Origin of the sequence: Flavobacterium sp. LC2016-13 (assembly GCF_009707955.1) — a bacterium.
In the GTDB taxonomy this organism is placed as follows: domain Bacteria; phylum Bacteroidota; class Bacteroidia; order Flavobacteriales; family Flavobacteriaceae; genus Flavobacterium.
Genome location: NZ_WMDQ01000002.1, coordinates 403,700 through 461,370 on the forward strand (window position 1 = coordinate 403,700; position 57,671 = coordinate 461,370).

Below are 57,671 nucleotides of genomic sequence, written 5' to 3' on the forward strand. Positions count from 1 at the left end.
TTTTTTGAGTTTAAATAAGAATTTAAGACAAGATGTTTATGATGTTTCTTTAGATTTGGAGGCTGCAGAAGATAATAGAAAAGTTGCTATTTCATTACTAAATTTAAAAGAAAGCGCTAATCTCCTCAATTTTCATGCATCAATTTATATTGAGCATTTGAAAGTAGCCAAAATTAAAATTGATAAATTAAAAAACGAATATATATCTTAGAGTAATGAAATTTACATTAGAACAAATTAAATTATTAAAATGAAAACTCACTTAGCTCTTTTACGCGGAATCAACGTTTCTGGACATAATATGATGAAGATGGACGCTTTGAAAACAATGTTAGAAAATATTGGTTTTCAAAATGTAAGAACGTATCTGCAATCCGGAAATTTTTTTGTAGACAGTGAAGAAGAAGCCACAAAAGTGGGTTTTATGATAAAACAGGAAATTTTTAAGGTTTTTGGACATGAAGTTCCCACGATTGTTATTACAAAACAAGACTTGGAATTGTGTTTTGCAAACAATCCGTTTTTGAAAGAAAAAGATATAGATACAAAAAAACTGTATGTTGCTTTTGTGTCAACCTTGTTGAAAAAGGAAAATATAAATGATTTAAAAATCAGTCAGTTTAAGCCAGATGAAGCGAGTATAGACGGTAACAGAATTTTTATCAAATATGCTGTAGGAGCCGGAAAAACCAGATTAGAAGGCAAGTATATCGAGAAAAAACTAAATGTTATAGTAACAATGCGAAACTGGAATACGGTTACGAATTTGTTAGGAATGTATTCTGAATAAGTTTTTTTTGCCACGTATTAAATAAATTTTCACTAATTTAATTCGTGTTGATTCGTGAAATTTGTGGCGAACTTTTTTAAATCAAATCACAATACCAAAATCCATAATCGAAAGCATCACTCGCACTTGTATCGCAAGCTTTATCTGAAGAATCTTCAGTTTTTGGTTTTTCATATTTGCGATAAACGATTTCTCCAATTTCAAATTGAATAGGTTCAGAAAAAATGGGTCCATCAAAAGTAAAAGTATGAAACTCGCCGTTTTCGCCACAAACATCTACATTTTCGGGTAAATCATTTATAAAATCCTGATCTATAATTCGTCCCACAAAACTTTTGTCTAAATAACGTTCGTTTACACAAACCACAATAGTTTTGAATCCTAACGAAATAAATTCCTGAATTAAATCTTTTGTTGGAATTTTCCAGATTGGAAAAATGGCTTTAAAATCTAATTTTTCTAATTGATCTTCACGATATTTTCGCAAATCTTCTAAAAAAATATCACCAAAAACAGAATGGGTAATGCCTTGTTTTTTTAGTTCGGTTAAAGTTTCAGCCACAACATTTTCATAAACTTCCATAGTAGGCATTTCAGGAACCTGCATGATTTGTAATGGTAAACCAATACTTTTTGCCTGAGCCTCCAACAGTTCAACACGAACGCCGTGCATCGAAATTCGTTGAAATTGTTGATTAATGCTGGTCAATAAATATTCAATTTTAAAATCCGGATTCTGCAATATTTTATATAAGGCAAGAGCAGAATCTTTTCCGCTGCTCCAGTTAAATAAGGCTTTTTTGGGTGTCGACACAATGATTTAATTTTCTATTGTAAACATACAAATTTCATTCGATTTGTAAATGAAACCTTTGTAACTTTGGGATTTTGCCTTCAAATCCATTTCAATGAAATACATATTAATATTATTTACCAGTTTCGTTTTTGCGCAACAAACCCAATTTGTTGATTTTAAATCGGTTTCCGGTCAATTAACCGTAAACGCCAAAGAAAAATCAATTTCCGGTTTTGTAGATTATCAATTTGAGGTTTTAAAACCAATTGATACGATAGAATTAGATGCCAAAAACATGGAGTTTTCTCATGTTCAAATTGATAATAAAGAGGTTGTTTTTGTAAATACAGGCAAACAATTGCAAATTGTTTCTAATTTTCAAAAAGGACAAAATCATTTGACTTTTCAATATTCTGCAAAGCCAAAACAAGCTTTATATTTTGTTGATATAGAAAATTCAGATACACAAATCTGGACGCAAGGTCAGGGAAGATATACCAGCAACTGGTTTCCGAGTTTTGATGATGTAAATGAAAAAGTGATTTTTAGTTTGGGAATTTCTTATGATAAAGATTATCAAGTGGTTTCGAACGGAATTTTGAAGGATAAAACGATTAACGGAAATTTGTTTCATTGGCAATACCAAATGGAAAACCCGATGAGTTCTTATTTATTAATGCTTGCCATTGGAAAATATGACAAAAAAGAATTCAAATCAAAATCAAAAATTCCGTTAGAATATTATCTGGAAAATAATGATACAGCTCGTTTTGAACCAACATATCGTTATTCTAAACGCATTTTTGATTTTTTAGAGAAAGAAATAGGAGTGAAGTATCCGTGGGGAATTTACAGAGAAATTCCGGTTCGCGATTTTTTATATGGTGGAATGGAAAATACGACGACAACACTTTTTACAACACGTTATGTTGTTGATTCTATAGGTTTTGAAGATCGAAATTATTCAAATGTTGATGCTCACGAATTGGCACATCATTGGTTTGGAGATTTAATTACGGCAGAAAGCAGCACACACCATTGGCTTCAGGAAGGTTTTGCAACTTATTATGCTTTGCTTGCAGAAAAGGATATTTATGGTGAAGATTATTTTTATTCGAAATTATATGATACTGCACAACAAATAAAATTTGCATCAAGAACGGATACAATTCCCGTTTTAAATGCAAAAGCAAGTTCATTGACTTTTTATGAAAAAGGCGCTTGGGCATTGTTTTTTTTGCATGAATCTATTGGAGATAAGGCTTTTAAAAAAGCTATAAAAAGCTATTTAAATAAATATGCTTATCAGAACGTAGATACTCAAAATTTCTTTGATGAAATTAAAAAAGTATCGAATTTCGATTTGGTTCAATTTCAGAAAACCTGGTTAGAATCTACTGTTTTTGATACACAAACAGCAAATGCATTATTGAGTAAAAACAAAGCGATTCAGGTTCGTTTAGAATTAGATAAATTAAAGAAAACTCCTTTGGCTGAAAAAGAAGCTTTTCTAAAGAAGACTTTAGAATCTGATGTTTATTATGCTGTAAAAGAAGCCGTTGTTGATCAGTTAGAAAATGAAAAATACGAGGATAAAAAAGCACTTTTATTGCTTGCATTACAAACCAATAATATACAAATCCGTCAGGCTGTTGCCAGTTCTTTAAGTAAAATTCCTGAAGATTTTAGAGCAAATTATGAAACATTGCTTGATGATAAATCCTATCAAACCCAGGAAATTGCTTTGTATTGGTTATGGAAAAATTTTCCGGATCATCGCAAAACGTATCTTGATAAATCTAAAACCTGGATTGGTTTTAATGATTTTAATATTCGTACGATGTGGCTTTCATTAGCTTTATCAACGCCAAATTACGCTGATAATAAAGAAGCTTTAATTGCAGAATTAATTTCTTTTTCATCCAAAAAATATGAGGCAACAACACGACAAAATGCACTCGAAAAATTGATTGCCTTTAAAATGATTAACGATCAGGTTTTGAGTAATTTAGTTAGTTCTACGACGCATCATATGTGGCAATTTTCGAAATTTGGAAGAGATACAATTCGATTTCTTTTAAAAAATCCTGAAATGCGTGCTTCATTTGAAAGAATTTTGCCTAATTTGACCCCCGATGAACAGTTTCAATTGAATCGTTTGTTGAAAGAATGAAGAGGAGAATAGAGAAAAGAAGTAAGAGTAAAGAAACAAGATTACAGAATCAAGATTACAGAATCAAGAACAAAGATTTTGTGTTAAGAAAAATCTTTGTTCTTGATTCTATTCTCTTTTCTACTCTTAAAAGCCCAAAAACAAAACCTACATTATTAATATTATATGAGAGCATTGGTTATTTCTGGTGGTGGCAGTAAAGGCGCGTTTGCCGGAGGTGTTGCACAGTATTTAATAGAAGAGAAAAAACACGAATATGATTTGTTTTTAGGAACTTCAACAGGAAGCTTGCTAATTCCCCATTTAGCACTTGGCCATATCAAGAAAATTCATTGGGTTTATACCAATGTAACCATGAGTAAAATTTTTAATATTTGTCCATTTGTTGTTAAGGTAAAAGACGGAATCGACATTGTAACCATTAATCACTTCAATGTACTGCGTCAGTTTTTTAAAGGAAAAAGAACTTTTGGAGAAAGTAAAGGTTTGCAAAAATACATTAAAGGAAATTTTTCTTTAGCTGATTTTAATAAACTAAAAAAGCTTAAATGCGACGTAATTGTCACTGTTACCAATTTAACTAAAAACGAAGCCGAATATAAATCAGTTAAAGATTGCACTTACGAAGAGTTCTGTGACTGGACCTGGATTTCGAGTAATTATATTCCGTTTATGAGTTTAGTCGAGAAAGATAATTTCGAATACGGCGATGGCGGATTTTCAAGTTTAGTACCAATTCGTGAAGCCATCAATCGCGGAGCTACTGAAATTGATGTAATTATTTTGGAAACCGAAGTAAATATGACTAAAACGGTTATAGGTAAAAACCCTTTTTCGCTAATGATTGATTTGTTTCGGATTGCTCTAGATCAGGTTGAAAAACACGATATTGCTATAGGAAAACTTATGGCAAACAATAAGAATGTAAAGCTTAACTTATATTATACACCAACCAAACTTACAGATAATGCTCTTATTTTTAATAAGGAGGTTATGAAAGAATGGTGGGAACAAGGTTATGAATATGCTCAGAATAAATCTGAAGTTATGAGTGATAATAGAGTTTAATCATAATTGATTCGGATTTAAAAATGAAAAAATATTACGGAATTATATTTGCAGTTGTTTATGCAATGCTTTTTAGGGTTTTAGTTGAATTCAATATTATTGATTTCAATTCTGTGGGTTATCTTCTTATTGTTCCTTTAATAATGGGATATTTACCTTTTTTATTAGATCCTCAAGTTTTTGCAAAGAGTAGTTTAAAAGCAGTATTTTTTCCTTTAATAAGCTCGTTTTTGTTTTTATTTTTTGCTTTTAAAGCCAGATTTGAAGACTTGGGCTGTTTGATTATTTTACTTCCACCGTATGCACTTGCTTCTGTTTCGGTCAGTTTAATTCTTAGGTATTTTATTCAGTCCAGCACTGAAAATAAAATGAAAAACACTAAAAGAAATACTTTATTTATAATCGTAATTCCTATTCTTTTAGGGCATTTTGAAAAATATATTGAAAAACAAGAATCTAATTTTCAGGTTTCTAAAACAATAAAAATTGATGCTCCGCGTGAAGTTATATGGAATAATCTGGCTTCTGTTCCTGAACTTACAAACTACATTGATAATTCTCTTTATAATTATTTAGGTTTTCCTAATCCTGTAAAATCAGAATATAATTCTAAAACAAATACCAGATTAGGATACTTTGATAACGGAATTATATTGAACGAAAAAATTATTGAATCAGACCAATTCAAAAAAATGTCTTTTTCTATAAATGTCGATAAATCAGAGCTTGATAGTAGTCAAACTTTTAAACATGTTCTTAAAAACAAAAATTTAGTTTTTAGTTCGATAACCTATCAATTGGAACCAATAAATAAATCGCAAACAAAATTAACTCTTGTTTGCGATTATAAAATAAGAACAAATGTTCCGTTTTATGGTGAATTTTGTTCTAAAAATATAATTTCTGATTTTGAGAATAAGTTATTGAATGCTTTAAAGAAACGAATAGAAAAATAAAAAGTCTACCACAATTCAGCAACTTCATTCTTAATATAGCCCAAAGCAGCATTACTTGGCGATTGTTTTTCTAATAAATCATTTAGAATAACTTCACGTAATTTATCGGCACTGTCAACACGGTCACTCATTGCGGCTTTACGCAGGATTTGAATCGTTGAGTTTTTAGCCGTTGTAATAATTGTCCAACATTCGTCAGACATGTAGATTTGCTGTGTTAGATTATGTTCAAATTCCTGTTCGATTTGATCAATTACATAATTTTCGTAATCGTGTTTATCATTAGAAATTGGAGTAATTCTGATTAATAATTTGGTCAGATTAATACGCTCCAAAAATAAAGTCATACGCTCGTAAGCCTGTAAACGTATTGGTAACGATTCTTTATGCGCTTCTCTGTTTAATAAAAAATTACGTTTCTTATCATTGTTTTTAATGTGCAATTCAAAAAAACTATACGCTACAAATCCGGTAACGATGGCAGGTAAAGTATAACTGGCTAATTCTATAATTCTTGTAAAATCCATTGGGTTCAAATTTTCAACAAAAATATACTTTTTGCTGAGAAATCCACTTTAAATTTTATTGTAATAAACAAAATGTAAACCTACTTTTGTGAGCAATTCACAAAACCCGCTGAAACTCACCATAAATGGAATCATACATCATAATTTTACTTTGTTTAGCTGCTTTTGCCGCAGGATTTATTGATGCAATTGTTGGCGGCGGAGGATTAATTCAGACTCCAATGGGGTTAATTTTATTACCAAATTTACCTGTTTCTACTGTTATTGGAACTTTAAAATTACCTGCTTTTACAGGTACTGCTTTTGCTGCTTTTCAATATCTTAAAAAAGTAGTTATTCAATGGCGATTACTTTTGATAATGATGTGTTTAGCAGTTCCTTCAGCATTTTTGGGTTCTACTATTTTGACGATGGTGAGTAATGATTTTATGAAACCGCTTTTGCTTGTCGTTTTGTCTTTTTTGTTTTTATATACTTATGCAAAGAAAAATTTTGGCCAGCATGTAGCCAAAGACCATTCTGCTGCAACGCAAATTATTTATGCGGTTGTTATTAGTATAATTGTTGGTTTTTATGACGGATTTATTGGCCCTGGAACCGGAAGTTTTTTTGTAGTTGCTTTTATTGCACTTTTGGGATTTGATTTTTTGCATGCTTCTGCAAATGCTAAAATGGTAAATCTGGCTACCAATTTTGGCTCGATCTGTTTGTTTATGATAAAAGGAAAAATCATTTGGTCAATAGCAATTCCAATGGCCGTAAGTAACGGACTTGGTGGCTGGATAGGCGCTAAATTAGCTATTAATAAAGGAAATGGTTTTATTCGTGTTTTCTTTTTAGTTGTGGTTATTGGAACTTTGATTCGCTTTGCTTATGATGTGTTTTTTAAGTAGTTTTTTACCATATAAGTGATATAAGAAATTATAAGTTGTATCTCAATAAAGTTTTTAAAAATTTAAAACATATAAGTATTTCTGTTTTTATTTAAGACAGAATTAAATGAACTTACATCACTTATATGGTTAAAATATTTAAAAGAAACCAATTGTTTGAAACTAGCCCGATAGAGGCGGTATCCTCGAAGTGAAACGGAGAGATATAGCCGAAAGCGGGAATTTTGCTTATTAAAAGGCCTATTCTTTGGCTTCAAAAAAGAAAAAAAACTTAGTCCCTTAGAACCTCAGAAACTTAGTAGCTATTTCAATCATTAATTCTTATTTTTGCATAAAAGGAGAAAAATTTCATGCAAAAATATATTGACCAGCTGAACGAAGCACAACGAGAACCCGTTTTACAAAAAGATGGGCCAATGATTATTATTGCTGGTGCAGGATCTGGAAAAACCCGTGTTTTAACGATTAGAATTGCTTATTTGATGGCTCAGGGCATTGATGCATTCAATATTTTGTCGTTAACTTTTACCAATAAAGCGGCTCGTGAAATGAAACACAGGATTTCGGATATTGTGGGAGCAACGGAGGCTAAAAACCTTTGGATGGGAACTTTTCACTCGATTTTTGCCCGTATTCTGCGTTCAGAATCTGAACATTTAGGATATCCGTCAAATTTTACCATTTACGATTCTCAGGATTCACAACGACTTATTTCTTCTATTATTAAAGAAATGCAGTTGGATCGTGATATCTATAAACCAAAACAGGTTTTAGGGAGAATTTCGAGTTATAAAAATAGTTTGATTACTGTAAAAGCATACTTCAATAATCCGGAATTAGTTGAAGCGGATGCCATGGCAAAAAAACCGCGTTTGGGTGAAATCTATCAGCAATATGTAGAACGCTGTTTTAAAGCCGGAGCGATGGATTTTGATGATTTATTATTGAAAACCAATGAATTGCTTACTCGTTTTCCGGAAGTTTTAGCGAAGTACCAGAATCGTTTTCGTTATATTCTGGTTGATGAGTACCAGGATACAAATCACTCTCAATATTTGATTGTTAGGGCATTATCAGATAAATTTCAGAATATTTGTGTGGTTGGTGATGATGCGCAAAGTATCTATGCTTTCCGTGGAGCAAATATCAATAATATCCTGAATTTCCAGAAGGATTACGAAGGTGTAAAAACGTTTAGATTAGAGCAAAATTACCGTTCAACCCGAAATATAGTTGAAGCTGCAAATACGATTATTGATCATAATAAAACCAAACTTGACAAGATTGTTTGGACGGCGAATGATTTTGGCCCAAAAATAAAAATTCACCGCAGTTTAACAGATGCTGAAGAAGGGCGTTTTGTAGCCAGTACTATTTTTGAGCAAAAAATGCAAAATCAATTGCATAATGGATCTTTTGCCATATTATATCGTACCAATGCGCAATCGCGTGCGATGGAGGATGCATTAAGAAAACGTGATATTCCGTACAGAATTTACGGTGGATTATCATTTTACCAACGTAAGGAAATCAAGGATGTTTTGTGTTATTTACGTTTGGTAATTAATCCAAAAGATGAAGAAGCTTTGATTCGTGTCATCAACTATCCGGCTCGTGGAATTGGAGATACTACTGTTGAAAAATTGACGATTGCAGCCAATCATTACAAACGTTCGATTTGGGAAGTGATGGTGAATATCGATAAAATTGATTTGAAACTGAACGCCGGAACAAAGAATAAACTGAATGATTTTGTAACGATGATTCAGAGTTTTCAGGTTATAGACCAAAATCAGGATGCTTTTTATATTACCGATTATGTGGCAAAAAAAACCGGTTTGGTTCAGGAATTGAAAAAAGATGCTACGCCGGAAGGAATGGCGAAAATTCAGAATATCGAAGAGCTTTTAAACGGTATTAAGGATTTTACTGAAGGTCAAAAAGAAATAGACGGAGCAAGAGGAGCATTATCTGAATTTATGGAAGATGTAGCTCTTGCAACTGACTTAGATAAAGATACATCTGATGAAGATCGTGTGGCTTTAATGACGATTCACTTAGCAAAAGGACTTGAGTTTCCGCATGTTTTTGTGGTTGGTATGGAAGAAGATTTGTTTCCGAGTGCTATGAGTATGAGTACCAGAAGTGAATTGGAAGAGGAGCGTAGATTATTCTACGTGGCTCTGACTCGTGCTGAACATCAGGCTTATTTAACGTATGCGCAATCGCGTTATCGTTGGGGAAAATTGACAGACAGCGAACCATCTCGTTTTATTGAAGAAATTGATGCACAGTATTTAGAATATTTAACGCCCGCAGAAAGTAATTATCGCTATAAACCTATGATTGACAGCGATATTTTTGGAGATGTTGATAAATCTAAATTACGATTGGCAAAACCTGTTGGAGGAACTCCGCCAAAACATATTACGGATAATGAACCAAAACCGGACTTAAATGTTCGCAAATTAAAACCAGTTGCCGGAAATGCTCCGAGTTCATCAAACGCTAATTTATTTGACAGTAAATTAACGATTGGAAATGTTGTTATGCACGAACGTTTCGGAAAAGGAGAAGTGATTAACCTTGAAGGTGTTGGAGCTGATAAAAAAGCTGAAATAAAATTTGAAGTTGGTGGTCTTAAAAAATTATTATTGAGATTTGCGAAATTGGATGTTATAGGTTAAAAATAGATAAAAGACTGTAGATGCAGGAAAAAAGACTTTTGAAAAAATTAAATTTCATTGAACTTTATCAAATTTTTGGTGGAATTATTGGTTTCCTATTTACGATTTATTTAATCTTAACAGAAAATGTAATTAATTCTAATAGTTTTTCAAGTTATATTTTAATAGTATTTCCGTTTTTGTTTTTTGCAGTATGTATTTACTCAGGAATATTAATAAATAGAAAAAGATATATCCAGGGTTTAAATTTAGTAATCTTTTTATTATTTTTACAACTAGTATCTTTTCAGGTCTACGGAATATTTTACACTTCTATTAATGGAATTGGAATTAATTTTACACTTGATTTAACGAATGATTTTATAACAGGTTTTGATTTGCAGCCTTCACAATTTCTAATAGCGGTTAACGGAAATACAGATATTTTTCATTTGAAATTTAATTTATTTGCTGTTGGAATGCTATTGTTTACATTTAAAATTCTAAAAGAATTGAAGCTTTGTCTTTATTCTATAATCTAATTTCTTTATTATAAAAAAATGGCCGAATTTATAAAAATATATCCCGATAAACCAAATGAAGCGGCTATTGCAAAAGTAGTTAAGTTGCTAAAAAATGGAGGTTTGGTAATTTATCCAACAGATACCGTTTACGGTTTGGGTTGTGATATTACCAATTCTCGCGCTTTAGAAAAAATTGCAAAAATTAAAGGCGTAAAATTAGAAAAAGCTAATTTCTCTTTTATTTGTCATGATTTGAGCAATTTATCAGATTATGTGCGTCAGATTGATACGGCAACTTTTAAAATCCTAAAAAGAGCTTTGCCTGGACCCTATACGTTTATTTTGCCTGGTAATAATAATTTGCCAAAAGAGTTTAAAAAGAAAACCACTGTGGGAATTCGTGTTCCTGATAATAATATTGCTTTAGAAATTGTTCGCCAATTAGGAAATCCTATTGTTTCAACTTCTATTCGTGATGAAGATGATGTTATTGAATATACAACAGATCCGGAATTAATTTTTGAGAAATGGCAAAACCTTGTTGATATGGTTATTGATGGTGGATACGGTGATAATGTAGGTTCTACTATTATAGATTTATCAGAGCATGAGCCAGTAATTGTAAGGGAAGGAAAAGGAGATATTGGTATTTTGTAAAAAAAAACTGAAATAGTATAATTATTTAAAATATTTAATTAACTTTATTATAGTTAAAATTTAGTTAGTTAATTTAAAAATAATGCTATTCTTGATTATATTTAATTGGTTATTAAAAAAGTTAAGAATACATAAAAGCAGGTCAATAGACCTGCTTTTTCTGTATAATTTAGTATTTAAACTTTAAATTATTTTTGTTGTTTTTTCATTTCTTTTTCAATCATATCATAGAATTGATCGATTTTTGGCATAACAACAATACGAGTTCTTCTGTTACGTGCTTTGTTTTCCGGCGTATCATTTGCAACTAAAGGTATGTATGAACTTCTACCAGCAGCAATTAATTTTGCAGGGTTAACACCTAAATCATTTGTTAATACACGAACAATAGAAGTAGAACGTTTAACACTTAAATCCCAGTTGTCTAACAAAACTCCATTGCTTTTGTAAGGAACGTTATCTGTGTGACCTTCAACCATACATTCAAAATCAGGTTTGTCGTTTACTACTTTTGCAACTTTAGCTAAAACACCTTTTGCTGCATCAGTTACGTCATAACTTCCACTTTTAAATAATAATTTATCAGCGATAGAAATAAATACAACCCCTTTTTCAACATTGATTTCGATATCCGGATCGTTGATTCCAACTGCTCCTTTTAAACTTGTTACTAAAGCTAGTGTTACACTGTCTTTTTTAGTTAAAGCATCTTGAAGTCTAGATATTTTTAAATCTTTTTCTTTTAAGCTTTCCAATGATTTCTCAAGATTTTCAGCACCTTTAGTAGTTAAAACTGTTAAATCTTTAGAGCTGTTTATTAAGTCTTGATTATGTTCTTTATAGCTAAGAGCCGTAGCTGCTAATCCTGCTTTTTCTTCTAAACAAGAATTTAATTTAACTGTGCAAGAGTTTAATAAATCTTGGATTTCTTTGTTCTTAGCTTCTAATGCTGCATATTCTTTTTTCGAAACGCAAGAAGTTAAGGCCATTAATACTGATAGTGCTAAAACTATTTTTCTCATAGGTATTATATTTAATTAAACGTTGATTACAAATTTAGTTTTTAATATTTTGAATAGTGTTAAAGATTTCCTTAAAAACCCGTAATTTCTTCACGTAATACAAGTAAACGACACTTTTTATGGTATAGTATTGCTGTATTTGAAAATCTTTACGTTTTTTTAGATAATTTAAAGATATACAATAAAACGAGAAATGAGCCTTTAAAATAGCAAAAGTATGGCCGAATTTTCCCTGCGTAAGAAAACGGATACCTGCAACTCCATCTAAAACCATTCTGGTAAAAATTATTGTAAACAAACCTTTTTTAGGTAAGTTTTTGACAAGCATTAATAATGAATTTCTAAAATTCAAATATGTTTTTTGTGGGTTTGCCTGGTTTAAAGTTGCTCCTCCAACATGATAAACGACAGATTTTGAATTGTACTTAATAATGTATCCTTCATTCAAAGCTCTCCAGCATAAATCTATCTCTTCCTGATGTGCAAAAAAAGTTTCATCAAAACCTCCTAATTCATCATAAACTTCTTTTCTGATAAAAAAACAAGCCCCTGATGCCCATGATAATTCACAAGAATCATCGTATTGGCCATTGTCTTTTTCGACAGTATCAAAAATACGTCCACGACAATACGGGTAACCATATTTATCGATAAATCCGCCGGCCGCACCAGCGTATTCAAAATATGCTTTGTTTTTAAAATCAAGAATTTTGGGTTGAATAATAGCGGTATGTTTTTCAGTATCAAATGTTTCAATAATTGGTTTTAACCAATTTTCTGTAACTTCAATATCAGAGTTTACTAAGGCATAAATTTCAGCATTTACTTCTTTAAGGGCATCATTGTAACCTTTTGCGAAACCATAATTACCATCATTTTTGATGATTTTGATTGTAGGGAAGTTTTGTTTGACAAAATTTATCGAATCGTCTGTTGAAGCATTATCAGCAACATATATGGTAGCTTGTTCAGAAAATTGAATTACTGATGGCAAAAATTGCTCTAATAATTTTATTCCGTTCCAATTTAAAATGACAACTGCTATTTTATCCAAAAGTATTCTTTTTATAATTTATTAAATTTCCTTGTAGTCTGGCAAGGCCTTTAAAAACTCATATTTTTCGTTTTCAAAATCCATCTGACAATAATAATGACTCAGACCGTTTGTGACTTTCAAAAACCGTGCCTGCATTGTCATATTATAACGGGCAATTTGATCAAAAGTTGCTTGTGAAATTTTTACCTCGGGCGCTTTACATTCTACTAATATATGTATAGAACCATCAGAATTAAAGACTACAACATCATAACGTTTTCGTAATCCGTTGACAGTTAAAACTTTCTCTACATTTATAAGTGATTTTGGATATTTTTTTTCTTTCATTAAGTAATGAACAACATGCTGACGAACCCATTCTTCCGGAGTAAGAATGATAAATTTTTTCCTGATTTCATCAAAAATAGACACTTTATTTTCGCTATTTTTGAATCGGAAAGTGTAGGAAGGGAAATTTAGCTTTAACATAAGGCAAAAATATAAAAATGGTTTCAGGTTTCAAGTTTAAAGTTTCAAGTTATTGAAGCGGGAAACTTGAAACTTGAAACTTTGAAACAAAATTTTGAATGGACGAAGTTGTAAAAATTGTTAATGATATAAAAGCGGGAAATATAATGCCAATTTATTTTTTAATGGGCGAGGAGCCATATTATATAGATAAATTATCTGAATATATTGAGCAAAATATACTTTCGGAAGAAGAGAAAGGATTTAACCAGACTGTTTTATACGGAAGAGATGTTTCTGTTGAAGATATTGTTTCAACAGCAAAAAGATATCCAATGATGGCTGATCGTCAGGTTGTTATTGTAAAAGAAGCGCAGGATTTATCAAGAACTATTGATAAAATAGAATCGTATGTTGCCAACCCGATGGAAACAACCGTTTTAGTTTTTTGCTATAAATACAAAACACTTGATAAGCGTAAAAAAGTTACCAAATTATTAGCACAAAAAGGAATCGTTTACGAAAGTAAAAAGCTTTATGAAAATCAGGTTGGTGACTGGATAAAACGTGTGCTTGCCGGAAAAAAATATACAATTGACCCAAAAGCAAATGCCATGCTTGTGGAATTTTTAGGTACAGATTTGAGTAAAATCAACAATGAGCTTGAAAAACTTCAGATTATTTTACCGCAGGGAACTATGATCACACCACAACATATTGAAGAAAATATTGGTTTTAGTAAAGATTATAATGTTTTCGAACTTAGAAAAGCAATTGGTGAGAGAAATCAATTGAAAGCTTATAAAATTGCTGAAAATTTTGCTCATAATCCGAAAGAATATCCATTAGTGATGACAACAGGATTGGTTTTTGGATTTTTTGTGCAGCTTTTAAAATACCACGGATTAAAAGATAAAAATCCTAAAAATGTTGCGGCAGTGATTGGCGTAAATCCTTATTTTTTAAAGGAATATGATTTAGCAATAAAAAATTATCCAATGCGAAAAGTAAGTCAGATTGTTGGAGCTTTGCGTGATGTAGATGTTAAAAGTAAAGGAGTAGGAGCAAATGCTTTACCACAATCGGATTTGTTAAAAGAAATGCTTTACAAAATATTTAATTAAGCCGTGAAAATTCACGATATTTGCCTTTCGAAAATTTTTACTACTTTAAAATAATAATTGCACGATTATGGGAATGAATAAAAATACCGTTTTAGGATGGGCTACTTTTATAATGGTACTTATGGGATTGTTACTTATAGGACTTGGCGCTTTTAGATACAGAGATGTGTCTGGCTGGGGATTTGTAGCGGTAGGCGTTGGTTTTTTTGCTAATGCCTGGGTTTTTAATGCTTTGAAAGGTAGAGTTTAATTCTAGTCAATATCAATAAAAAATAATTAATCAAAATAAAAAATAAATAGAATGTCAGACGATAAGAAAGTAATTTTCTCAATGCAGAAATTGAGCAAAACCTATCAGGGAGCAGACAAACCGGTACTTAAAAATATTTACCTGAGCTTCTTTTACGGTGCTAAAATTGGTATTCTTGGACTTAATGGTTCAGGAAAATCTTCTCTATTAAAGATTATTGCAGGAGTTGATAAAAACTATCAGGGAGATGTTGTTTTTCAACCGGGTTATACTGTTGGTTACTTAGAACAAGAGCCAATTCTTGATGATTCTAAAACCGTTATCGAAATTGTTCGTGAAGGTGCTGCTGAAACTATGGCAGTTTTAGAAGAATACAATCAAATTAATGATTTATTTGGTCTTGAAGAAAACTACTCAGATCCAGATAAAATGGATAAATTGATGGATCGCCAGGCAGCTTTACAAGACAAAATTGATGCTCTTGGCGCTTGGGAAATCGATACCAAACTAGAAATTGCAATGGATGCGTTACGTACGCCGGAAGGTGATACGCCAATTAAAAACCTTTCAGGAGGAGAGCGTCGTCGTGTAGCTTTATGTCGTTTGTTATTGCAACAACCTGATGTATTGTTACTTGATGAGCCTACCAACCACCTTGATGCTGAATCTGTACTTTGGTTAGAGCAGCATTTAGCGCAATATGCAGGAACTGTAATTGCTGTAACGCACGATAGATATTTCCTTGATAATGTAGCAGGCTGGATTTTAGAGTTGGATAGAGGAGAAGGTATTCCATGGAAAGGAAATTACTCTTCTTGGTTAGACCAAAAATCAAGCCGTATGGCACAGGAAGAAAAAGTAGCTTCAAAACGCAGAAAAACATTAGAGCGGGAGTTAGACTGGGTTCGCCAAGGGGCAAAAGGCCGCCAGACGAAACAAAAAGCGCGTTTGCAGAATTACGATAAATTATTAAATGAAGACCAAAAACAATTGGATGAAAACCTGGAAATCTATATTCCAAATGGTCCACGTTTAGGTACGAATGTTATTGAAGCAAAAAATGTTGCCAAAGCTTTTGGTGAAAAATTATTGTATGACAATTTAAATTTCACTTTACCACAAGCCGGAATTGTTGGAATTATTGGACCAAACGGTGCTGGTAAATCGACTATTTTCAAAATGATTATGGGCGAGCAAAAAACGGATAGTGGAGAGTTTTCAGTTGGTGAAACAGTGAAAATCGCTTACGTAGATCAGTCACACTCTAATATTGATCCGAATAAATCTATTTGGGAAAATTTTGCTGATGGTCAGGAACTAATTATGATGGGTGGAAAACAAGTGAATTCAAGAGCTTATTTATCACGTTTCAATTTTGGTGGAGGCGAGCAAAATAAAAAAGTTTCAATGTTGTCTGGTGGAGAACGTAACCGTTTGCACTTAGCGATGACATTGAAAGAAGAAGGAAATGTACTTTTACTGGATGAGCCAACGAATGACTTAGACGTAAATACACTTCGTGCACTTGAAGAAGGTTTAGAGAATTTTGCAGGTTGTGCTGTAATTATTTCTCACGACAGATGGTTCTTAGACAGAATTTGTACGCACATTCTGGCTTTCGAAGGAGATTCTGAAGTTTACTATTTCGAAGGAGGTTTCTCTGAATACGAAGAAAACAAAAAGAAACGTTTAGGTGGTGATTTAACTCCAAAACGATTGAAATACAGAAAATTAATTAGATAATAATTAATTTCTAAAATGTAAAAGCCTCAAATTTCAAGTTGAAATTTGAGGCTTTTTTTATACTTTTTCTTTTTGTCGGATATTCATTAAAACTACAGCAAACAAGATAAGAACAACACCAATCCATTGCAGAAAAATTACCGGTTCTTTTAGCCAAATATAGGCTACAATTATAGAAACAGGAATTTCAACCGAAGCAATAATAGCGCCCAAACCCATTCCGGTTAAAGGCATTCCTCTGGTAAAAAGCAAAGGCGGAAGAATTGTTCCGAATAAAGAAAGTAAAATGCCCCAGCGCATAAATATTCCAAACGAAAAATTAGCATTTATAGAAGAATGAAAAATCAAGGCAACAACAATAAATCCGCCCAAAATCATAAAAAGACTTCTTTTTAAAGGAGGAGAATTTAACTCAATATTGTTAGAAGAATACATGGTTGCCGTATACGAAAGCGCTGCCAAAAGTCCCCAGAAAAAACCTTTCCAGTTTATACTAACAGATTCCTTCAATAAATTTGTGGCTAATATTGTTCCGCCAAGAATAATAAAAACAGAAATAATTTTACGTAGTCCCGGCATCTTTTTATAAAGAATCATTTCTGCAATTACACCCATCCAAACGGTTTGCATCAACAACACAATCGCAACACTTACTGGTACATATTGAACAGACAAGTAATAAAAAGTACTCGTTAATCCTAATGAAGTTCCGGCAACAATTAATTTCAAAACGCTTTTAAATTCAGATACTTTAGGTTTTGTTTCCTGTTTTCTTTTCTTGAATAAACTTAAAAGTAAAAGTCCGATAAAACCCATAATGTATTGTGATATCGTAACTTCTGCCGTAGAAAATCCTTCCTGATAAGCAATCTTCACAAAGGTTGCCAGCATTCCGTAACTCGAAGCGCCAAGAGCAATAAAAAGACTTCCTTTGAGTATATTATTTTTCATTGATAAATCTTTAAGCCAACTCTTTCTCAATAAGAGATTTTACATTTTGATGTGAGTTTTGAATCGTTTGTTTTAATATTTCCGGATCAAATGATGTTCCGTCAATGGCAACAACATGAATATTATGAACGCCCATAATATTAAAAACCGTTTTTAAATAATCACTCTGAAAATTCATATGTTCATTATATTCTCCTTTTCCGTATCCTTCTGCACCTCTTGAAAGTAAAACAAACAACGTTTTGTTCTCTAATAAACCAATATAGGGATTCTTTAAATTTTCCGGATTAAGTTTCCAGGTTTGGTTAACTCTCACAACCTGATCGATGTATGCTTTAAGCACACTCGGAATAGACCAATTATACATTGGAGTTCCCAAAACAATAATATCTGCCTGATGCAATTCTGAAATATAAATATCACTTATTTTTAAAGCCTCTTTTTCTTCCCCAGTTCTTTCAGTTTCAGGTTTAAAAGCTGCAGCAATCCAATTTTCGTTAATATGCGGCACATTCTCAGTTCCCAAATCCCTGAAAGTAATATGAGAATTATTATGGGTTGTTTTCCAGTGATTTACAAAAACTTCTGTAAGTTTTCGGCTGTGAGATCTAAGCGTTCTAGCGCTTGAATTAATGACTAATACTTTTTTCATTTCGATAATTTTTTTCAAAATTATGCTTATTTTGGATTAACTTTGTATACCAATTTTTATAAAAACTACAGCCCAGATGTTACCTTACAAATCCTTAATTCAGATTGATAGAAATTCTTCGATAACGATTTACATTCAGGTATGTAATAATTTCATATCATTAATTACAAATGGTACGCTGCAGCCTTCAGATATATTACCGAGTTCCAGAATATTAGCAGAATTAATTGGCATTAACAGAAATACGGTAAAACTGGCTTACGAAGAATTAATTAGTCAGGGTTGGGCTGAATCTGTAGAACGAAAAGGTGTTTTTGTACTTTCTAAATTGCCTTCAATATCCAAAAATGTAATTCCAAAAAATAATACCAATAATAGCGAAGAAGAATCTTTTTTATGGACAAATAATTTTAAAAAGACGATTCCGGGACCCAATTATCAAAATACCATTCTTACTATAGATGATGGTTTCCCTGATGTTCGTTTGGCGCCTGTAGATCAATTAATGAGAGAATACAGAAGTCTTTCTAGAAAATTTTACGGAAAAAGCTTTCTGAAATACGGCAGTTCAAAAGGCTCGGAACATCTTCGTATTTCGATTTCAAATTATCTTTCTAATACGAGAGGATTATTGGCTTCGCCTGAAAATATCCTAATTTCTAAAGGAAGCCAAATGGGAATTTATCTTACTTCAGAATTACTTTTAAATGAAGGTGATTTTATTGCTGTTGGAACTTCAAATTACAAATTTGCAGATGATACTTTTAAACATTCGGGAGCAAAATTAATTCGAATTCCTGTTGATGAAAACGGAATGGATATCGATTATCTTGAAAATATACTGCAACAACAAACATTAAAAGCAATTTATGTAATTCCGCATCATCACTTTCCAACAACGGTAACGCTGAGTATGGAGCGCAGATTAAAATTATTAAATCTGGCCAAAGAATACCGTTTTGCGATTATTGAAGACGATTATGATTTTGATTTTCATTATGAAAACAAACCTTATGTGCCTTTGGCAAGTATTGATCACAATCACAATGTTATTTATATTGGTTCAATTTCAAAGACTTTTGCCCCGGCTTTAAGAATCGGGTTTATGTCTGGACCTCCGGCATTTATCAACGCAGCAGCTTCATTAAGAGAATTCATAGATAAACAAGGTGATACATTGCTTGAAGATGCTTTTTCGTTATTGTTTAATAATGGAGAAATGGAAAGACATTTTCGTAAATCGCTAAAAATCTACAAACAACGCAGAAATTTGTTCTGTGAAATACTTCAATCGGATTTTAAAAATGAAATTCAATTCGAAATTCCCGAAGGCGGACTTGCCGTTTGGTCTGTTTTTGACAAAAGCATCGACTTAATTAAGATGTCTGAAAACGCCCTGAAAAATGGACTTTTTATCAATAATGGTCAATTTTATAAAAATGAATCTTTTGATATGAACGCGATGAGAATTGGTTTTGCATCATTAGAAGAAAAAGAAATGATAAAAGCATTCGAAATCCTCAAAAAGAGTTTTTACTAAGCGTATCAAGTATTTTTTTAACACATAGAAACATAGATTTAGAAAACTTTAAAAAAAAGCGTTTCACTTTTAAATATTACCGCATAGTTTCTGATTGCGAAACTATGTGTAAAAATCTAGATTTTTTGAACTGATCTTAAAAGAAAGCGTAAAATCTATGTTTCTATGTGTTTAAAAATAATAGGTATTAAAGTATTAAAATAAAATCTGGGCTAGTCTTTATTTTAAAATTGGCATATTTTGCATCCAGCTTGTTATTCTAATTTTGCTGTAAAGAAAACAAGTTATGAATGCAACTTCAACAAACAAATCAGTCTTGGTCGCTTTAAACAGAAGGACTTTGTTGAATATTATGTACACTCAAAATTTGCTGTCAGAAAGTTTTACTGAGATTTTAAAACCTTATGATTTGTCTTCAGAACAATTTAATGTATTAAAGGTGTTAGAACATCAAAATGGAAAACCCCTTAATATGTGTGAAATTCGGGAAAGAATGATTTCCAAGACAAGCAATACAACTCGTTTGGTAGATAAATTACTGATAAAAGGTTTTGTTACAAGAGAAGTTTGCAGTAAAAACCGCAGAAAAATAGATGTATTTATAACAAAATCCGGATTAGCAATTATGAAAGATTTAAAACCGGAAATAGATTTATACGAAGAAAAACTTTCTCATAACCTGACTTTAAAGGAATTCGAAAACCTTAATTTTCTTTTGGAAAAATACTGTAACTAATTCAAATAATAATTATAAATCTATAAAACATGAAAACAAGAATTCATATTGATAAATTAGAACCAGCAGGATATAACGCTATTCTTGGACTTGAAAAATTTATTGAGAGCACACCTTTAACAAGAACTCATAAAGAGTTAATTAAAATAAGAGCTTCACAAATAAATGGTTGTGCTTTTTGTATTGATATGCATACTAAAGAAGCTCGTAAAGCAGGAGAAACAGAACAGCGAATTTATGCTTTGAATGCATGGCGCGACACACCATTTTTTACAGAAGAAGAAAGAGCAATTCTAGCCTTAACGGAAGAAATTACTTTGATTAGCAATCATGTAAAAGATGAAACGTATGAAGCGGCTGCGAAAGTTTTGGATGAAAAATATCTGGCACAAGTAATTTTAGCCATTATTACGATTAACGCCTGGAACAGAATTGGTATTTCAACGAATTTAATTCCGGCCTGATTTTCTTTAATTAGTGAATAAAACCCTCAATAATTGAGGGTTTTGTTTTTTACGTTATATTTTATAAAGCTGTAGTATTAAAAAAAGAAATAATACGAGGATAAAAACTTTTAAACGTTGGATATATATTTCGGGAAGATTCATATTCTCCTAAAAGCGAAACTAAATCTTTTGTCCACAAAAAACCTTTTTTAGTTTGTTTTTGAATTTCTTCCTTCACAACTTCATCTTTGTTTTTGTGATCAATCATATATCGCACAACCGAAGTTCTTACTAGAGATTCATTTATAAGACTATGCCAGTCTTCGTAACCTTCGAGTTTCATATTATTTTTTTCTCTTTCCAATAAAATCTCGCCACTTGGTTTAAGCTGTGTTTCAATATTTTTATCGTCTAATAAATGATCGACAAAAGAATGATTAAACTCATGAATTAAATACGATAAATAAACCTCTTTTGGAAATAATGCTTTTCCGCTTTCATCAAAAGTCCATGAACCCATAATGGCATAAACAAGTTTCTTTTTTCCAACAGGCTTTACGCTTGGGCCATAATTAGCACCGCCATCACTAAGTCCGATTATTATTTTATATTCAACTTCCTGATCTCCATAATAATCCAAATACCATTGCTGATCGAATTCGCTGATAGATTGATCAAATTGACTTGTCGCATCAGTGTATAATTTTTCGTGTGCCTTAAAGAATATTTCAAATTTAGACTTGAGATAAAAGTCATTTAATAATGCAACAAATTTTATGGCATCTTCTTTATCCCATTTACCCGTTAATGAACTTTCAGATTCTTTTATAAAAGAAAATCGATTATTTACAAGCTCTAAATTTACGGCGAGAAACATCACTTTAGAAAAACCTATATTTTTAGTCTCAGCCAGTTCTTTTGCGTAATTTATCAAAGGATCGTTTTTATAAACATCAAAATAAGCATGAATATCAGCTACATAATTCTTTGCTAATTTCATATTATATTCCGGATTTCCGGCAAGTCGAAATACAATACTCATTAATTCTACTCGTTTGTCGACTGTTGATTCAATTTTCTTTTTTGCCGAGACAAACGAACAAATAAATAGCAAACAAAATGCAAAAGTCAATTTCATGGTGAATTTTTTAAAATGTGAATGTCAAAGTTAACCATTCAAACTTGGGATGTTTGATTGTAAATCACATATTTTGTATATTAGATAGCTAGTAATCAAATTTTATTTTATCAGGGAGTATTTTTTCCGATTAAAATCGAAATTATAAAAGAATATCAAATGCCTTGGAATCCTGAAATCTATAATAAATTTAAAAATATTCGCTATCAGCCTTTTTACGATTTAATTGATTTTATTAAACCGATTAAAAACATGAAAGCAATTGATTTAGGTTGTGGTACCGGCGAACAAACGGCTATTTTGGCTGATAAATTTAAAGAAGCGAATTTTCTGGGTGTAGATTCATCTCCAGAAATGCTGGAGAAATCAAAGTCTTTAGAAATGGATAATCTGCATTTCAAAAAAGCAACCACAGAAGAAACAATAGCTTCAGGAGAAAAGTGGGATTTAATTTTTAGCAATGCCGCTTTGCAATGGTCAAATAATCATGAAATATTATTTCCTGAATTAATTGATTTGGTTAATCCACAAGGTCAATTTGCAGTACAAATGCCTGTTCAGCCGGAAAACAAACTCAATAAAATCCTTTCAGAATTGGTTGATGAAGAACCTTTTAAATCTTATCTGAAAGATTATAAAAGAGATTCGCCTGTTTTAAGTATTGATGAATATGCGCAAATACTTTTTGATGGCGGTCTTGAAGATATTCAGGTGTCACAAAAAGTATATCCAATCATTGCCAACGATCACGAAACCCTTTATAATTTTATTTTAGGATCAGCTTTGATTCCGTATATCGAACGCTTAAAAGGAGATCAGCAAGAACTTTTCATTAAAACGTATAAAGAGAGAATTGCTGAAAATTTCCCTAAACTTCCGGCGATATATTCGTTTAAAAGGATTTTACTTTACGGAAAGAAAGCTTAAGATTTTATAAAATCCGCTGTGTATAAAAACTTAGCGATCTTTGCGGTTAATTTTAGCCTTAGATGGTTTTTTCTTTTTCTTTCTAAGCCAGATTATAAATCCGGTAATAGGTAAACTTGCTGCAATTAAGCTTGCCAGAAAAGCAATAATTTTTCCGAAATATCCAAAAAGACGGCCTGTATGAAGATCATAATTCGTTGCTTCGATTACATCGGCACTATTAAAATCATTGTATAATTTATAACGAAGCAATTGCCCTGTCGATGGGCTATAGAAAAATGTATTTTGTTTTCTGTACCAATTATAAGGATATAACAATCTTAATCTTAGGTCGCCGTTCTTTTTTATAGATAGGGTAGAAGTAGTAGCGCCAGGATATTGCTGCATCGCCGTTTTGTAAATCCGGTCGTAGCGAACTGCTAAAGATTCTTTTAATTCAATTGGTTTTTCGTCAGCTTTTTTTCCGTCTGTAAGTTCAGAACCGGTTAAAAATGCTGCCGTATTTTTAACTTCTTTAAATGCGAAAAATAAACCTGTAAGCGCAATGATAATTAATATAAAAGAAGCGTAGAACCCTAAAACATTATGCAAATCATAATTAATTCTTTTCGCAGTTCCGCTCCATTTAATCGTTAAGGCTTGTTTTAAAGATTTAATTTGTTTGGGAAACCAGATAATAATTCCCGTAATCAGCATCAATACAAAAATGACAACAGACCAGCGCTGAATAAAACTTCCTGTTTCACCAAGAAGCAAATTCGTATGAAGTTTTCGCACCGTAACCAACCAATCCTGTTTTTCCTGATTGATTAATGTACCGTCGTATGGATTAAAATAATAGATTTTCTTTTTTGTAGATAATTCAACTGAAGCATTAGGTACTTGCTCGTTTATGCGTATTGAAGCAATTTTTTGTTTGGGAACTTCTTTCTTGAAATTATTTATAATTTTTTCAAGTCCAACAAATGGTTTTTGCTGAATTGGGGTAAATAATTCATCCTGATTTGTAGCGTCTCTTATTTCTTCTTCAAAAACATAAATACAACCTGTTATGCTAATAATAAAAACGATAATTCCTGTTGATAAACCTAGCCACAAATGAATTTGTCGTGCTGCATTTTTGAGTTTTTTCTGGTTCAGTTTAAAATTCATTGCAATAATTATCGGTTATATTTCTATTAAAATTCCTGAATGCGACGGGCAAATATACTAGTATTTTAGAAAGAGTCCAAATAATAAATTCCTCACGATTCCTTTATTTACAGGGTTTTGTAAGGTTATTTGTATCATTAATAGCTAAAATTTTTACTTCTTTTCGTTTTATAGATTAAAAAAAATATTGTTCATTTGCGCTTTAATTTAGATTTGGTTTAAATAATAATAACATGAAAATAACAATACTATTGATTGCTTCTTTTTTAGGATTTTTAAATAGAAAAGCAGGAATTATAAAATTGAATCCGACATATTTAATTTTATTAGGTTTGTTGGCTACAAGCGGTTTTGTTCAGGCACAAACAGGTCAAATAAGCGGTGTCGTGATAACAAATGACGGAACTGCAGGGCAGGGAGTAGCAGTAAAACTGAGTGAAAGCAACAGAAGTACAGTAACAAATTCTGCCGGTAATTATGAATTTAAAAAATTGCCTTTCGGAAAATATATTGTTGAAGTTATAATGGCTGGTTATGAACCAACTGTTGAAAGTGTTGAAATTTCAGAACAAAATCCATCACCTGTAGTTGACATCAAACTAAACTCTTCTTCTCAAAATCTTGAAGATGTTGTGATTCGTTCCGGAGGAAATCGTTTTGCAAAAAAAGAAAGTATTGATGTTGCTAAAATGCCATTAAAAAACATCGAAAATTCGCAGGTTTACATCATTGTAAGCAAGGAATTAATGAAAGAACAAGTAATTACAGATTACAATAGTGCTTTTAAAAACGTTCCTGGTGCCGGTATTGCAGAAGTGAGAAATCAAGGAAGAACTACATCAATATCAAGAGGTTTTCCGACTCCGCAAGTGGTTAGAAACGGAGTAGGAAGTTTTACGTATACAACTGTCGATCCATCAAATTTAGAGCGTATCGAAGTTATCAAAGGACCATCTGCAACACTTTTTGGGAGTACTTTATCTTCATTTGGAGGATTATTTAATCGTGTTACCAAAAAGCCTTTCGACACTTTTAAAGGAGAAGTTTCATATTCAGGAGCGAGCTGGGATCTTAACCGTTTGACTTTTGATGTAAACACGCCAATAAATGAGGATAAAACAGCTTTGTTAAGAATTAACACGGCTTTGCATAGCGAGAGAAGTTTTCAGGATGCAGGATTTAATAAAAATTTCTCTATTGCGCCGAGTTTTTCGTATGCAATCAACGATCGATTAAGCCTTTTAATTGATATTGAATTCAGTATGTACAAAGCAACTTCACCAACAAGACTAGCTCCGTTTGTTGTAAACGGAACAGAAAGCAGTATTGAAGACCTTGAAATTCCGTATAAATTATCTTTTGCCAATAATACGATTAACTACACAAGTCAGCAGTATAATGTTTTTGCACAGTTAAAATATAAAATGTCTGATAATTGGACTTCTCAAACTGTTTTCTCCAGAACAAGATCTTCTTCTGACGGTTATACTGTGGCTTTGTCTATGAGATCGCCAACGACTTTAAGACAACAGGTAACGTATCAGGAATCTCCTTTTTACGGAACAGATATTCAGCAAAATTTTAATGGTAAATTCAACATTGGACCACTGAAAAACAGGGTTGTAGCTGGTGTCGATTATTACAGCCTTCGTGCTACCCGAAATGATGCAACGGTTAATATGCCTGCAATGAATTATAAAAAACCGGGAGATGCTTATAATAATTTTACACTTGAAAAAGTAGCTCCAATGTTTAACACTGCTACTTTTGTAAATTTTGTATCCAATGATGAAGAGACATACAGTGCCTATGTTTCTGATGTTTTGAATATTACAGACAGATTAATCGCAATGGCGGGCGTTCGTGTAGACAAATATGAAAATCATGGAACGTATTATCCTAGTAAAGATTCGATTGCAGGAAATTACAACCAAACGGCATTTTCTCCAAAATTTGGAGTTGTTTATCAAATTATGAAAGATAAAATTTCTGTATTTGGTAATTATATGAACGGTTTTAGCAATGTTTCAGGTTCTGATTTTAACGGAAATACATTCAAACCCAATCAGGCAAATCAACTTGAAGGAGGTTTTAAATTTGATTTAGATAAAATATCGGCTACACTTAGTTATTACGACATACAAGTAACTGATATTACACGCGACGATCCTGATCCTGATCATGTGGGTTATTCAATTCAGGATGGTACACAAGTAAGTAAAGGCTTTGAAGCAGAGTTAATTGCAAACCCAATTTCCGGACTTAATATCATAGCCGGTTATACTTATAATGACAGTAAATACGAAAAGGCGAATGCCAGTGTTCAGGGTTTACGACCAACAACGGCCGGATCGCCAAGAACCGCGAATTTATGGGCAAGTTACAGGATTGTAACAGGTTCTGCGCAAGGTTTAGGAATTGGTTTTGGAGGTATTTACGGAAGCGAATATTATCAAACCAATACAACAGCGTTTAAATTTTCTATTCCATCGTACACCGTTTTAGATGCCTCTCTTTTTTACGATCAGCCAAAATACAGACTTGGTATTAAAGTAGATAATTTAACAAACGAAAAATACTGGTCTTACAGGCTTGCGGCTCAAAACCCAACACGTATAACTGCGAATCTTACTTTTAAATTTTAAGGTGATTTAAACTGAATAATTTTTCAACGAATAAAAAAGGGAATATTTCTTCATGAAATATTCCCTTTTTCTATTTATTAAGCCAGGTTTTAAACTCTGCAGCTTTGTTTTTACTTATAATAATATCAATATTAGAATCTGGTATTACTTCAATTCTCAGCTGATTATTACCATATTTAAGTATTTTGTTAATCGATTTTATGGATAAAATAAACTGTCTGTTCGCCCTGAAAAAAGATGTATTATCCAGTTCATTACAAATCTCATCTAAACTACTCGTACTCGTAGATATTTTTCCGTTTATATCTTTAACATACGTAATCGTGTTTTCCATATAGATGTAAGCAATTTGCTGTATTTCCAATGCTACAAGTTCACTTTTTAAATGCGTTAAAATTCTCTTTTTAGGAGACGGAGGAATTGAAACATTTTGAGTTTTTAATTTTTCAGCTGAATCAAGTTTCGATTTATAATTCGTCAGGTCATAATTGAGTTTAGATAAACTTAAAACTTCATTAAAAAGAGATTCATTCTTTTCTTCCAGTTTTCTTTCATAACGGCTTCCGAAAAGGCGTATCATAAAAAAAGAAAACAAAACTATCAAAGCTCCGGTTGCCATGTATACTATAATAAAATAGAATTTCAAGTTCTGAACCTGTTCATTAATGCTTTTTAGATTGGCGTGAGAAGCAATAATCCATTCTGTGTTTTTAACCGGATAGAGATAAATAATTTCTGATGCGATTTTCGGATTATTAAAATTTCGAACACCGCCGCCTTCTGTTTTATTTTTAAGATAATTGTAGAAATCTTCAGAGTTTACTTCATTATGGGTTTTAGAAATATAAGATTCATCAGGACCTGTCATGGCACCAATTCTTTCGGGATTAGGATGACATACTTCTTTTCCGGTTTGGTCAAACATGCAAATAAAGCCCGTTTGCATATCCGTTTTTTCAATACTTTTCTGTACATTGTTGATAATTAATTTCTTATCGCCAATTTGTTGTGTATGAAGAGAAATAAGATTTGCCATTTCTTTGGCTTCTCTTTTACTGGATTCAATCTGAATTTTTAAAAATTGTTCCGTACTCAGGCCAACTAAATAATTCATACTAAAATATCCGCAGATATAAACAACAACAAGCAACGATAAAAAAGTAAAAAGATAAAGTTTGTCTTTCCTCATAAAAATGTGTGTATTGAATAATCAAATTTACTCAATATTTATAAGTTTTGAACATGATAACCATAACCAACAGCTATTTTTTATACCAAAGAAGAATATAGCGCAGCAAAAGCTTTTATTGGAATATTTCTTTATTGAAAATCTGAATTTTATTCAATTCTAATTATTCCCTTTTAAGTTCTTTTTTTCCCTTTCGTGCACTTTTCTTTGCTGTGAGGCAAGTAACAGCCTTTCATTTGCAGTATAAAATTTCAGAATAACAGCATTGTTGTTTTATCTGATTTTAATTTAAATGAATTGCAACTTTAGAAATTAAGTAGAAAATTAATTAAAAACATCGATATGAATAAGCTAAAAACCAACAAAAGAAAGCGAATCATGATACTGTTAGTGATCTTGTTTCTGATTTTTGCAGGATTGCAATTTTTTGGTCCTAAAATTATAAATCCTCCGGTTACGGGAGATTTAAAAGTGCCTCATGAAGTCCAGACTATTTTAAAAACTTCTTGTTACGATTGTCATTCAAATCAAACAAATTTAAGTTGGTATGATAAAATTGCTCCTGTTTCGTGGTTGGTTGCACAGCATATCAAAGACGGTAGGAGCGGACTTAATTTTTCGAATTGGGATGCATTATCTCCCGCAGATCAAAAAGCAAAACTTTGGGAATCAATCAATCAGATTTCGTTGGGAGCAATGCCTTTAAGCAGTTATACACTGGCACATCCGCAGGCTAAATTATCTCAAAAAGATATTAAAGTGCTAAAAGATTATATCTGGAGCCTTAGAATAAATAATGTAATTCAGGATACAGCAAAAATAAAAGCACTAAATAAACAATCAGCAGCGGTTATAAAATCTGAAAATAAAACTAAACTTCCGATGACGGTTAACGGAATTGAATATATAGCCGATTATAAAAATTGGGCTGTAGTAAGTACAACGCAGCGTCTTGACAACGGAACTATGAGAATTATTTATGGAAATAGTGTTGCAGTAAAAGCAATCAAAGAAAAAAAGATTGATTCCTGGCCAGACGGTACTATTTTGGCAAAAGCGGCTTATGATGAAATTGAAGATTCAGACGGAAATATTTCTCAGGGCGCTTTTAAACAAGTTGAGTTTATGATTAAAGATCATGATAAATATAAGAAAACATACGGTTGGGGCTTTGCACGATTTAAAACACCAGAACTGCTGCCGTATGGCAAAAACGCTGATTTTGTAATTGATTGTATGAATTGCCATCAGCCTATGAAAAATAACGATTATGTATTCACGCTTCCAATACGACAATAGATATGAAAACGATACTTTATTTCACAGCAATTTTTTCTTTGTTTCTTCTTTTTTCCTGTTCAGATCATTCAAAAGAAAATTTAAATAACGAAGCATCGCTTCCGGATAATTTACTTGATAAAGTTTCTGGTTTGCAAGTACTTAATTCTTCCATCAATAACAAAAGACATACAACAGCATTGTTATATGGAAATCGAAAAACAATTGAAAGAATAAAAAGTGACAGCAAAAAAATAGAAAAAGGCGAGAAAATCGTTTGGATTACATGGAATCAAAAATCAGATCCTAATTGGTTTGGCGCTCTTATTCCGGGAAAATTAATATCTCTAGAAATTCTTGAATTTGATGCTGAAAAAGCAAATCCACACTATCAAAGATTTGAAGGAAATCCAATTCAAATTAAAAAAGATACAATTGGAAATCAGCATAGAATTCAAATTTTGCTTCAACAGAAAATCGCAATACTACCACAATTATAAATTTTAAAATCAACACTAAATCATTAAAAATGAAAACAATCAAAATTTTAGCCTTCGCATTATTGGTATCATTAAGTACCGTTAAAATGTATTCACAAGAAACAGCATCAAGTAAACCAACTATTATTTTTGTTCACGGTATCTGGGCTGACGGATCTTCATTTACGAATCAAATTGTTGCTTTGCAGGCAAAAGGATATCCTGTAATTTCAGTTCAAAACCCGATCACTTCGCTTGCAGATGACGTAGCCGCAACCAAACGAGCTATCGCACAGGCAAAAGGAAATGTTATTTTAGTTGGTCATTCCTGGGGAGGATTTGTTATTACGCAAGCCGGAAACGATCCCAAAGTAAAAGGATTGGTTTATGTTGCGGCGTTAGTTCCTGATTTAGGAGAAACGCTGCCAACTTTATCAGCGCAAGGACCTGCTAATAAATTAGGCGAATATCTTCAGCCTTTAGATGGTTTTGTTTATTTGTCTAAAGAAGGTGTAAAAACCGTTTTTGCTCAGGATTTGAAAGAGAAAGACCAAAATCTTATTTTTGCTACACAAACTCCTGCAGCACAAGGCGTATTTGCTGATAAAAGCGGAGAACCGGCATGGAAAACCAAACCAAGCTGGTACATTTTAGCCAAAAGTGATAAAGCAATAAGTCCTGAATTAGAAAGATTTATGGCAAAAAGAGCGAATGCAAAAACTACAGAAATAGAAGCAAGCCATGTCGTAATGCTTTCACATCCAACAGAAGTGTTGCGTATTATTGAAGAAGCTGCATCTTCTAAAAAATAATTGAAGATTTTATAAAACCAAAAACTCCAAAATCATTTGACTTTGGAGTTTTTTTATTGAATCAATAGCCGATTATTTGTTTTCGACTAAATATATGTTTTGAATAAGTAAAGTTTTATGCCACAGCTGCAACCGGTTTTCTCGAATTAGCAATAGATATAGTAAGCGGATCTAAATCACCGGCAAAAAAAGTATCTAACAATTCCTGAAATATTGGGTTCGCATTTTCAACCTGGCTAAAAAGACTCATAGACGAACGCAATTTACGGGCATCTAAATCTCCAAGAATAGCCTCAGGTGCTTTTCTTTTTTTAGTTAATAACAATTCGCAAATTTCTACAAGATGTTTCTTTAAAATCGGATGTTGAAGAAATTCAGTAGCTTCATCAAGATCAGCAATTCCGTAATAATCAGCAATACTGCTTGTTCCTAATCCTTTTATTTGCGGAAAAATAAACCACATCCAGTGACTTTCTTTTTTTCCTTTTTTAATTTCTGAAACTGCAGTAAGATAAAGTTTATTTTGGGCATCCAAAAATCGGGTTAAATCATTATTTGCGTAAGCCATCTGTAAATTATTTATAAAAGGTTATAAATTGGTTTTTGGTACTTAATGTTTTGGTTTTTAAATCAATGAAAATGAATTTCTGTTTGAATTATTCTTCTCCATTATTTCTATCCAAAACTACCTTAACAACCCAAGTTTCCATTTATATAATTTTATTCCATTGTTATATAATTTAAATGTAGCTTTCAATCCCCTTAAAAAGAGTCGTTTATTATTTTTTTGACTCAAATTGGATTATTCTTAGTAAATAATATTTTCGATACGAAATCAATTGAATACTGTTTCTGTTTGATTCTTAAATTGCATAATATTCCATTTCTGTAAGATATTATTTGTTACTGATCATTTTTAAACTAATAAATTAAATTCTATTTTATATATTGATTTTCAGAATATTATAGGTTTGTTTATTACCCGAAATATTATGATGAATTATTTATTTTATTATTATTTGAAAAATAAATACATTTAAACTCTACTAAATACATAGAATTTATATATATATGTAAAGTAGAAAATTTCTACATGACTTATCCAGAAAGACTGAGGGAAGAGGCCCAATGATGTCTTAGCAACCTGTTTCTCAATAAGGTGCTAAATCCTTCCGTTACAGCGGACAGATAAGAGAGATTTCTTAGTGAATCTGAATAAGCTCATCAATATTAAATTTTTTTAGGATTAAAATGAAAAGCGAGCTAGTATTAAACGTCAATTCAAAACAGATTACTTTACAATTCGAAGAAAACAAATTACAGGTTTTCCGAATGCGCAGCTCATAACATTTTTTCAGTTTCAAATTCTCTTTTTTTAGTATTTAACCAGACCATTTCAACATTGGTCAAGCAATTTATATGTCTAATTTTAAACCCATTAATATGAAAAAAACATTATTATTTCTTGCTATATGCTTAAGCATTACAGGAACTCAGGCGCAGGATACAGCAGTACAACTAAAAGGAACAGTTGTAGATACAGTAGCTAAGTTTGTCTACCTGCAAAAATTCCATAATAAAATGTTTACCACTGTAGATTCGGTAAAAGTTGTAAACGGAAATTTCAGTTTTAAAACTAAAGTTAAGCTTCCTGAACTTTACGGTTTAAGTGTAAATACAGCAAATAGTCCGTTATATATTTTTCTTGAAAAAGCACCGATTACAGTAAAATTAAGCCCTCTAAAATATTATAGTAACTCTGTCATCGAAGGTTCCGCATCACAAGATTTATTCAATATTTATAATAAAACAGAGAATATTGATATAAATAAATTTATAACAGAACATCCGAGCTCTATTGTTTCTGCATACGTGTTATATAGAAATTGGTCGTATAGATTAACTCCGGATCAAATTACTCAAAATATCGCATTGTTAGATAAAAGCCTGGAAACTACAACTTATGTAAAAGAACTTAAGGAACTGGTAACGGTTTTAAACGGACTTGCAATAGGTAAAAAAGCACCGGATTTTGTAGGTACAGATCCAAATGGAAAATCAATTCGTTTTTCAGAAAATTTGAAAGGATATACGTTAATTGATTTTTGGGCTTCGTGGTGTGGACCTTGCCGAAGAGAAAATCCAAACGTAGTTGCGGCATACAAACAATATCACGAAAAAGGTTTTAATGTGTTTGGGGTTTCTTTAGATAAAAAGAAAGAAAACTGGGTTAAAGGAATTAATGATGATCATTTAGACTGGTTACAAGTTTCTGAACTTATTTTCTGGAACAGCGAAATTGCCAAATTATATGGCGTAAGAGCCATTCCGTCTAATTATCTTATAGATTCAAAAGGTATTATTGTTGCCAAAAATCTTCGTGGGGAAGAACTTCAAACGACACTAAAAACACTTTTGCAAGAAGGCACGTTAACCGCCAAACAATAAACCAATTGCCTCGAATTTTGAATCTTTAGAAAGGTTCAATCAAAAATAGAATATGTTAATTTAAATGATTATGGAAATGAATGTTATTGAGCAAAAAACAAAAACAAGCCAATTAGAAAAGTATTTTTCTAAGTTTAGAAAAAATACAATTGGCGTAAATCATACTTTTGAATCTGTTTACGGAAAACAAAACCTGCTTTATGCTGACTGGGTTGCCAGCGGAAGATTATATATTCCGATTGAGGATATTATGCTTAATAAAATAGGTCCGATGATTGCCAATACACATTCATTTTCAAGTCAAACCGGTAAAGCTTCGACTTCTGCCTATCAGTATGCCAGAGATTTAATTAAGAAACATGTAAACGCCAACGAATCTGATGTTTTGGTAACTACAGGAACCGGAATGACAGCAGGTTTATCGAAGTTACAGCGTTTTTTAGGCTTGCGCAATGGCGATAATAAATCAGCAATTGAATCTGATAATACTGATAAACCAGTGGTTTTTATCACACACATGGAACATCATTCCAATCAGGTTCCGTGGTATGAAACGAATGCTGATGTGGTGATTTTGCCTGCGGATGAAAACAATTTAGTAAGCCCAAAAATCCTTTCAGAAACTATAAAAAAATATGCAGACAGAACTTTAAAAATTGGTTCGTTTACGGCTTGCTCAAATGTTACGGGAATTATTACGCCTTATCACGAACTGGCTAAAATTATGCATCTAAACGGTGGCTTTTGCTTTGTTGATTTTGCTGCTTCGGCGCCTTATGTTCAAATCGATATGCATCCCGAAGATCCTGAAAAACAATTGGATGCTATTTTCTTTTCTCCACATAAATTTTTAGGCGGACCAGGAACTTGCGGCGTATTGGTTTTTAATCAAAAATTATACAAAAGCGATATTCCGGACAATCCGGGCGGAGGAAATGTAAAATGGACAAATCCATCGGGAGGATATCAATACAGCGATTCGATAGAAGTAAAGGAAGACGGCGGAACTCCGGGTTTTTTGCAGGTTATAAGAACGGCTTTGGCGATTCAGCTAAAAGAGCAAATGAGAATTGAAAACATCAAAAACAGAGAAAAAGAACTGCTGGAGCGATGTTACGCTGAGCTTCAAAAAATAGATGGTTTAAGAATTTTGGGAGATATTAAAAGCGAACGAATTGGTTGTGTTTCTTTTATTATCGAAGACATTCATTACAATTTAATTGTACGACTTTTAAATGACCGTTTCGGAATTCAGGTTCGCGGCGGCTGGTCTTGTGCGAGTACTTATGCGCATTATTTATTTGATATTGATACCGAAAAATCGAATGAGATTACAAATGAACTTCTTCAAAAAAATCAAATAAATAAACCGGGATGGGTTCGTTTATCTTTACATCCAATTATGACAAATGAAGAACTTTTGTTTATTTGTGACGCCATTCAACAAGTGGCTTTAAATCATCAAAATTGGCAAAACGATTATAAATACAACAAGGCTTCGAACGAATTTGAGAATCTTGAAAATGAAAATGCTATTGAAGAAGAAGTGAAAGAATGGTTTATTTTAGAATAAATCTTATATATTAGATTTTATCTTAAATAAACATATTTCAAACACAAAAAAAATCCCAGTTCGTTAGCATTGGGATTTTTTTGTTTCTATAATTGATTTGGAATTACGAAAAAACCAATCAAATTTTTAATAGCTAACTTGCTTTTTCCCTGAATTGCGCAGGAGAAATTCCTTCTTTATTTTTAAAAAACCGGCTAAAACTTTGTAAATCTTCATAACCCAAATCATACGCAATTTCTTTTATTGATAATTGTGTATAACGAATTTGCTTTCTGGCATGAATCATAATTCGGTCATGAATAATGCTTAAAGGTGGTCTTTCAGAAACAACAGCAAAAAGATTGGATAAGGTTTTAGGTGATTTATTGAGTTTTGAAGCATAGAACGCAACATCGTGATGTTTGGCAAAATGGCTTTCAACTAAATAATTAAACTCTCGGATAATATCGGCCTGATTATTTTCAAGCTTAATATAATCAGTAGTCGACATCAGGCTTCTGGCGCACAAAATCAAAATTCGTTTTAACATCGATTGCAGCATATCGATTTGTAAATTGTCTTTGGCATCCATTTCCGTTAGCAAAATGTCCCATGAGGTTTTCATACTTTCAAGATAGTTTTCCGGAATCGAAACAACCGGAATTCCCATTGCACCGTAAAACAAAAGTCCTTTACTGCCAACTTCATTATCGTTATTAATGATGCAATAAAAGTTTTGATTAAATCGTAACATTTTTGCCATTTCAACTTCTATAGAATCAATTTGGTGAAATTCTGTCAAAAAGATAATATCATTTTGAGACAAACAGTATTTAACTTTATCTACCGTTATATTCATTTCAGAACCCGTATTCCAAATCAACGTTAATTCAGTGTCTTTCGCCCCAAAAATCAAATCTTTATTTTCAGGATTAATATCCGTTAAAAATAAATATTCGTGTGAGGTTCCTTTATAAATCATGGTACTAAATATATCGGTTTTTAAGATGTAAATATAATTATTATGGTAAAAAATGCCTTATGATATTTTAGAGAAAATTCACATGCGTTTGGGAATATCTTTCAAAAAAAGACATTAAAAATCCTGAATACCATCTTTTTGATGCGGGACATTTTGCTGTAGTTATGGTTGGATAATAAATTGTATATTTATAGAACTTCTCGTTTAGATTGAAAACTCTGATAATTTATTTCTAATTAAGGAAAAATAGCCAACTCTTCGGGAAAATTTGTCTAACCCCAACGGCAGAAATAAGTGCAATTTTGTATTGGCAGGAATCAAATATTTTCAGAACAATCTAAAATTTTCAATTATGAATTACGCACAATTAGCATTTACAGATACCATAAAAAAAATTCAGGAAGAAGCTGGAAGCAGAAATTCGTATGATCGTGTAGAAAAAATGTCTGTTGTTGACGGATTAACGGATAATGAAATTCGTTTTATTGGCGACAGGGATAGTTTTTATATGGCAAGTTTTGGAGAAAATGAATATCCGTATATTCAACATCGCGGCGGACCGGCAGGATTTATCAAAGTAATCGATAATAAAACAATCGGATTTGTTGATTTTTCCGGCAACAGGCAATTTATTTCAACAGGTAATATTTCTAAAAACGAAAATGTGGCTTTGATTTTAATGTCATATCCGCAAAGAGCGAGATTAAAAATATATGCACATGCAAAAACGGTTGATTTAAAAGATCATGAAGCATTATACGAAAGACTGAAACCCGAAGATTATAAATTTCGTCCTGAACGAATGATGATTTTTGAAATTCAGGCGTATGATTGGAATTGCCCGCAGCATATTACGCCCCGTTATACAACAGAAGAAGTAGAAGAAGCTTTGTTGCCTCAAAAAAAATACATTAATGATCTGGAAAACAAGATAAAAGAACTTGAATTGAAATTGGCAGATAAATAAAATTATAAGATGAATATTGATATTTTGGCATTTGGCGCACATCCTGATGATGTAGAATGTGCTGCTGCAGGTATTGTTTTGAACACAACATCAAATGGAGGAAAAGTTGTTATTGTTGATTTAACCAGAGGAGAACTTGGCAGTTTTGGTGATGAACATTCAAGAAAAGATGAAGCAACAAAAGCTTCAAAAATGCTCAGTCTTTTTGAAAGGGAACAATTAGATTTAGAAGACGGAAACATAGAAAACAATCATCAAAACAGGTTAAAAATAATTCATCTTATTCGAAAATACCGACCTAAAATTATTTTGGCAAATGCGATTAAAGATCGTCATCCCGATCACCATAAAGCAGCTCAATTAGTTGCAGAAGCTTCTTTTTTATCGGGTTTAAAAAAAATGGAAACGTTTGAAGAAGGAAAAATCCAGGAAAAATGGCGACCTGATGTTGTATATCATTATATTCAGGATCAGTTTATAGAACCCAATATTGTAGTCGATATTAGCGCTTTTTTTGATTTGAAAATGGAAGTAATTAAAGCGTATAGTTCTCAATTTATTACGGCGCACGATAATAAAGCCAATGGCATTTTGAATTTACTGAAACAAATTGAAAGTACGAATCAAATTTTTGGCCGTGCCATTAATGTAAAATATGCCGAAGGACTTACAAGTGAACGCTACATTGGCACTAAAAATGTTTTGGATTTGTTGTAAAGGCAAATACGATTAATTTCTATTTATTAATCGAATCAATTATTTTTTCTCGATGGCTAAGTCCCCAATTTACAAGTGTTTCTGTGACTGGCAAGACTGATTTTCCATATTCTGTAATGGCGTAAACAACCGTAACAGGTTTTGTTTCCTGAGTTGTTCTGCTTACAAGTAAATTGATTTCTAATTCTTTTAATTCCTTGCTTAGCATTTTGGCCGAAATACCATCGATTTCGCGCTGCATTTTCTTAAAATGAATTACCTGATTTGTTCTGTTGGTCAAGAAACGTAAAATCATCAATTTCCATTTACCTCCCAAAACATCAAGACTATCCCGCATTGCCATAAGTTCTTCAGAACATTTGGCTTCACGAAGAATTCCGTTATCATTAATTTTTGCCATACTAGTTTCTCTTTGGTAACCGGTTACCATGTGTTAACCTATAACAAAAATAAAGTATTGCTGTTATACTTTTGTACAACAAAGACATAAATATGAAAGCAATTGTATTACATAACAACAACGAATTTCTATTAGAAGAAGTAGTTATTCCACAACCAAAAGATTCTCAGATTTTGGTAAAAATTATGGCTTCAGGATTTAATCCTATTGATTATCAAATGACAGATCATGATGCTTCTGAAAAAAAGCTGCTGCATTCACCTATTCTTGGTCGTGAATTTTCTGGCATTGTAACAGCTTTGGGAGAAAACGCAACGCAGTTTAAAGTAGGCGATCAGGTTTTTTGTGGTTCCGGAAGTATGGGTTCTAACGGAACTTATGCCGAATATATTTGTGTTCCGGAAGAAATTGCTATGCTTATGCCTGATACTATTTCTTTTGAAGAAGCCGCAGCATTGCCATCTGCAGGACTTACGGCGCTACAATGTATAAATCGTATGCAGGCAAAAATAACAGATTCTATTTTGATTACAGGCGCTGCGGGCGGAGTAGGGAATATACTCGTGAAATTATTGCTTGCTAAAGGTTATGAAAATCTGATTGTTACAGCCGGAAACGAGAATAGTATTGCATCATTAGTAAAACTCGGAATAAAATCTGAAAAAATTATTAATTATAAAAATCAAGATATATACGAAGCTGCTTTGGCTTTAAACAATACTAAAAAATTTCCTTTTGTTGTTGATTTAGTGGGAAATGAAATTGCAGTTGTTGCAGCCAGGCTTTTGCAAACCAACGGAATTTATGTTGATGTAACCAATTTTTCTACTTCAGATTCTCGCGAAATACTATTTAGCAAAGGCGCAACAATCCTGAACATTTCTAATTATGCCTACGGACTTGAAAAAAACTACACCTATTATAAACAAGGTTTACAGGAATTAGCAATTTTATTGCAGCAAAAGTTGATTACGCCTCCAACAATTGAAATTATAGGTAAACTTGAAACTGCTACGATCTTAAAAGCGCATACCAAACTTCGGGAAAATAAAACCGAAGGAAAGAAATTAATAATGCAAATTGTTTAGATTAAATTTCAATCTTGAATTTGAATTTAATTCTGTTTCAAAGTTATAAACAATCCACTGTTAATAAGCCCTAAGCAGACATATAAAATGATTAAGAATTAAAATAAGACGTTTTATTGAATGATTTTTTTAAAAATAATCTCTGAGATGGAAGAATTGAAAAGTTTGCTTAAAACTAAATTATGAAGGTTATTTTTTATTTGAAAAATCTATTAAATTCGTGTTTTTAATAGAAAGTATAAATAATAAAAAGCGCTTATAGAAAGCGCTTTTTTAATAGATTATTTATTTCATTACCAAAATTTCTCTGTGCCTAAACTCGTATGCCAGAAACTATCCGGAAATTTTAATCCGGCTCCAATTGCTCTGTCCATGCATGCATGTGCCAATAATATAATACCAACTAACATAAGAGTTCGGTTTTGTTTGGCAAGGCCAATAAGTCCGATGATTACTGCAGTTCCTTTAAAATGAACAATGTTATACGAAACTGCTCCAACAGCAGGATTTATTAGGTAACCAATCATACCGAAATCCGGTAGTAAAAGTAAAACAGGAAACCACCACCATTTTAGATTGAAACGTGAAAATAAATAGATACAACCCAGAAACATAATCAGTTCTTCAATTTTAATTAGAATTTCCATAGAATTTGTTTTTTAATTTTAATAAATTATTTCAAACAAATGTAATATGGTGTATTCTACAAAAATTGTATCAAAACGAAATCAGGTTACTGGATTGCAAATATCTTGTTGAAATTTGACGTATTTAGTGGGACTAATATTGATATAATGTTTAAAATCATGTATCATTTGACTTTGATCGTAATAACCGCATTCGGCTACAACATCAAACCAATCTATTTTTGAAGTGCCTGGAGCTAGTTTTTGTATAAGATCAATCGCTTTTAAAAACCTTTCGTACCGACTGAGTTCTTTAGCAGAATAACCAAAATGTTTTTTATGGTTGAGTTGCATATTGCGCTCTGTCTGGCTGTTTTGGCTCGCTACAGATTTTATGGGATTTAAGGTTTGTTCCCTGAAATTGGCTAATTGCTCTGCAACTTTATTCCGATTCTTTAAATAAGGTTCACAAAAATTCAAAATGTGTTTTACTTTTAAATTTACATCGCTTATTTTGTTGAGCTCATGCCATAAAATAGTAAAACAATCTTCATTTAATAATTCATCAGGATTCATTGGTACATGTTCTGCCATACAAACATTGCCAAAAAAACGGTAAAAAGCATCATCTTTAAAATTGACCGTTAATATTTCAGTATTTGGAGGCAGCGAATATTCAAATGCTTGTTTTATCGGGCCAAGCATAAGATATTTGTCTACTTCGATATTCGTGTTTTGTTTGGAATGAAAGGAAGGTTTTGCTCCAAAATTGAAAGCCATAATCGTTTGAAAAGATGGTAATAAAGTTTTGGTAATGATTTGATCTGATTTATTTTCTGCAAAATAAAAATGAGAAAAAACGTCCTCAAAAGCTTGAGGAACTGCTATTCTAAAATTGTTATATCCAGGAATATTTTCTTCCATTTTTGTTTATTTTTTTGCTACGAATTTCGCGAATTTGCATTAATTAATTCGTGTAAATTTGTGCAATTCGTGGCAAACTTTCCCTTAATTGAACTTTTGTCTGAATTCTAAAGGCGAATATTTTGTTTTGGTTTTAAAGAAGCGACTAAAAGATTGAGGATGTTCAAAACCTAATTCGTAAGCAATTTCAGAAACGGAAAGATTTGTAATAGATAATTTTTCTTTTGCCTTTTCTACAAGTTTGTTATGAATGTGTTGTTGTGCATTTTGACCTGTTAAAGAACGAAGCATATCACTGAGATAACTTGGCGAAATATTAAGATGATCCGAAAGATATTGCACTGTCGGAATTCCTTCTTTTAAAGTATTTTCATTGTTTAAATAATTGTCCAGAAGTTCTTCTAATTGTTCTAATAATTCGTTGTTTACGGCTTTTCGGGTTATAAATTGACGTTTATAAAAACGATTGGCATAACTCAGTAATAATTCAATTTGAGCAATAACAACATCCTGACTAAATTCATCAATCCTGCTGTTCAATTCTCGTTCTATAATCTTAAATACAGATAAAATTATTTCTTTTTCCTCATCAGACAAATGCAAAGTCTCATTGATTGAATAAGAAAAGAAACCATATTGTTTGATTTTTTTTGCCAAAGGATAAGAAAGCAAAAAATCCGGATGAATGAGCACCGTAAATAAGGAGCAATGTCCGTTACCGTTCGCTTCATCGTTACTGCCAATTAACTGATTAGGCGAAGCAAACAATAATCCGCCACCATCAAAATCATAATAACTCTGACCGTATTTTATTTTGCCGCTCACTCTGGTCTTATAAGATATTTTATAAAATTGCAATACATGAGATCCAGATGGTCCGTTAGCAATTAGATCAGTATTCGTGTTATTGATCAGACTTATTAACGGATGTTGGGGCTTGGGCAAACCAAATGCCAAATGCGCTGCGGCTAAGGAATCAAATTCCTGACGGTTGTTGTCTTCCATTTTCATTTTATAAAATTAAGAATATAACCGATAGCATTTATGTTATCGGTTATAAAATTTAGACGTTATTGTTCTTTAATTAAATCAATTAACCTTGCGCTGCTTTTGCAACATCATCCCATTCTTCCCATATTTTTATTCTTTCTGCATACGTTTCTTTTACAGTTGAAAGATTGCTGCTGCCAATAAATAATCGTAAAGGAGGATTTTCTGCATCTACAACTTTAAATATTGCTTCTGGCGTTGCTTCGGGATTTCCTCTTTCCAGACTCATTAACTGTCCGAAAAAGTTTTCTTTAAAATCAGTATAAATGTCCATGCCTTCAGCAAACTTCAAAGATTCCTGACTTCCAAATTCTGTAGCATAAGCTCCAGGCTCAATAATCGTTACTTTAATACCAAAAGATTTTACCTCTAAAGCAAGACTTTCATGAATGGCCTCGAATGCCCATTTTGAAGAACAATAATAACCAATAACGGGTAATGTTATGTGACCAACATTGCTTGATGTACCCATTATATGCCCACCGCCTTGTTTTCTTAATAAAGGCAATGCAGCCTGAATAACAGCAAGAGTTCCAAAAATATTGGTTTCATAAAGCGCACGAACCTCGTCTGCATTGGCTTCTTCAATGGTACCAACAAGCGAATATCCGGCATTGTTAAGTACAATATCGAGTCTTCCGAAATGTTTGTAAGCTTGCTCTACAGCCGTTTTTACCTGATCAGGTTTAGTAACGTCAAGTTCTAAAGTGAGTACATTGTTTCCGTATTTTTCCTTAAGATGGGCGATACTTGCCAGATTACGTGCGGTGGCTGCAACTTTGTCTCCGCGTTTAAGCGCAGCATCGGCCCAAACACTTCCAAATCCGCGAGAAGCACCGGTTATAAACCAAACTTTATTTGAAGCTGAAGCATTTTGATTTGCATTCTCGTTTGTAATTTCATTTTGATGTGACATGATGATATATATTTAAATTAATACAGCAAAGTTCAGGAGATGTCCCGAAGAACATGTAGCTTAAATGAGGAATTTTGTAACACAAATGAGAATGCCTTAAAAAAGTTAAGTCTTTATCTAACAATGATTCATTGCTAAATAAAGACTTAAATAAAATTTAAAAGTAAAGTAGTTATAAAATAATCCTACTTTTCTTTATACAAAATAATTGTAGCTTTATACCCTTTTCCAACATTCCATTGGCTATTTTCTATCACTTTTCCTTCATCATCAAAAACCTGAAATTCAGCTGTATTTGGCGAAGCAGAACCTTCGTTTAAAGCTTCAAAATCAATTTTATTCATTCCTTTAACCAAAGTTATTTTAAAGCCTTTAAATTCCCCAACCAAATTAACTTCCGGTTCAATAACTTTATCATTCAGATAAACTCTAATCTTATCGCCATCTACAAAAGCAGCATCACGATATCGAATTGTAGAAACAGATGTGTTTGTTACAAAACCTCCCAGATATTCATTTCGTCTGTAAAAAATGCCTTCAACATTGGCTTCTTTTTTATACAAATTACTATTATTAAAAAGCTCATCCGGATTGATTTTTAAAACCGTTTGTTCTTTCAAAGGCGCGGGATCATTTGGGGGCGTTTCTTTTGGTGGTATAACTTCTTTATTTTCAGGATTTATAGGTTTTATCGGAGTGAATTTACTATTACCTTCTTGTGCAAATCCTTGTAAAGACGCAACAGTAATAATAATTAAGAACAATATTTTTTTCATATCTGTTTTTGTAGTAATAAATATATTTATAAGTGGTATTCCTTAATATATAACATCTAAATCATAGTATTTATTGCCTAATGAGGAATTGATTCTTAATATATTTTTAATTAATCAATCTTATATGCGTCATCAGCAAAAGTTTCGGGTTCACGATCATTTTCATCGTAATCTTCTACCAAATCATCATCCATATCATCTTCGTCTAAATCTTCTTCATCTTCCAAATCATTCTCATCGTAGTCATCTTCAAGATCTTCCTGATCGTCTCTCTGAATTGCATCAGAAAATTCAAGATCTAAAGCCTCATCTTCATTTAAAGCTTCTTCTTCAAATTCATTTTCCTCACTAATATGTTCTTTTTGATATTGGTCGACATAGCTTTGATTATCGTTTGTGAAATTATTCTCATCCTGATCGTAATTTCTATTGGTATCTGTTGTCATACTATTTTTCTTTAGATTGATTTATAAGATTTCGAAATATTAATTTGCTTTAAAAATTTCGACTTAATCAAAATTAGCGTGATGTGTTGCAAAATCTATTATACTATTATGGCTGTCATTTATTTAATTTTAATGTGCGAAGCTTTATAAGCTTTTGAATAACGAGAAAAATGCAGTTTTTGACTTTTTGCGATTAATGTAATTTTGCACAATAATTCTTGTTTTAATAAAGATAGTTCTATCTTTACGTCAGATTTTGGTCTATTATTTATAATATTTTACAAATAATAGTTAAAAGGGAATCAGGTGTAAATCCTGAACAGACCCGCTACTGTAAGTTCTATATAAGTCTTTAAACGTTACTAATGCCACTGTTTGCCACGGCGAATGGGAAGGTTGTTTTAAAGATGGAACAAGTCAGGAGACCTGCCACAATCACATAGTTTAAGACTTTCGTGGAATAAAGTTGAACAACAAGAATTGACCTGTTATTATATAACAGGATTATCTCTTATTGCTTTTAATTATTACATCCCGGAGTTTATTTAATTAAAACAGTGATGTATAATACAAAAAAACTACTCTTATTTATTTTTATCTTTTTTGCTTCGTTTGTGCTTCATTCACAAGTGTCAAATGATAGTTTACGGCTTTTAAAAGAAGTAGTATTAAAATCAAAACCGTATCAGGAAGTAATTCCCGTACAAACGCTTTCAGGAAAATTACTTGAAAATTTAGCCAGCCATAATGTTGCTGATGCTCTCAGGTATTTTGCGGGAACCCAAATTAAAGATTATGGCGGACTTGGCGGTCTTAAAACCGTAGATGTTCGTAATATGGGAACGCATCACGTAGGTGTTTTTTATGATGGTATTCAGTTAGGAAATGCCCAAAACGGAGTTACAGATTTAGGGAAATATTCTCTGGATGATATGGAATCCCTGACGATGTATAACGGTCAGAAAAGTGAAATATTTCAATCAGCAAAAGACTTTGCAGCGGCTTCTACAATCTATTTAAGAACAAAACGTCCTGTTTTTACTGCCAATAAAAAATCAAATTTATTAGTTCGGTTCAAAACAATGTCTATTAATTATTTTGATCCTTCTTTGAGATGGGAACAAAAATTGAGCGACAAAGTAAGCATGAGTGTAAGCTCTGAATATATAAAATCGAACGGGCAATATAAATTCAGATATAAAAGAAATAATCTCGATGGTTCTGTAGCTTACGATACTACCGCAACCAGAATGAATAGTGATATAGCGGCTTTACGAATAGAATCCGGACTTTACGGAAAAATAAATAATGGTTCGTGGGATACCAAAGTTTATTATTATGATTCTGATAGGGGCGCACCGGGAGCAATTGTAGAGAATAAATTTTCTGACGGTTACAGGCAATACGACAAGAATTTTTTTGCACAGGGAACCTTCATTAAGGATTTTACAAAAAGATATAAATTTCAGGCCAGAGGAAAATATGCATATGATTATACACATTATGTCGCCAGAGATACTACTAATATATTAGGTGAAACTGTAACCGAAGGAGCGCAATCTGATGACAGTTATTTTCAACAGGAATATTACTTCTCAGCCCTCAATATGTATAGCATATTGCCAACGTGGGATATTTCATTATCTACAGATTTTCAGTACAATAAACTAAACGCTACAAGAAAAGGAATTCAGACTCAATTTTCATTTCCACAGCGTTATACCGCATTATTTTCTCTTGCAAGTACATACAGAATTGGAGGTTTTAAAGTTTTAGGAAGCGTTGTAGGCACTCATGTTCAGGAAGAAGTGCGATATAATGCAAAAGCTCCTGATAAAACCGAATTTACACCCGCATTATTTTTAGGTTATACACCATTTAAAGACTATGATTTTAATCTAAGGGCATTTGCAAAACGAATTTTCAGAATGCCCACTTTTAATGATTTGTATTATACAATGGTTGGTTCAAGTACTTTAAAACCTGAATATATGAACCAGTACGATGTTGGATTTACTTATAATTTACCTGTAGAAAATGGTTTTTTTGATAAATTTTCTATTCAGGCAGATGGATATTATACCAATACCAAAGATAAAATTGTAGCTGCTCCAACCGGAAATTTGTTCCGCTGGATGATGACAAATATTGGACAGGTAAAAGGGAAGGGAATAGAATCGGTTATCAATATGGGGTTTCATATCAATAAAGTAAACTTAACCACGAACCTTACTTATACTTTTTCTGAAAGCAGGGATTACACAAAATTTGCAGGTTTGGAATTATCGTCATATGGCGATCAAATACCGTATACACCGTGGCATAGTGGCTCCGGAATATTAAACGCCAGTTATGAGTCGTGGAATTTTAATTACAGCTTTATATATGTTGGAAAACGCTATAACGGTAACGTAAATAATATTAAGATTAATGAAGTGCAACCGTGGTATACTCATGATTTATCAGTACAAAAATCTTTTTCATTTTCTAATTACAGATTAAAAGGTGCAATAGAACTCAATAATGTACTCAATCAAAATTATGAGGTAATATACAATTACCCAATGCCGGGACGAACAATGAAATTTATAATAAGCATTGAACTATGAAAAAGATAATCACAAAATTAATTCTCAGTTTATTTATAGTCCTGGCTTTTACTTCCTGCCGGGAGGATGAAACCGTTTTTCCGTCGACAGATAAAAGTGTTGCTGCGCCAAGAAGCGACGGCAATATAGAAGGTTTTTATCTTCTTAACGAAGGAAACATGGGAATGAACAGAGCGAGTATAGACGTGTTTAATTACAGAACGGGAAACTATACAACAGATGTTTATTCAGAACGAAATCCGACAGTTGTAAAAGAACTGGGCGATGTTGGAAACGATATTCAGATATACGGTAACAAGGTCTACGCAGTTATAAATGTTTCAAACAAAGTAGAAGTTTTAGATAAATGGACCGCAAAACGTATCAAAAAAATAGACATTCCCAATTGCCGTTATGTGACTTTCTACAAAAATAAAGCCTATGTAAGTTCTTATTCCGGTCCCGTAGCCATTGATCCTAATGCAGAAATAGGTTTTGTTGCCGAGATTGATACTACAACATTAGAAATAAAACGAAAAGTTACAGTAGGGTATCAACCGGAACAAATGGTCGTACATAACGGGAAACTTTATGTAGCAAATTCTGGAGGTTACAGAGTTCCTAATTATGACAGAACTGTTTCTGTAATTGATCTTGAAACCTTTACCGAAACAAAAAAAATAGATGTTGGTATAAATCTCTACGGCATGCAAATAGATAGTCGCGGAGATATTTATGTGAGTTCAAGAGGAGATTATTACAGTACATCTTCTAATCTTTTTGTAATTGATTCTCAAACAGATGAGAAAAAAATGCAACTCGATATTCCTGTTTTGGGAATGTGTCTCGTTGATGATTTGCTCTATTTCTATAGCGTAGAGTGGAGTTATCTAACCAATAGCAACAAAATAACTTACGGAATATTTGACACTAAAACCAAAAAAGTAATTAGCGATAAGATTATTACAGACGGAACAGACAAACAAATCATGATTCCGTATGGACTTCAGGTAAATCCGGAAACAAAAGAAATTTATATCACCGATGCTCAGAATTATGTAGTAACGGGTTATATCTATTGTTTTACGCCTGAAGGAAAATTAAAATGGAAAACTACAGCAGGAAATATTCCCGCACATATTGCCTTTATAACCAAAAAATAAAAAAAATGAGCCAGAGATTTTTTAAATATTACCGAATCATAGTATTTGCTTTTTTGTCAATACTATTGACAAATTGTTCAGGAGGCGATAACGATACTTCTGAGTCGGGCGGGGGAGAAACTGCTAATAATGAATTTAAAACACAACGTTTTACGATTGTTACTTTAAGTTCAAAAACAACTGCAAGTGCAGATGCAACTTACAATTGGACTAGCGAAACGGTCTCATCAGAAAATTATTCGTTAGCCAATACAACATCAAAAGAAGCCTTGTTTGCAGCAGCTGCAGAAGGAACGTATAAATTTAAAGTGGAAATTACTGATAAAGGAACCACACAGGAACAACAAGTTACTGTTGTTGTAACGGCAGAAACCAAAGAACTGAAAAACTACATCTCGAAAGTATTTGAATTTAAACCAGCTCCGGGACAATTTATCAATGATCTTCCAGCGGCAAATGATGGCGATACGGCAGAGAGAATATTAACAAGAGCCAATTCATATCTCGCGAAGAAAAGTGGAGATCTTATTTCGCTTGGTGCATTTGGAGGTTACGTGGTTTTTGGTTTTGATCACAGTATTGTAAATATAAAGGGCATACGTGATTTTAGAGTTTTAGGAAATGCTTTTTGGGCAGGAGCAAATCCAAATCCGAATGCTGAATTTAGAGGAGGAAGTAGTGAAGCAGGCGTAATAATGGTTTCTTACGACAAAAATAAAAACGGGCTTCCGGATGATGAATGGTACGAAATTGAAGGCGGAGGGCACAAAATGGAAAAGACTATTCGAAATTACGAAATTACGTATCACCGACCAGATCCTAATAAAATACCTGTTCCGGGTGGCGGAACGGGAACTGTTCTTTTTACTGATATGGAATATATCTACTGGAAAGACAATCAGGGAAAAGAAGGCTATCTAGCACAAAATAATGCCTATAATCATTCATTAGAATATTGGCCAAAATGGCTGAAAGATCAGGCAACTATCACTTTTAAAGGAACAAGATTACCGGATAATGCAGTAGATGAAAGCGGTAACGGAAGCTATTTTGTACAATATGCGTTTTTATATGGCTATGCCGATAATGCCCCAAACAACGATGACGATTCGGCCATAGATATTGATTGGGCAATTGATAGTAACGGAAAAAAAGTACAGCTTCCGGCTATTGATTTTGTAAAAGTTTACAATGGACTGAATCAGCAGGCAGGTTGGCTTGGAGAAACTTCAACTGAAATTATGGGAGCTACAGACCTGCATCTTTCAGGAGAAAATATTCCAACGCGATAATTATTAACTAGTATCAAATCAAATTATTATACCCGAATTATGAAAAAAAATGTTACCCGATTTTTATCACTGGCATTTGCATTCGCCTTTATAGGATGCAGTAGTGATAATGATAAAGCTGATGAAAATGCTAATACAATTGGCATTACACTTCAGGAAAAATATGAAACACCAACCTTTACGGTTTTAGATATTACAGCTTCTGATGCTGGTTCAACTGCTAAATATGAATGGATTATGATTAAAAATCCAGTCAATCAAGTCACAGATTCTGTTGTTGGAAACACGAAAGATTTACGATTTACGCCTATTTACGCCGGTTCTTATGAATTTACATTGAATGTAACTGCGGATAATAAAAAAGGATCAAAAAATACTATTGTGAATGTAACGAATGAAGTAACCAACTATAATCCGTACATCACACGCATTTTTGACTTTGATCCTGCACCGGGAATGTTTGCCAATGATATTTACAAAGATGGCAATTCTAAAGAAGATGTAATGAAAATAGCATTAGGAAGAATCAATGAAACCAATGTGGGTTATTTATTAGACTTAGGAGGTTTTGGAGGTTCTATTGTTGTTGGTTTTGATCATACGGTTGTTAATGTTTCCGGAGCAAGTGATTTTAGAGTTTATGGAGGAGATATTACGAATCCAACAGTACCAAAAGCAAATCCACCGGCACCAGGATTGATTTATGTGGCTTATGATAAAAATAAGAACGGAAAACCAGATGCCGATGAGTGGTATGAAATTATAGGAAGTCAGCACGCTAAAGCGAATACAATTAAGAACTTTAAAGTTACTTACCATAAAAAAGCTGCTGGAGAGCCTTTGGTTACAGGAAGTGCTCTTTTTTTAGATTATGAACACGTTTTTTGCGAAAATAATCAGGGAGAAACATATTACTTGGCAAGACCTAAATCTAAGAAGGAATTTTATCCTTTGTGGGCAACTCAGACTACAATTAGTTATGAAGGCCTGAAGCTTGATGTCGATTTCGCAGCAGCACGTGCTAATCAAACAACATTGTGGAATTCGACTCCTCCGGAATGGGGATATGTAAATGCCGTAAATCCAAATATTGATATTGACTGGGCAGTTGATAAAAACGGAAACAAGGCCAATCTTCCCGGAATAGATTTCATAAAAGTGGTTAACTGTGTGAGCGAACCAATGGGACTTTGCCAGCAACAATCTTCAATGGCAACTGTATTTGCAGGAGCTGCAGACCTTCATATATTAAAAAAGTACAATCTAAAAAAAGCAAATAATTAAGACGATGAAAAAGTATTTAAAGTATAGTTTATTTCTAATCGCTTTTGTTTCTTTTCATGCCTGCAGCAATGACGATTCAAAACAGGAAATAGTTACAGAAGAACCCGTAAAAGATCCAACAATTGCTATAAAATTAGCTTCAGAGTTTGCCGTACAAAACTATAATGTTACAGAAATAACTCCGGAAGTAACAATTGAAAATGCTAACGGAAAAACGGCATTGTACCAATGGTCAGTTAAAGTTTCAGGCAAAGATGGTGTTGCAAAAGATTCTGTTATCGGCGATAGCAAAACATTATTGTTTATTACGCCAAAAGCAAATAATTATGTGGTAGATCTTAAAGTTACAGTAGATAAAATTGTGAAAGAAGCTTCGACTAAAGTTACGGTTTCTGAAACCGGAAAAACTTATACTGCAAAAGCATTAAAACTTATCGATTTTTTACCTGCACCAAGCTATAATATTGGAAGTTACACCACAAAAGAAGAATCTCTACAGGAAACTCAAGTAAGTCTAAACGAGGGAGGTGCTGCTTATCTGGGAACATTTGGAGGATATATTGTCACTGCTTTTGACCATACCGTTGTTAATGCTTATGGTAAGCGTGATCTTAATGTTTTGATGGCAACCGGAACTGCTACCACAAAATATGCTCCTGTAAGTATAGCTGTAGCCTATGATGCAAATAAAAACGGAATAGCAGATGAAAACGAATGGTATGAAATCGCAGGAAGTGAATATTATAAATCTACAACGGTTAAGAATTATGAAATTACCTATCACAAACCAAATGCAAGTGCAAGTCCAATAGCGGGAGCTGCAACTTGGCAATACGACACAGCTTATCTTCCTTGGACAGATAACAAAAACGGATCTGGTACAATTACAAAAACCAATACACGCAGACGAAATAATTATTATCCGGCATGGGTAGGAGATACTTATACCTTAAAAGGAACAAAAGTATTTATACCAACAAAGGATGTAAGTGACGGTGCCGGAACAAGTTTTAACGTTGGAACTTTTGAATGGGGTTACGGCGGAATTAAAGATCCTTCGATAGATATTAGCTGGGCTGTAGACAAAGACGGAAAAAAAGTTCATTTACCGGGAGTAGATTTTGTAAAAGTTTATGTTTCAAGTTTTGCAGCATTGGGAGCCAACGATCTGCTGACAAGTGTTTTTCAGGAAGTATCAGACTTAAATTTCCCGAAGCAATAAATTTTAATGAACTAATTGGCGATAAGAACTATAATTAAAAATGCTTATATATAAATATTAACCTTAAATTTTATAAATCATGAAAAAAGTAGTTTATTTTTTGACATTAGGTTTGATGCTGGGCTTTTCGTCTTGCAGCAGCGACGATGAAGTTTTAAGTAATGAAACAGTTTCTACACTTAATAACTCAGGTAAAACAGCAAAAATAGCTGTAACAGATCCTTCTATAGGAACCACTACAACTCTTAATTTAACCAGCGCTTTGTTAAGCAGCGGTACAACAACGACAGGAGGAAAATATTGGGAGAATACGTATGTATCAAATACAAACTTAACGGTTGATATATTTAAATTTTCGCATACCGCAACATCTTCTGGATACAATTACTGGGACGGATTTATTGTTTCTAATGTAAATGATATTACCAATTATGCATCTGGTTCAGGATCTGGCGGATCTGATGGTTGGGTGCCTCATCAGTGGGGAGCTATGGCAGGAAGTGGCTTTGGAACTTCTTCTACAATTACGCCGGGAACACCAGGAACAACCGGAGATCCTTATATTGTAGCATATTGGTCAAGTTATTTAGATCCTCAAAATCCGGAAGGAAGTACTTTTAGCGAATCTAATTTTTCGAACTGGATTAAGATTGGAAATACAGGACTTTATGAAGTTAAAGGTTTAAAAATTAATATTCATCCATGGCCTTATTATGGTTGTCTTTATGGAGATGGATTCGCAAGAGCATTTACATCCGGAGACCATTTTGAGTTATTAATTTATGGAGTTGATGAAGATGGAGTAATTTCAGAACCTATTACACATTCTTTGGCAAATTATACCGGATCTTCTTTGGTTATGCCAACAGGTTGGGTAAATGTTAATACTACAAATTTGCATAACCTTGGAAATGTAAAATATTTAATATTCCAAATGGCTTCAACAGATTCAGATCCTATGTATGGAATAAATACAGCAGCTTATTTTTGTTTGGATAAACTTTCAGTACAACGTACAAACTAAATCAACAAATAGCAAAAGAGCCAATTTAATAATTGGCTCTTTTTTGTTTTAATAGAAATGAATAAACATAACTTTATCTTTTTCCTGATTATTTCTAATCATAAATTATTTAGGTAGTTTAGAAAGAAATGCAACTATATCTGCACCAATTTCTTTATAATGTGTCTCTAGCGCAAAATGCCCTGTTTTATAAAATTTAACCGTAGCATTTGGGTTATCTCTTTTGTATGCCTCGGCTCCTGCAGGAAGAAAATAAGGATCCTGATTGCCCCAAACTGCCAGCATCATTGGTTTTTTATCTCTAAAATAATCTTGAAATTTAGGGTATAATGCTACATTTGTTCTATAATCTTTTAAAAGATCAAGCTGAATTTCTGCATTTCCTGGACGATCCAAAAAATGCTGATCTAAAGTATACGTTTCCGGTGCGATAAGCGTAGGGTCAGAAACACCTTCATGATACTGAAACCAAGTTGATTCTTTAGTAACAAATGCCTTAAGCGCATCTCTGTTGGCTTGCGAAGGATCTTGCCAGTATTTCTGAATAGGATTCCAGCCAGTGCTTAAACCTTCCTCGTATGCATTACCATTTTGAGATATTATACCCGTAATTTTTTCCGGATTTGCAAGTACAAGTCTATAACCGGTTGGCGCACCATAATCAAATACATAAACAGCAAAACGTTTTAAACCAAGCTGATCGATAAATCCCTGCATCGTATGAGCCAGATTGTCAAAAGTATAATCGAATTTAAGATGATCCGGAGCGTCAGAAAAACCAAAACCAGGCAAATCTGGTGCAATCACGTGATACTTTTTACTCAGAATAGGAATCAGGTTTCTAAACATGTGCGATGAAGTAGGATATCCATGAAGCAACAATACTGTAGGAGCATCTTTAGAACCCGCCTCGCGATAAAAAATATTAAGATCGTTGACCTTTATATTGTTATAATGAATTGTCTCAGCTTCAGTTGAAGCTTTTTTTGCTTGCGCATTTACGAATATTCCGGGTAGGATTACGATTAGTAATATTGCTACCGATTTAATTATATTTTTCATGTTATCAATTGTTTAATACAAATTTACATTATACCTTTGATATTCAAAAACGATATATTGTGATGTAATTAATCACTAATTATGATGATATGAATAGTAATGATCTTAAAATATTTGAAGCTGCCGCAACACTAGGAAGCTTTACTAAAGCTGCGGAGGCGACTTTTACGGTACAATCTAATGTTACGGCCAGAATTAAAAATCTTGAAGAAGAATTTGGAGCTGAGCTTTTTAGAAGAGTTTCGCGAAAAGTAGTGCTTACCGAAGCTGGAGAAACTCTATTATTATATTCTAAAAAAATAGGACGATTGCTTGACGATGCAAAAAGTGATATTCAAAGCGTTGAACATATAAACGGAACGATAAGAATTGGATGTATCGAGACGACAATGGCACTTAAAGTTCCTGAAATTATTAGCAGTTTTGGAGAACTTTATCCAGCAGTTGAACTTGAATTTCATTCAGAAATGCTCCCAAAATTGATACGAGATGTACTTGACTATAAACTTGATGCAGCGTTTGTTGTCGCTCCAATGAATATTCCCGGTTTAGAACAGATTGTAGTTCGCGACGAGGAAGTTGTCATAATTGCTGCAGCAAATAATAACAAGCTTACTGATATATTAAAAGAAGATCCTTTAAAAATAGTTGTTTTTGATCAGGGTTGTTTTTTCAGGGCAAGACTAGAAACGTGGCTTGGTTCAAAAGGAATTCTGCGTTATAAAAGTACTGTACTTAATTCTATAGAAGGTATTATTAATTTTGTTGAAGCAGGTTTAGGCATTAGCATACTTCCGGCAGAAGTTATAAACCTCTATTACAGCAATCGAAATATAAAAACTTTTCCCATAAGCAAAGAATTATCTACAATGACCACATTGCTAATTTATAGAAATGATGAAATGCCTTCTAAAGCTTTAAAAGCTTTTTTAGATCAGTATCGATTAAATGATGAACAAGAAAACAGTAATTATATCCATTCTCCGGCTGCAGAATAATCATTTGGTAAATAGGTTAAATATTGAACCATTCTTGGGCTTTCACCATTATTAGGACTTGCACAATGAGGTAATCTATTGTCCCATATTATAAAATCGCCAGCATTGCCAATTATAGGTTCCGGTTGTAGTGTTTCAAGAGCTTTTTTTCTTGGGTTTTCATTTGGTTCAAGATTATTTAGCCAGTCATTTATTTTATTTTGAAATCCCGGAACACAATGAAAAGCACCATCATTTATGCCACAATCGGTAAGATAGAGAAGTCCCTGAAGCCCAAATGTAATGGGTAGTTTTAAACTTGTATCCCAATGCAGCGCGCTTCCTAAAAAAATAAAATTTTTATTTTGAGGCGGATTAAAACTTACTTTATCAATCGTTTTGTAAATTTTGGTTGAATTATAAAGCTGTTCATAGGCTTTTTTTATTCTAGGAGAAAATCTGTTTCTATTTAAGGTTTCATGGTCTGAAAAATTAAGCATTAATCCCTTTTGATTTTCGTGTCTTAAATACCAGGTTTCTTTTTTGTTGGGATCCATTTCTAGGAAATCCCAGATTGCTTTTTGTGTATTCTCGCAATCTTCTTTTGAAATAGCATTTTTTACAATTATGTAGCCATTTTTATTCCAAAATTCAAGATCTTCTTTTGAAAGAACATCATCTGTAAGATTTTCGAAATCTATTTTGTCGTTTTTCTTTCGGTTATTAATCCAAACTTTAAAATTTTCAAAATCAGGCTTTTCAGAATATAGAAATTGTAAAGTATCTTCCATACCAATACCAAATTCATATAAGATTTTCATTTCGTTATCCCAATTCTGAATATCTTCTAAAGTAGAAGTAGTGGAAGGATCTAATGTACGTTTCCATAGTTTTTCAAGAATATTCCAATGCATAGTTTTGAAGTCTTATTTTTCTAAAATATCAAGATTGATTAACTTTCGTAAGGCACAATAAATTTACAGATCATTTGCTAATAATTTACGGGTAATTATACTTGATTTTATATTTTTCGGGTTATGTAAATTGAGAGCAAATAGTAATGATTAATTAATATTAAGAATAAAATTGAAATGCTTTTTTTCTTCTATTTGTTAGAATTTAATTTCAGAAAAAATCTAAATCTATTTTCATTTATGAGAAAAATATTTTTACTACTATTAGCCTTGGTTTTACTCAATTGTAATGATGTTAAAAGGCAGGATAAAGGGATAGAAGTAAGTACAAAAAATAAAGCTGATTTAAAACAGTTTAAAAAGCCGGAAATATTCATCGGGCAAAAATCTTCAGAAGATTTTAATTCTTTTTTCAAATCTTTTTCTTCAGACAAGCAATTTAGAGTGGCTCACATTAAATTTCCTCTTGAGGGATTCAATTCAGATGAAAATGAATATAATTCAAAAAATAAACCTTATCACTGGGAAAAGGAAAACTGGCTTTTTTATTCAGAGGAAGATTTTGAAAATACGAAAAGTAAAGATGTGATAAAAACAGAAACAATTAAAAAAGATTCTACAATAATTTATAGAATCTATAAAGAAAATTCTGGATATGACATTCAATATGCTTTTAAAAAAATAGAGAATAAATGGAATCTTATATATTATTCGTATAAAAATTTATAAGAATATAAAATCAACCCGCCAGATAAAATATCCCGTAGGGATTATACTTAGATATTTTTTAGAACCAGCCTTATTTACTTAATGGGTAAATTATTAACTTAAATTTATTAATTAAAAAAATGATATATAAAGCATTAATATTTATCTCAATTTTGATAATTTGTTGTTCAAGTTATCAGAAAGAAAATAAATCAGTTTTTAAAGATGATGATATAATTCCTTGGTCAAATAAAAAATTGACCTGGGATGATTTTCAAGGTGTGCCAGATACCACTGAAGCATTTACGAAAGCTCTAACTCATTCTGTAATAAATTTTAAATATTATAACACTTATACTTATATTATTCAAACTAACTTTATTAAAAGCAAATCATGGACAGTAACTGCTCATAAGCAGACTTTGGATCATGAACAATTACATTTTGATATTACAGAACTCTATGCCAGAAAAATTAGAAGATCATTTGATAGCTTAACAGTAAAGAAAAATATTAGTAGTAAAGATTTTAATGAAATTTATAATTTAAACATTAAAAAATGTAATTCTTATCAGGATCTTTATGACCATCAGGTTTATGGAAATAATGTTAATCAGCAGAAATGGATCAAAAAGGTTGGTGCTGAATTATTAAAATTAAAAAAGTACGAATATATTTTAGAAGAATAAGTTTAAATAAATTAGTTAAACAAAAAATCCCATTTCATAATAGAAATGGGATTTTTTTATGTTGTTAATGAAACTTTTTTAATTATCACAAAAATCACCAATTTGCTTTAAATGTCTTTCAGTTTGGTATTTATTAAAGTTATCCCATTTTGGAGGAAAACTTGTTTTTTGCCCGCACATAGAATCCAGACAAACATTATTGTCTTTGTACATATCATGTAAAACAGCCAGAATTTTAAAGAAAAATTCATCTAACATTATAATCGTTTCAAATTCAGCTTTTAGTGCATTATAATTACTGTCTGATGGATTTAATAATTGTAATAAATCTAAAACTTCTTTCTTTTCTTCTTCATTGATTTCAGTTGCATAACCCATTTTTAAAGTTTTAAAAACTAAGTTATTCCAGGCTTTACTATCATGTCCCCATTGAACATCAGGTAAATTTAAAGAATGCTCACAAATAAGAATTATAGAAAAAAGAACATCATTTAAATATTCTGCCGGAAATTCATCAAAACTTCTGAATTCAAAACCACTTTGGTACATTTTTTCCTGATTAAAATCAAGACCAACTTCAGATAGCATTTCATATTCCATTTCAGCTTCAATCTGATCGCGCCACCAAATGTTTTCCTCTTTTTCAAATTTTAGCAATTTTCTAAAATTATCAACATTATAGGTTAAAATTTTACCTTTTGGCATCGCTTTATTGTACGTTCCTACGCCAATATAACGCGACATTGCATTTCGCATAGAACCCAGAGTAAATTTTTTGTCTAAACTGTATTTATCACTTATTACGCCCATAATATCAGGACTTCCAAGTGTTGCAATGAAAAAAGGCTCAAACCACTGCAATAAATAAATAGCGTTGGCATGTGTTTTTTCAAAATCAGTATAATCAACAATTCTGCTGTCCTCCGTTAATGATGGTAAAGTAATATGAAAATGATACGTTCCGTTATTAAACAAAACCAGGTTTTCCTGATTCGTCATAAACATATTAAGCCCATTGTTGTAATCAGGAAAATTTAGTTTTCCATTCAATACAGACGATTCGTTGATTTTATCAAGGAATAATTTTTTGGTAGCTTTTAATTCTTTACAAGAATCTGCAATTGTACGGTTTTCAAAATATTTAGTTACAAACTCGATAGAATCTCCATCAAAATGTACAGAACCCATTGTTTTATTTCTTTGGGTAATCATACTTTG

Annotated in this window: 56 protein-coding genes and 2 riboswitches (2 of these 58 running past the window's edge); of the genes, 34 read left to right on the forward strand and 22 right to left on the reverse strand. The window is 32.3% G+C overall.

Annotation, left to right across the window (positions count from 1 at the left end):
- Window positions 1-211, forward strand: the end of a protein-coding gene (locus GKZ86_RS05540; RefSeq protein ID WP_154782110.1) for a hypothetical protein. The gene continues 266 nt to the left of window position 1, outside the view; 211 of the gene's 477 nt are visible here — the last part of the coding sequence; its start codon lies off the left edge, out of view; it ends in the stop codon at window positions 209-211.
- Between the two features lie 39 nt (window positions 212-250).
- Entirely contained in the window at window positions 251-790 is a 540-nt protein-coding gene (locus GKZ86_RS05545; protein WP_154782111.1) for a DUF1697 domain-containing protein, read from the forward strand.
- Between the two features lie 76 nt (window positions 791-866).
- Here GKZ86_RS05545 and GKZ86_RS05550 read toward each other — a convergent pair whose 3' ends face one another.
- Window positions 867-1,607, reverse strand: a complete 741-nt coding sequence (locus GKZ86_RS05550) for a diphthine--ammonia ligase (RefSeq protein ID WP_370456752.1) — start codon at window positions 1,605-1,607, stop codon at window positions 867-869.
- Window positions 1,608-1,698: 91 nt separating this feature from the next.
- On the opposite strand from GKZ86_RS05550, the gene GKZ86_RS05555 reads away from it, so the two are divergent.
- The 3 genes from GKZ86_RS05555 (at window position 1,699) to GKZ86_RS05565 (ending at window position 5,783) form a co-directional block, all read left to right on the forward strand.
- Window positions 1,699-3,759, forward strand: a complete 2,061-nt coding sequence (locus GKZ86_RS05555) for a M1 family metallopeptidase (RefSeq protein WP_154782112.1) — start codon at window positions 1,699-1,701, stop codon at window positions 3,757-3,759.
- Between the two features lie 165 nt (window positions 3,760-3,924).
- Window positions 3,925-4,827, forward strand: a complete 903-nt coding sequence (locus tag GKZ86_RS05560; protein ID WP_154782113.1) for a patatin family protein — start codon at window positions 3,925-3,927, stop codon at window positions 4,825-4,827.
- A 23-nt stretch (window positions 4,828-4,850) separates the two neighbouring features.
- Window positions 4,851-5,783: a hypothetical protein gene (locus GKZ86_RS05565; protein WP_154782114.1), complete on the forward strand. Its 933-nt coding sequence runs from the start codon at window positions 4,851-4,853 to the stop codon at window positions 5,781-5,783.
- Window positions 5,784-5,788: 5 nt separating this feature from the next.
- Here the strand turns inward: GKZ86_RS05565 and GKZ86_RS05570 are convergent, their stop codons facing one another.
- Window positions 5,789-6,310: a hypothetical protein gene (locus tag GKZ86_RS05570; protein ID WP_059115671.1), complete on the reverse strand. Its 522-nt coding sequence runs from the start codon at window positions 6,308-6,310 to the stop codon at window positions 5,789-5,791.
- Window positions 6,311-6,435: 125 nt separating this feature from the next.
- Between GKZ86_RS05570 and GKZ86_RS05575 the strand changes: the two genes are divergently transcribed.
- The 4 genes from GKZ86_RS05575 (at window position 6,436) to GKZ86_RS05590 (ending at window position 11,050) form a co-directional block, all read left to right on the forward strand.
- Entirely contained in the window at window positions 6,436-7,203 is a 768-nt protein-coding gene (locus tag GKZ86_RS05575) for a TSUP family transporter (protein ID WP_154782115.1), read from the forward strand.
- 350 nt (window positions 7,204-7,553) lie between these two features.
- Entirely contained in the window at window positions 7,554-9,890 is a 2,337-nt protein-coding gene (locus GKZ86_RS05580; RefSeq protein WP_154782116.1) for an ATP-dependent helicase, read from the forward strand.
- A 20-nt stretch (window positions 9,891-9,910) separates the two neighbouring features.
- Window positions 9,911-10,411 carry a hypothetical protein gene (locus GKZ86_RS05585; protein ID WP_154782117.1) on the forward strand — a complete coding sequence of 167 codons (501 nt, stop codon included), beginning with the start codon at window positions 9,911-9,913 and terminating at the stop codon, window positions 10,409-10,411.
- Window positions 10,412-10,429: 18 nt separating this feature from the next.
- Entirely contained in the window at window positions 10,430-11,050 is a 621-nt protein-coding gene (locus tag GKZ86_RS05590; protein ID WP_154782118.1) for an L-threonylcarbamoyladenylate synthase, read from the forward strand.
- A gap of 188 nt (window positions 11,051-11,238) precedes the next feature.
- Here the strand turns inward: GKZ86_RS05590 and GKZ86_RS05595 are convergent, their stop codons facing one another.
- The 3 genes from GKZ86_RS05595 to GKZ86_RS05605 are packed head-to-tail and all read right to left on the reverse strand — an operon-like array spanning window position 11,239 to window position 13,597.
- Entirely contained in the window at window positions 11,239-12,072 is an 834-nt protein-coding gene (locus GKZ86_RS05595; RefSeq protein ID WP_059115678.1) for an OmpA family protein, read from the reverse strand.
- 34 nt (window positions 12,073-12,106) lie between these two features.
- Window positions 12,107-13,126 carry a glycosyltransferase family 2 protein gene (locus GKZ86_RS05600; RefSeq protein WP_154782119.1) on the reverse strand — a complete coding sequence of 340 codons (1,020 nt, stop codon included), beginning with the start codon at window positions 13,124-13,126 and terminating at the stop codon, window positions 12,107-12,109.
- A 21-nt stretch (window positions 13,127-13,147) separates the two neighbouring features.
- On the reverse strand, window positions 13,148-13,597 hold the full coding sequence (locus tag GKZ86_RS05605) for a type I restriction enzyme HsdR N-terminal domain-containing protein (protein WP_059115680.1): 450 nt from the start codon (window positions 13,595-13,597) through the stop codon (window positions 13,148-13,150).
- A gap of 98 nt (window positions 13,598-13,695) precedes the next feature.
- On the opposite strand from GKZ86_RS05605, the gene holA reads away from it, so the two are divergent.
- From holA to ettA, 3 genes are all read left to right on the forward strand, one after another.
- Entirely contained in the window at window positions 13,696-14,700 is a 1,005-nt protein-coding gene (holA, locus tag GKZ86_RS05610) for a DNA polymerase III subunit delta (protein WP_154782120.1), read from the forward strand.
- Between the two features lie 67 nt (window positions 14,701-14,767).
- Window positions 14,768-14,950, forward strand: a complete 183-nt coding sequence (locus GKZ86_RS05615; RefSeq protein WP_035680915.1) for a CAL67264 family membrane protein — start codon at window positions 14,768-14,770, stop codon at window positions 14,948-14,950.
- A gap of 51 nt (window positions 14,951-15,001) precedes the next feature.
- The gene (ettA, locus tag GKZ86_RS05620; protein WP_154782121.1) at window positions 15,002-16,693 is read left to right on the forward strand and encodes an energy-dependent translational throttle protein EttA; all 1,692 of its coding nucleotides are present in this window, start codon (window positions 15,002-15,004) and stop codon (window positions 16,691-16,693) included.
- Window positions 16,694-16,750: 57 nt separating this feature from the next.
- Here the strand turns inward: ettA and GKZ86_RS05625 are convergent, their stop codons facing one another.
- Together GKZ86_RS05625 and GKZ86_RS05630 are read right to left on the reverse strand one after the other, a co-directional pair.
- Complete coding sequence (locus GKZ86_RS05625; protein WP_154782122.1) at window positions 16,751-17,644, reverse strand: DMT family transporter; 894 nt, start codon at window positions 17,642-17,644, stop codon at window positions 16,751-16,753.
- Between the two features lie 10 nt (window positions 17,645-17,654).
- The gene (locus tag GKZ86_RS05630) at window positions 17,655-18,296 is read right to left on the reverse strand and encodes an FMN-dependent NADH-azoreductase (RefSeq protein WP_154782123.1); all 642 of its coding nucleotides are present in this window, start codon (window positions 18,294-18,296) and stop codon (window positions 17,655-17,657) included.
- Window positions 18,297-18,372: 76 nt separating this feature from the next.
- On the opposite strand from GKZ86_RS05630, the gene GKZ86_RS05635 reads away from it, so the two are divergent.
- The 3 genes from GKZ86_RS05635 to GKZ86_RS05645 all read left to right on the forward strand — a co-directional run bounded on the left by GKZ86_RS05635 (window position 18,373) and on the right by GKZ86_RS05645 (window position 21,036).
- Window positions 18,373-19,836, forward strand: a complete 1,464-nt coding sequence (locus GKZ86_RS05635; protein WP_154782124.1) for a PLP-dependent aminotransferase family protein — start codon at window positions 18,373-18,375, stop codon at window positions 19,834-19,836.
- A gap of 286 nt (window positions 19,837-20,122) precedes the next feature.
- A complete protein-coding gene (locus GKZ86_RS05640; protein ID WP_154782125.1) occupies window positions 20,123-20,572 on the forward strand; it encodes a MarR family winged helix-turn-helix transcriptional regulator in 450 nt (149 codons plus the stop codon).
- 29 nt (window positions 20,573-20,601) lie between these two features.
- Window positions 20,602-21,036: a carboxymuconolactone decarboxylase family protein gene (locus tag GKZ86_RS05645; protein WP_154782126.1), complete on the forward strand. Its 435-nt coding sequence runs from the start codon at window positions 20,602-20,604 to the stop codon at window positions 21,034-21,036.
- A gap of 61 nt (window positions 21,037-21,097) precedes the next feature.
- Here the strand turns inward: GKZ86_RS05645 and GKZ86_RS05650 are convergent, their stop codons facing one another.
- Window positions 21,098-22,156 carry a DUF4932 domain-containing protein gene (locus tag GKZ86_RS05650; protein ID WP_154782127.1) on the reverse strand — a complete coding sequence of 353 codons (1,059 nt, stop codon included), beginning with the start codon at window positions 22,154-22,156 and terminating at the stop codon, window positions 21,098-21,100.
- A gap of 159 nt (window positions 22,157-22,315) precedes the next feature.
- Between GKZ86_RS05650 and GKZ86_RS05655 the strand changes: the two genes are divergently transcribed.
- Entirely contained in the window at window positions 22,316-23,083 is a 768-nt protein-coding gene (locus GKZ86_RS05655) for a methyltransferase domain-containing protein (protein ID WP_154782128.1), read from the forward strand.
- Between the two features lie 30 nt (window positions 23,084-23,113).
- Here the strand turns inward: GKZ86_RS05655 and GKZ86_RS05660 are convergent, their stop codons facing one another.
- Entirely contained in the window at window positions 23,114-24,235 is a 1,122-nt protein-coding gene (locus GKZ86_RS05660) for a PepSY domain-containing protein (protein WP_228526538.1), read from the reverse strand.
- A gap of 233 nt (window positions 24,236-24,468) precedes the next feature.
- Between GKZ86_RS05660 and GKZ86_RS05665 the strand changes: the two genes are divergently transcribed.
- Complete coding sequence (locus tag GKZ86_RS05665; RefSeq protein ID WP_154782129.1) at window positions 24,469-26,880, forward strand: TonB-dependent receptor; 2,412 nt, start codon at window positions 24,469-24,471, stop codon at window positions 26,878-26,880.
- 70 nt (window positions 26,881-26,950) lie between these two features.
- Here the strand turns inward: GKZ86_RS05665 and GKZ86_RS05670 are convergent, their stop codons facing one another.
- On the reverse strand, window positions 26,951-28,069 hold the full coding sequence (locus GKZ86_RS05670; RefSeq protein ID WP_154782130.1) for a LytTR family DNA-binding domain-containing protein: 1,119 nt from the start codon (window positions 28,067-28,069) through the stop codon (window positions 26,951-26,953).
- Between the two features lie 342 nt (window positions 28,070-28,411).
- Between GKZ86_RS05670 and GKZ86_RS05675 the strand changes: the two genes are divergently transcribed.
- The 3 genes from GKZ86_RS05675 to GKZ86_RS05685 are packed head-to-tail and all read left to right on the forward strand — an operon-like array spanning window position 28,412 to window position 30,638.
- Window positions 28,412-29,368 carry a heme-binding domain-containing protein gene (locus GKZ86_RS05675; protein ID WP_154782131.1) on the forward strand — a complete coding sequence of 319 codons (957 nt, stop codon included), beginning with the start codon at window positions 28,412-28,414 and terminating at the stop codon, window positions 29,366-29,368.
- 2 nt (window positions 29,369-29,370) lie between these two features.
- Window positions 29,371-29,847, forward strand: a complete 477-nt coding sequence (locus GKZ86_RS05680; RefSeq protein WP_154782132.1) for a hypothetical protein — start codon at window positions 29,371-29,373, stop codon at window positions 29,845-29,847.
- Between the two features lie 29 nt (window positions 29,848-29,876).
- On the forward strand, window positions 29,877-30,638 hold the full coding sequence (locus GKZ86_RS05685) for an alpha/beta fold hydrolase (RefSeq protein ID WP_154782133.1): 762 nt from the start codon (window positions 29,877-29,879) through the stop codon (window positions 30,636-30,638).
- 115 nt (window positions 30,639-30,753) lie between these two features.
- On the opposite strand, the gene GKZ86_RS05690 is transcribed toward GKZ86_RS05685, so the two are convergent.
- Window positions 30,754-31,206, reverse strand: a complete 453-nt coding sequence (locus tag GKZ86_RS05690; RefSeq protein ID WP_154782134.1) for a DUF1810 domain-containing protein — start codon at window positions 31,204-31,206, stop codon at window positions 30,754-30,756.
- 527 nt (window positions 31,207-31,733) lie between these two features.
- Window positions 31,734-31,833, forward strand: a riboswitch (SAM riboswitch).
- Window positions 31,834-32,081: 248 nt separating this feature from the next.
- Between GKZ86_RS05690 and GKZ86_RS05695 the strand changes: the two genes are divergently transcribed.
- Together GKZ86_RS05695 and GKZ86_RS05700 are read left to right on the forward strand one after the other, a co-directional pair.
- On the forward strand, window positions 32,082-33,086 hold the full coding sequence (locus tag GKZ86_RS05695) for a TlpA disulfide reductase family protein (protein ID WP_154782135.1): 1,005 nt from the start codon (window positions 32,082-32,084) through the stop codon (window positions 33,084-33,086).
- A gap of 64 nt (window positions 33,087-33,150) precedes the next feature.
- Window positions 33,151-34,659, forward strand: a complete 1,509-nt coding sequence (locus GKZ86_RS05700) for an aminotransferase class V-fold PLP-dependent enzyme (protein WP_154782136.1) — start codon at window positions 33,151-33,153, stop codon at window positions 34,657-34,659.
- Between the two features lie 133 nt (window positions 34,660-34,792).
- Here GKZ86_RS05700 and GKZ86_RS05705 read toward each other — a convergent pair whose 3' ends face one another.
- Complete coding sequence (locus GKZ86_RS05705; protein ID WP_154782137.1) at window positions 34,793-35,620, reverse strand: helix-turn-helix domain-containing protein; 828 nt, start codon at window positions 35,618-35,620, stop codon at window positions 34,793-34,795.
- Window positions 35,621-35,972: 352 nt separating this feature from the next.
- Here GKZ86_RS05705 and GKZ86_RS05710 point away from each other — a divergent pair, with 352 nt between their 5' ends.
- Both GKZ86_RS05710 and bshB1 read left to right on the forward strand, forming a co-directional pair.
- The gene (locus GKZ86_RS05710) at window positions 35,973-36,587 is read left to right on the forward strand and encodes a pyridoxamine 5'-phosphate oxidase family protein (RefSeq protein ID WP_154782138.1); all 615 of its coding nucleotides are present in this window, start codon (window positions 35,973-35,975) and stop codon (window positions 36,585-36,587) included.
- Window positions 36,588-36,596: 9 nt separating this feature from the next.
- Entirely contained in the window at window positions 36,597-37,304 is a 708-nt protein-coding gene (gene bshB1, locus GKZ86_RS05715) for a bacillithiol biosynthesis deacetylase BshB1 (RefSeq protein ID WP_154782139.1), read from the forward strand.
- 19 nt (window positions 37,305-37,323) lie between these two features.
- On the opposite strand, the gene GKZ86_RS05720 is transcribed toward bshB1, so the two are convergent.
- Window positions 37,324-37,704, reverse strand: a complete 381-nt coding sequence (locus tag GKZ86_RS05720; protein WP_154782140.1) for a helix-turn-helix domain-containing protein — start codon at window positions 37,702-37,704, stop codon at window positions 37,324-37,326.
- A gap of 92 nt (window positions 37,705-37,796) precedes the next feature.
- Between GKZ86_RS05720 and GKZ86_RS05725 the strand changes: the two genes are divergently transcribed.
- Window positions 37,797-38,792, forward strand: coding sequence for an NADP-dependent oxidoreductase (locus GKZ86_RS05725; RefSeq protein ID WP_154782141.1), 996 nt, complete (start codon window positions 37,797-37,799; stop codon window positions 38,790-38,792).
- Window positions 38,793-39,085: 293 nt separating this feature from the next.
- Here the strand turns inward: GKZ86_RS05725 and GKZ86_RS05730 are convergent, their stop codons facing one another.
- The 6 genes from GKZ86_RS05730 to GKZ86_RS05755 all read right to left on the reverse strand — a co-directional run bounded on the left by GKZ86_RS05730 (window position 39,086) and on the right by GKZ86_RS05755 (window position 43,530).
- Window positions 39,086-39,439, reverse strand: a complete 354-nt coding sequence (locus GKZ86_RS05730; RefSeq protein ID WP_154782142.1) for a DUF4260 domain-containing protein — start codon at window positions 39,437-39,439, stop codon at window positions 39,086-39,088.
- Window positions 39,440-39,520: 81 nt separating this feature from the next.
- Window positions 39,521-40,342, reverse strand: coding sequence for a helix-turn-helix domain-containing protein (locus GKZ86_RS05735; protein ID WP_154782143.1), 822 nt, complete (start codon window positions 40,340-40,342; stop codon window positions 39,521-39,523).
- A gap of 84 nt (window positions 40,343-40,426) precedes the next feature.
- Window positions 40,427-41,353: an AraC family transcriptional regulator gene (locus GKZ86_RS05740; RefSeq protein WP_154782144.1), complete on the reverse strand. Its 927-nt coding sequence runs from the start codon at window positions 41,351-41,353 to the stop codon at window positions 40,427-40,429.
- A gap of 82 nt (window positions 41,354-41,435) precedes the next feature.
- On the reverse strand, window positions 41,436-42,308 hold the full coding sequence (locus GKZ86_RS05745; RefSeq protein ID WP_154782145.1) for an SDR family NAD(P)-dependent oxidoreductase: 873 nt from the start codon (window positions 42,306-42,308) through the stop codon (window positions 41,436-41,438).
- 185 nt (window positions 42,309-42,493) lie between these two features.
- Entirely contained in the window at window positions 42,494-43,084 is a 591-nt protein-coding gene (locus GKZ86_RS05750) for a hypothetical protein (protein ID WP_154782146.1), read from the reverse strand.
- A gap of 110 nt (window positions 43,085-43,194) precedes the next feature.
- Window positions 43,195-43,530 carry a hypothetical protein gene (locus tag GKZ86_RS05755; protein ID WP_154782147.1) on the reverse strand — a complete coding sequence of 112 codons (336 nt, stop codon included), beginning with the start codon at window positions 43,528-43,530 and terminating at the stop codon, window positions 43,195-43,197.
- 240 nt (window positions 43,531-43,770) lie between these two features.
- A riboswitch (cobalamin riboswitch) is annotated at window positions 43,771-43,979 on the forward strand.
- 111 nt (window positions 43,980-44,090) lie between these two features.
- Between GKZ86_RS05755 and GKZ86_RS05760 the strand changes: the two genes are divergently transcribed.
- The 6 genes from GKZ86_RS05760 to GKZ86_RS05785 all read left to right on the forward strand — a co-directional run bounded on the left by GKZ86_RS05760 (window position 44,091) and on the right by GKZ86_RS05785 (window position 52,103).
- The gene (locus GKZ86_RS05760; protein ID WP_154782148.1) at window positions 44,091-46,139 is read left to right on the forward strand and encodes a TonB-dependent receptor; all 2,049 of its coding nucleotides are present in this window, start codon (window positions 44,091-44,093) and stop codon (window positions 46,137-46,139) included.
- On the forward strand, window positions 46,136-47,281 hold the full coding sequence (locus GKZ86_RS05765; protein ID WP_154782149.1) for a DUF5074 domain-containing protein: 1,146 nt from the start codon (window positions 46,136-46,138) through the stop codon (window positions 47,279-47,281). The genes GKZ86_RS05760 and GKZ86_RS05765 overlap by 4 nt, the downstream gene beginning before the upstream one ends.
- A gap of 5 nt (window positions 47,282-47,286) precedes the next feature.
- Complete coding sequence (locus tag GKZ86_RS05770; RefSeq protein WP_154782150.1) at window positions 47,287-48,573, forward strand: cell surface protein; 1,287 nt, start codon at window positions 47,287-47,289, stop codon at window positions 48,571-48,573.
- A gap of 39 nt (window positions 48,574-48,612) precedes the next feature.
- Window positions 48,613-49,857: a hypothetical protein gene (locus GKZ86_RS05775; protein WP_154782151.1), complete on the forward strand. Its 1,245-nt coding sequence runs from the start codon at window positions 48,613-48,615 to the stop codon at window positions 49,855-49,857.
- Between the two features lie 4 nt (window positions 49,858-49,861).
- Window positions 49,862-51,079: a hypothetical protein gene (locus tag GKZ86_RS05780; RefSeq protein WP_154782152.1), complete on the forward strand. Its 1,218-nt coding sequence runs from the start codon at window positions 49,862-49,864 to the stop codon at window positions 51,077-51,079.
- Window positions 51,080-51,158: 79 nt separating this feature from the next.
- Entirely contained in the window at window positions 51,159-52,103 is a 945-nt protein-coding gene (locus GKZ86_RS05785) for a DUF4465 domain-containing protein (RefSeq protein WP_154782153.1), read from the forward strand.
- Between the two features lie 105 nt (window positions 52,104-52,208).
- Here the strand turns inward: GKZ86_RS05785 and GKZ86_RS05790 are convergent, their stop codons facing one another.
- Window positions 52,209-53,165 carry an alpha/beta fold hydrolase gene (locus GKZ86_RS05790; RefSeq protein WP_154782154.1) on the reverse strand — a complete coding sequence of 319 codons (957 nt, stop codon included), beginning with the start codon at window positions 53,163-53,165 and terminating at the stop codon, window positions 52,209-52,211.
- Between the two features lie 89 nt (window positions 53,166-53,254).
- On the opposite strand from GKZ86_RS05790, the gene GKZ86_RS05795 reads away from it, so the two are divergent.
- Entirely contained in the window at window positions 53,255-54,163 is a 909-nt protein-coding gene (locus GKZ86_RS05795) for a LysR family transcriptional regulator (protein WP_154782155.1), read from the forward strand.
- On the opposite strand, the gene GKZ86_RS05800 is transcribed toward GKZ86_RS05795, so the two are convergent.
- Window positions 54,136-55,056 carry a phytanoyl-CoA dioxygenase family protein gene (locus GKZ86_RS05800; RefSeq protein ID WP_154782156.1) on the reverse strand — a complete coding sequence of 307 codons (921 nt, stop codon included), beginning with the start codon at window positions 55,054-55,056 and terminating at the stop codon, window positions 54,136-54,138. The genes GKZ86_RS05795 and GKZ86_RS05800 overlap by 28 nt on opposite strands.
- Window positions 55,057-55,296: 240 nt before the next feature.
- Between GKZ86_RS05800 and GKZ86_RS05805 the strand changes: the two genes are divergently transcribed.
- A complete protein-coding gene (locus GKZ86_RS05805; RefSeq protein WP_194632452.1) occupies window positions 55,297-55,785 on the forward strand; it encodes a hypothetical protein in 489 nt (162 codons plus the stop codon).
- 119 nt (window positions 55,786-55,904) lie between these two features.
- Complete coding sequence (locus GKZ86_RS05810; RefSeq protein WP_154782158.1) at window positions 55,905-56,453, forward strand: hypothetical protein; 549 nt, start codon at window positions 55,905-55,907, stop codon at window positions 56,451-56,453.
- A 78-nt stretch (window positions 56,454-56,531) separates the two neighbouring features.
- Here the strand turns inward: GKZ86_RS05810 and GKZ86_RS05815 are convergent, their stop codons facing one another.
- Window positions 56,532-57,671, reverse strand: partial view of a hypothetical protein gene (locus GKZ86_RS05815; RefSeq protein WP_154782159.1) — the 3' portion only. The gene runs 402 nt beyond the window's last position; only the last 1,140 of its 1,542 coding nucleotides appear in the window; the start codon falls outside the window, past its right edge; the stop codon is at window positions 56,532-56,534.

What these genes read in the sequence shown, in the direction of transcription:
- GKZ86_RS05545 (WP_154782111.1), top strand. Translation starts at nt 251, where the DNA reads ATGAAAACTCACTTAGCTCTTTTACGCGGAATCAACGTTTCTGGACAT.
- GKZ86_RS05555 (WP_154782112.1), top strand. Translation starts at nt 1,699, where the DNA reads ATGAAATACATATTAATATTATTTACCAGTTTCGTTTTTGCGCAACAA.
- GKZ86_RS05560 (WP_154782113.1), top strand. Translation starts at nt 3,925, where the DNA reads ATGAGAGCATTGGTTATTTCTGGTGGTGGCAGTAAAGGCGCGTTTGCC.
- GKZ86_RS05565 (WP_154782114.1), top strand. Translation starts at nt 4,851, where the DNA reads ATGAAAAAATATTACGGAATTATATTTGCAGTTGTTTATGCAATGCTT.
- GKZ86_RS05570 (WP_059115671.1), bottom strand. Translation starts at nt 6,310, where the DNA reads ATGGATTTTACAAGAATTATAGAATTAGCCAGTTATACTTTACCTGCC.
- GKZ86_RS05575 (WP_154782115.1), top strand. Translation starts at nt 6,436, where the DNA reads ATGGAATCATACATCATAATTTTACTTTGTTTAGCTGCTTTTGCCGCA.
- GKZ86_RS05580 (WP_154782116.1), top strand. Translation starts at nt 7,554, where the DNA reads ATGCAAAAATATATTGACCAGCTGAACGAAGCACAACGAGAACCCGTT.
- GKZ86_RS05585 (WP_154782117.1), top strand. Translation starts at nt 9,911, where the DNA reads ATGCAGGAAAAAAGACTTTTGAAAAAATTAAATTTCATTGAACTTTAT.
- GKZ86_RS05590 (WP_154782118.1), top strand. Translation starts at nt 10,430, where the DNA reads ATGGCCGAATTTATAAAAATATATCCCGATAAACCAAATGAAGCGGCT.
- GKZ86_RS05595 (WP_059115678.1), bottom strand. Translation starts at nt 12,072, where the DNA reads ATGAGAAAAATAGTTTTAGCACTATCAGTATTAATGGCCTTAACTTCT.
- GKZ86_RS05605 (WP_059115680.1), bottom strand. Translation starts at nt 13,597, where the DNA reads ATGTTAAAGCTAAATTTCCCTTCCTACACTTTCCGATTCAAAAATAGC.
- holA (WP_154782120.1), top strand. Translation starts at nt 13,696, where the DNA reads ATGGACGAAGTTGTAAAAATTGTTAATGATATAAAAGCGGGAAATATA.
- GKZ86_RS05615 (WP_035680915.1), top strand. Translation starts at nt 14,768, where the DNA reads ATGGGAATGAATAAAAATACCGTTTTAGGATGGGCTACTTTTATAATG.
- ettA (WP_154782121.1), top strand. Translation starts at nt 15,002, where the DNA reads ATGTCAGACGATAAGAAAGTAATTTTCTCAATGCAGAAATTGAGCAAA.
- GKZ86_RS05625 (WP_154782122.1), bottom strand. Translation starts at nt 17,644, where the DNA reads ATGAAAAATAATATACTCAAAGGAAGTCTTTTTATTGCTCTTGGCGCT.
- GKZ86_RS05630 (WP_154782123.1), bottom strand. Translation starts at nt 18,296, where the DNA reads ATGAAAAAAGTATTAGTCATTAATTCAAGCGCTAGAACGCTTAGATCT.
- GKZ86_RS05635 (WP_154782124.1), top strand. Translation starts at nt 18,373, where the DNA reads ATGTTACCTTACAAATCCTTAATTCAGATTGATAGAAATTCTTCGATA.
- GKZ86_RS05640 (WP_154782125.1), top strand. Translation starts at nt 20,123, where the DNA reads ATGAATGCAACTTCAACAAACAAATCAGTCTTGGTCGCTTTAAACAGA.
- GKZ86_RS05645 (WP_154782126.1), top strand. Translation starts at nt 20,602, where the DNA reads ATGAAAACAAGAATTCATATTGATAAATTAGAACCAGCAGGATATAAC.
- GKZ86_RS05650 (WP_154782127.1), bottom strand. Translation starts at nt 22,156, where the DNA reads ATGAAATTGACTTTTGCATTTTGTTTGCTATTTATTTGTTCGTTTGTC.
- GKZ86_RS05655 (WP_154782128.1), top strand. Translation starts at nt 22,316, where the DNA reads ATGCCTTGGAATCCTGAAATCTATAATAAATTTAAAAATATTCGCTAT.
- GKZ86_RS05660 (WP_228526538.1), bottom strand. Translation starts at nt 24,235, where the DNA reads ATGAATTTTAAACTGAACCAGAAAAAACTCAAAAATGCAGCACGACAA.
- GKZ86_RS05665 (WP_154782129.1), top strand. Translation starts at nt 24,469, where the DNA reads ATGAAAATAACAATACTATTGATTGCTTCTTTTTTAGGATTTTTAAAT.
- GKZ86_RS05670 (WP_154782130.1), bottom strand. Translation starts at nt 28,069, where the DNA reads ATGAGGAAAGACAAACTTTATCTTTTTACTTTTTTATCGTTGCTTGTT.
- GKZ86_RS05675 (WP_154782131.1), top strand. Translation starts at nt 28,412, where the DNA reads ATGAATAAGCTAAAAACCAACAAAAGAAAGCGAATCATGATACTGTTA.
- GKZ86_RS05680 (WP_154782132.1), top strand. Translation starts at nt 29,371, where the DNA reads ATGAAAACGATACTTTATTTCACAGCAATTTTTTCTTTGTTTCTTCTT.
- GKZ86_RS05685 (WP_154782133.1), top strand. Translation starts at nt 29,877, where the DNA reads ATGAAAACAATCAAAATTTTAGCCTTCGCATTATTGGTATCATTAAGT.
- GKZ86_RS05690 (WP_154782134.1), bottom strand. Translation starts at nt 31,206, where the DNA reads ATGGCTTACGCAAATAATGATTTAACCCGATTTTTGGATGCCCAAAAT.
- GKZ86_RS05695 (WP_154782135.1), top strand. Translation starts at nt 32,082, where the DNA reads ATGAAAAAAACATTATTATTTCTTGCTATATGCTTAAGCATTACAGGA.
- GKZ86_RS05700 (WP_154782136.1), top strand. Translation starts at nt 33,151, where the DNA reads ATGATTATGGAAATGAATGTTATTGAGCAAAAAACAAAAACAAGCCAA.
- GKZ86_RS05705 (WP_154782137.1), bottom strand. Translation starts at nt 35,620, where the DNA reads ATGATTTATAAAGGAACCTCACACGAATATTTATTTTTAACGGATATT.
- GKZ86_RS05710 (WP_154782138.1), top strand. Translation starts at nt 35,973, where the DNA reads ATGAATTACGCACAATTAGCATTTACAGATACCATAAAAAAAATTCAG.
- bshB1 (WP_154782139.1), top strand. Translation starts at nt 36,597, where the DNA reads ATGAATATTGATATTTTGGCATTTGGCGCACATCCTGATGATGTAGAA.
- GKZ86_RS05720 (WP_154782140.1), bottom strand. Translation starts at nt 37,704, where the DNA reads ATGGCAAAAATTAATGATAACGGAATTCTTCGTGAAGCCAAATGTTCT.
- GKZ86_RS05725 (WP_154782141.1), top strand. Translation starts at nt 37,797, where the DNA reads ATGAAAGCAATTGTATTACATAACAACAACGAATTTCTATTAGAAGAA.
- GKZ86_RS05730 (WP_154782142.1), bottom strand. Translation starts at nt 39,439, where the DNA reads ATGGAAATTCTAATTAAAATTGAAGAACTGATTATGTTTCTGGGTTGT.
- GKZ86_RS05735 (WP_154782143.1), bottom strand. Translation starts at nt 40,342, where the DNA reads ATGGAAGAAAATATTCCTGGATATAACAATTTTAGAATAGCAGTTCCT.
- GKZ86_RS05740 (WP_154782144.1), bottom strand. Translation starts at nt 41,353, where the DNA reads ATGAAAATGGAAGACAACAACCGTCAGGAATTTGATTCCTTAGCCGCA.
- GKZ86_RS05745 (WP_154782145.1), bottom strand. Translation starts at nt 42,308, where the DNA reads ATGTCACATCAAAATGAAATTACAAACGAGAATGCAAATCAAAATGCT.
- GKZ86_RS05750 (WP_154782146.1), bottom strand. Translation starts at nt 43,084, where the DNA reads ATGAAAAAAATATTGTTCTTAATTATTATTACTGTTGCGTCTTTACAA.
- GKZ86_RS05755 (WP_154782147.1), bottom strand. Translation starts at nt 43,530, where the DNA reads ATGACAACAGATACCAATAGAAATTACGATCAGGATGAGAATAATTTC.
- GKZ86_RS05760 (WP_154782148.1), top strand. Translation starts at nt 44,091, where the DNA reads ATGTATAATACAAAAAAACTACTCTTATTTATTTTTATCTTTTTTGCT.
- GKZ86_RS05765 (WP_154782149.1), top strand. Translation starts at nt 46,136, where the DNA reads ATGAAAAAGATAATCACAAAATTAATTCTCAGTTTATTTATAGTCCTG.
- GKZ86_RS05770 (WP_154782150.1), top strand. Translation starts at nt 47,287, where the DNA reads ATGAGCCAGAGATTTTTTAAATATTACCGAATCATAGTATTTGCTTTT.
- GKZ86_RS05775 (WP_154782151.1), top strand. Translation starts at nt 48,613, where the DNA reads ATGAAAAAAAATGTTACCCGATTTTTATCACTGGCATTTGCATTCGCC.
- GKZ86_RS05780 (WP_154782152.1), top strand. Translation starts at nt 49,862, where the DNA reads ATGAAAAAGTATTTAAAGTATAGTTTATTTCTAATCGCTTTTGTTTCT.
- GKZ86_RS05785 (WP_154782153.1), top strand. Translation starts at nt 51,159, where the DNA reads ATGAAAAAAGTAGTTTATTTTTTGACATTAGGTTTGATGCTGGGCTTT.
- GKZ86_RS05790 (WP_154782154.1), bottom strand. Translation starts at nt 53,165, where the DNA reads ATGAAAAATATAATTAAATCGGTAGCAATATTACTAATCGTAATCCTA.
- GKZ86_RS05795 (WP_154782155.1), top strand. Translation starts at nt 53,255, where the DNA reads ATGAATAGTAATGATCTTAAAATATTTGAAGCTGCCGCAACACTAGGA.
- GKZ86_RS05800 (WP_154782156.1), bottom strand. Translation starts at nt 55,056, where the DNA reads ATGCATTGGAATATTCTTGAAAAACTATGGAAACGTACATTAGATCCT.
- GKZ86_RS05805 (WP_194632452.1), top strand. Translation starts at nt 55,297, where the DNA reads ATGAGAAAAATATTTTTACTACTATTAGCCTTGGTTTTACTCAATTGT.
- GKZ86_RS05810 (WP_154782158.1), top strand. Translation starts at nt 55,905, where the DNA reads ATGATATATAAAGCATTAATATTTATCTCAATTTTGATAATTTGTTGT.